Here is a 57671-nt window from a genome sequence, read left to right on the forward strand (position 1 = left end):
GAGCTGCGGGGTGTTCTAAGAGGGAGTCGCAGTTCACTCCCTTTTAGTCTGGTGTGGGCGAAGCGCCACGACGTTGATTTAGACCTTGATTTAGACGTTTATTTAGACCTTGATTTAGATATTTTTAAAAATTTGAAACAAAATTTGAAACAAACCTCAATTAACCAATCGATGCATCTGTTTATTATCAATAATCCTAACTATTACATTATCAAGCTTACTGTCGTTATCTAAATCAGCATCAGTTACTAACTCTTTATCTTGTACTGCAACAGCCAGCATATTGTCAGCCACAAGCTTGCCGGTAATGGGTTTGTACTTGGCTAAAGGGCCGATAAATATCCCTGAGGCAATAGCAAAAAACTTCTGGCCTATATCTTCTAAGGTTCGCTGACTGGCACGCTCTCCTAATAACAAGCTTGGCTGAAATATGTAGAGTTTGGATAAGGGGAGGAGGCTTAACTCCTTCTGCACTTGGCCTTTTACTCGATTGTAAAACACAGTCGATTTCTCATTGGCATCTAAGGCTGTTACCACAAATAATTTCACCCCAGTTTGGCTTTGATACTCAATCGCAAGCTTGGCAAAGTCGATGACGGCGGTGTGGTCAACCTTGATAAAGTTTTCCTGACTGCCCGCTTGTTTGATGGTGGTGCCCAGACAGCAAAAGGCGTGGTCAATACTGACAGGTAAGCTTAACTCGGTAAGCTGCTGTAACTGAGTTTCGACAAAGATAAGCTTTTCAATTCCTGCTGTTTCTGCCGCAAGTTCAGGCGCTCTTCTACCTATGGCCAACACGGTTTGATATTGGGTATCTGCCAATAAATTTAACAATAAATAATGGCCGATTAAGCCGGTTGCGCCAATGATAGCAGCATTCATAATTAGCCTTGGTGATCTGGTTTACAGTGTCGTTAGAATACTTTAACAGCTTTTTGCTTGTTAATTTGGTGTAGATGCCGCACTATTTTATCCACTTTTTTATTCATTTAATATCTTAAGAATAAAGGCCATAACCAAGGAGAATGTGATGGGATTTTTTGATGCAATTTTAGGTAACTCTTCAGAAATGGATTTAGGTGAATTACAGCAAGAGCTGTCACCAATTCTAGCCGACAATGAATCAGTACAAATGGGTTATAAACTGATCCGCGATATGTTTGTCTTTACTGATAAGCGTTTAATCTTGATTGATAAGCAGGGTATGACAGGAAAAAAGGTGAGTTATCATTCAATTGCTTATAAATCGATGACCCATTTTATTGTTGAAACTGCAGGTACCTTCGATATGGATGCTGAGCTTAAAATATTCATCTCAGGGACAGAGCAACCTATCGTTAAAGAGTTAAAGAAAGGCACTGATGTGATTGGTATTCAAAAAGCGATTGCTAACTTTTCACTATAACTTATGAATTAGTTTATGCATTAACTTATGCAGTAACTCATGCTGTAATTCTTGCTTTAACTAACGGCTGTTTTCATTAGCCGTCGTTTGGTTAAATCGACTGTTTTAGCCGCTACTTGTATTGGAAAGCACCATAGATGACAACAGAAAATCAGCCACAATCACCATTGAATGATGCACCAAAATCGGTGCAACTTGCGGTCGATTTAATTCAATTACTTGAAGAAAATAATATCGATACGCAAACCGCGATCGAAGCGCTACAAATCACATTAAATGACTTTAAAAGAAAGCAGCAGAGCGAGTAGTGAAGCTCCAAGCACGAACTAAAATAATAAGGACTAGATATGACCGAAGCTCACCTGCCATTAACTGACTTTATCGAATATTCTCAAGCTGAGATGCTAGAACGTGCCAAGCAAAATTATCAGGATGTCAAAAGACGTCATTCTATTCGTAAATTTTCAGAGCGTGCTGTACCGCAAGAAATTATCGAGCAATGTATTTTGGCCGCGGGCACTGCGCCCAATGGGGCTAACCATCAACCTTGGCATTTTGTCGCGATAAGCGATGCTGATGTAAAAGCTCAGATCCGTGAGCAAGCAGAAGCCATTGAACAAGCTTTTTATGCGGGGCGTGGCGGTGAAGAATGGTTAGATAATTTAAAACCATTGGGCACCAATGCAGAAAAACCTTACCTTGAAAAAGCCCCTTGGTTGATTGCTGTTTTTACTAAAAAGCGCAGCGAAGATAATGGTGAGCAAAAGCAAAATTATTATGTTCATGAGTCAGTGGGAATTGCGACAGGTTTTTTACTGCAAGCGCTGCATAACGCGGGCCTAGGTACACTTACCCATACACCTAAACCTATGTCTTTTTTAAGCAAGGTTTGTGGCCGTGATAGTGATAACGAACGCCCATACATGCTGATTATTGCGGGTTATCCTGATGAGGCCGCCACAGTACCTGAACATGCATTGCAGAAGAAATCGTTAGCAGAAATCAGTGATTTTATTTAACTGGCAGCGTTAGTGTTAACACATTGAATATTAGCAAGTGAGGTAGCAATGGGCTTTCAACGAATAATGGCTTTGCATGTTCATGATGAACTTGAATATCAGGCTTATCGCGATGCCATGCTGCCCATTTTGCACTTTTACGGTGGTGACTTTGGTTATGATTTTGCAGTATCTGAAGTACTAAATTCTAAAACCAATTCGCAGATTAATCGAGTGTTCACCATTGATTTTCCTTCAGAAGAGTTGATGAATGCGTTTTTAGTGATGAGTCCTATTTGTCTGTAAAACAACGCCACTTTAATGCTTCTGTGACAAGTTCGACGGTTATTGGTTTACATGAAACTGATTAATAACAATTGAGCGCCAAGAGCTTGTTGTAAAAAGCTTCTTATAAAAGCTTCATTTTATAAAAAACGCTGGCAGAAAGTTATCGTTTTAATCAGTGGCTGTATTTTCTTACCTATCTTATGTCCTCAATAATCACTTTTCTCATTATTAACTTTCATTAATGTACTGTTTTAAAAACCTAATTTAAGGTCTAGTTAAGGCTTTTTATGGCTGTTTGTTGCTATAGTCCACATATGGAATAACGGCTATTCCATATGTAATGTTTATTTGAATTATGAGGTTGTCTGAGCGACTTATCTTGCTTCAAAAGGTCGTTGTAGTAATCAATTTTAAAAAGCATTAGCTGTATGAGGAAGGGCCAAGCATTAATGGAAAATTTATATCATAGCTTAGGGATTAATCAAGATGCTGATCATGATGCGATAACTGATGCGTATGAAAGCTTGTATCTTTTTTATCACTCAGCTGAGTATCAAAGTAAATTCGCAGATATTGATATAAAACTTGCCAATATTGCCGTTTCTTATGAGATTTTAAAATGTGCTACAAAGCGTAAATCCTATGACGACATGTGGCAACTTTATCTGGCAGAGAAATCTTTAGCGGCCTTAGTCGATATTCCTGATATGAGTTATGAATTTGAAGTAGATTCAGTGGTGATGGAACACTGGAGGGAAGTGACAAACAAATACCCTCAGTTGAATGAGTTATACGAGAGTTTAGCTTGTCTATCGACCGTTCTGGCATATTCTTTCAAAGCGTACATTTTAGATAGTCAGCGCTATGAAGAAAGTGAACGTTTAGCCTACATTATGTGTGCCCAATACATACAAAAATTTTTTGGTGAAGATCAAAATATCAAACCGTTAGCAGAAGGGTTATTAGCAGCGACTTCGCCATCGGATTCAGTGACTACTGATGAGTTGTTTGATGCACAAGGCATCGAAGTTAATTTTCAAACGGTTGCGAATACGGAAACTGAAATTATTCTTTTATCTGAGCCTGTAACTCAAATGTCAGCCCAATCAAAAGCTGAGTTGAAAAAGCTAGCCAGAACCAAAGCTAAAAAGAAGCTTAAAGCGAGAATAATGGCCAAATCTAAAGGTATGACTAAGCCAATATCTACAGCCGAGCATTTAGCTAAAAAACAAACTCAAGCCCAAACTCAAGTGCTATCCATTATTACACCTAACATATCTGCGCCTTTTGAGGCTAATCAGCCACAGTTAACTGAAAAAAGCGATCCTAAAAATGAGCAAGAGTTAGGGATGAGCGCGAATAAAAATAGCCATTTTGATACGACACAAAGCCATATGGAACGCTTGCTTGCAAGTGAATCTCGTCAGCTTCGTCATTCCACTAAAAAGGCGACAGCAAAAGGGGGTTTGATTTTGTTTGGTTTGTTCCTAGTCTCAAGCCTTGCCGCCTAAAACCTCAAGCCTTGTGGCCTAAAACATCAAGTATTACGGCCTAAAACCTCTAGCATTTTCGACTGATATATCAAGATTTCTGCCGGAAATACCCAGGCGTTAGCAATGCCTTATTTCCAACCTTGACGCCAAAGCTGAGTGTCTTTTAGGTTACGCCAATTAATAGTAAATTCTTCAGCATTCATTTCTGCACGAATAATACATTCTAGTACGTTTTCATCTTCATCATAAGCCACTTTTATCACTGAAAAGTGCTTCAATTTATTGGTGACATGCACTTTAGTCCACTTACTGTGTAACAGCTTTTTTGGGTGTAATGGATTCATTGTTTTCTCATCAGTAGGAAAAAGGCAAAGGATTGCTGACTGAGTTGAAAGATACGTTGCAGCTTATGGCTTGGTTCACTGAAGGTGGCTTTACCTGTGAAAGCGTGCCATGTATGCCAATAACTAAAGCTAAAGCTATAACTAAAACTAAAACTATAACTATAACTATAACTATAACTAAAACCGTAATAGGGCGAGTTTAGCGTTGATTATTCGCTTCTAATGCTGTTTGTAGCTCTTTTAAATCACTGACAATAAAGTCCGCTTGGCCTTGGTATTCTGCGTGTTGGTTGTGATTGATAAACACTGATTGCATGCCTGCATTTTTAGCTGCTTGGATATCATATAAATAATCGCCTACATAGATAAGCTGACTGACAGGAATATCCCACTGTTTGGCAATGGCAAGTAACGCATCTGGTGCGGGTTTAGCAGGGTAACATTCACGGGTTAACACTAATTCCATGGCAATGTTATTTTGCGACAGTTTAGTTGCTGTTGCGGTTTTACTATTTCGGGTCACGATGGCTGTAGGCAGTGACAGCTGTTGCAAACTGGCCAATAACGCATGCATATGAGGCAGCGCCTTGGCATTCATTGCATCAAGAGCTTCGTGCTCAATAATGATTTGATGGGCTTGTTGCTGAGCATCTATTGATGGCATGTCTTCGATAAAGTCGAGAACGTCAGTATCAAATGGACAGTTTAACTGTTGCTTAATTTTACCAAAGTCCAATTCTGACTCAACTAAAGTGCCGTCTAGGTCGAATATTACGCCTTTAATATGGGTCATTGTTTTCATTTGGGGTCCAGTTGTCTTGCCGTGATAGGGTAAAGATTATCTGATATTTAATCAGTAAACGTCATAGTATCGAGCATCAGAGAAAAGTCTCCCTGTTGTTTATCGGCAATCAGTAGGCCGACTCGGTCGATATCTTCAAATAGTAATTCAGGTGCGTTGACGTTTCTACCACGAAATTGCGAATTAAAATCACCAGCTGTAAACCTGTGTTCAGTGCGCTGACCTGCAATGGTATTAAAGTGAGCCACATAAGCTTCACCAAAGGAAAGTTTCGGTGTCTTAAAGCGTAATTGGTAACGTTTTCCGTCACCTATTACAGTTAATTTTACGGCGTTGGCTCGCGGAATTATCGCGAGTAAACGATACTCCATTGATGCAAAACCACCATTGTTGGCAAGTGAAACATTGCCGCTAAAAACGGGCTTATCTTGGCGTTTATCGCGGTTAATTTCACTTGATGAGATGCCGCCCATTACCGTGTCATTACTGATTTTGGCTGCTTGAAGTTGCTGTTGGGAGTTAAATTGTATTTCCATAGCACTCACTGAAGGTTGAAAAAATACGATGGAGCTTATAAAAAGACTGCATAAACACAGGTTTTTCAATAGTACGCCTATTACTACTGAAGTATACCGCTGTAATAACTGATGCATATTGGCGAGTGAATTTTTCATCATTTATTTTCCTCATAAAAAAGCGACTTATCTCGGGTGGAGGATAAGCCGCAAAAGGGTCGGACGGAGATAATCGTTTACGAGTGAATGGCCTTGATTATTCTTCGGCGACAAAATCGTCCATTAAGATAACCGAGAACATTGAAGTATCATTTTCTGCATCTACTGCTGCAACACTGTATAAACCGTTGCCTGCAAGTGATACAGCTAGCGGGCCAATCGCTACTGTTTTAGTGCCTGTGACAGTCACGCTGACAGTGTAATCACCCGGTGCGATACTCAAGCTGCCTGATGCCGCTTTGAATGGGACATCAGTGAGAGCAGGTGTTGCATCACTGATATCAGCAGTCGGGGTTAAATACACGTCGACGTTGCCTGCAGAGTAAGAGGCATGAATGACATTCAGGCGCGCTTCAGTCGCAATGCGGCGTGTATGTTCAGCAAAAGCCCAAGGTGCAATGTCGTTGTCAGTGAGAGAACCGACGGCGAGTACTGAGTAGCTGCTTCCTAGCATTAAATCGAGTTCGGCGTCGGTAATAACTTCTACTGAATTGTCGGCATCAGCCGCAACGGTTACTGTGTGCATGCCTTCTGGGATATTGACGTAGCCTGCAAGGTTACCGAATGAAAGCATATCAATGGCCGGCGTTGAGCTGCCATCTAAAAATACATCGACAGCTGGGGCATCGGCAACGGCATGTACTACACGGATATCACTGCCACTGCTAACATCGTTCAGTAGTACTTGGCCTTCAGGTAGCGCAACTAATAAAGCAACAGGAGAGTTACCTGACCATTCATTTGGAATTGCTGAAATTAAATAATCCATTCCATCGGCTAGGTTAACTGTGCCTGAATCGAATACGACATTCTTGTCACCGGATGCTGTAATTCTAATCTGGTAATCAGCAGTTGGTACGGTGAGTTGGTCACTATTATCCATATAGTTTGCTGATAATGTCGGCTCCATCATTGAGATGTCGGCCATTGGCGCTGTGACATAAATATCAACCAGTCCTACTGCTGGAGTGGCATGTAAAACTTGGACTCGGGCATTGCCGCTATCAATGGCACTTTCTTCATTAGCAATGAGCTTTAGCATTAGCGTTTCATCACTGACATTACCTAATGCGACGGCGGTATATTCCATGTCTTCTGCTGTTGCTAGCTCAGCTTCAAGTACTGTTAATGTGCTGCCATCAGCAAGTATCGCATCGACATTGATGGCATAAGTTGCCGTAGGTACTTCGAGTAAACCGCTAGACATAGCGTAATCGACATCAGACAGTAAAGCTGCACCATCAGCAGTAACATTGACCATTGGCGCGTCGCTGCCAGCATGAATAACGCGTACTTCAGCATAAGTGACAACTGGCGTTTCGACCTCTGCATCAGTGACTGTGTCATCGTCATCATCTGAACAAGCAGTTAATCCAATCAGTGAAAAACATAGGGCAAGAGAGTAGATCCTTTTCATCGTTCTTTCCTCGAATTTGTTTCTGTAAACGAATTATAAAATTGACTTTTTGATTACTGATTTCAGGCGCTGATTTCGAGGGGTAATACGGCAGTTGCTAATTTAGGATCATTTTTCGATTAATGAATTTTCACAAAAAGTTGGTTCAAGATCCTTTTGATATAGAGTGTAATTAACATCGACACTTAATCGATTTGGCTTTAATCTGTTGTCAGAATAGGGCTTTTAGGCAGTTTGCGGTGATTCAGACCAGCAGTAAAAAACAGCAAAATAAACAACAAAACTTTAAAGTGGTTTCGTTTAATTTATTTAATTTTATCGAGCCGCCAGCGGCTTATTATGACTTTGAAAATATCTATTCTCACCAGCAATGGCAGAAAAAATGTGCTTGGATTTGTGATTATTTAACCGAGCATCAACCAGATATTATTGGTTTTCAAGAAGTCTTTAGTCCTGATGCATTAAAGGCATTAATTGCGCCTTTGGGTTATCAGTATTTTGCCGCTTTGGATGAGCCGAGTTTAATCAGCGATTATGTCTATCAGGACCCTGTAGTTGCTATTGCGTCGAAATATCCCATTACTGAATCTGCGTTAGTGACTCCCGATGAAACCTTGTTTCCGTTAATGGGAATTGCTAATGATTTTAGCTTTAGCCGCAAACCGCTACGGGTAAAAATTGCATTAGCTGATTTTGGCGAATGCGAATGTTATGTGGTGCATTTAAAGTCAAAGCGAAGTGGCATGGGCGTCGAACGATTAGCTGATTCTGGCATGACAGGCGGCGCTGATATTATGGCGAGGCAAGCATTAGGAAGCTGGGCTTCAAACATGCAGCGGGGTAGCGAGGCGGCATTATTGTTTAATGAAATCGCCAAGCAACGGAGTCAGACACAATTACCTGTGTTACTCATGGGCGACTTTAATGACACCTTGCAAAGCACTGCGTTAGAGGCCTTTCGTGCCAATGGGAAACGTGTTTTTAGAAACGATATTATTGATCCTGAACTTAAAAAAATGAATGACCAAACTCTGGCGGATGCGTTTGCGCAATTTAGCTTATTCGACAGTTATGATTTATTTAAAACCGGTCAAAAGCTCAATGCTACCTTGGCTCAAGATGAGTATGAATCAGGTCTACATGAAGAGGACTCTGATATTGCCGAAGATGTGTTGCCGCCTGTTGACCCTTTAAAATATGCTCGCCAGTCAACTCACTATTTTGGTAATACAGGCTCGGTGTTGGATTACATATTAGCCTCATGTGAATTTGATGCATCACACCCAAGAAACCTAGCTGAAGTCAGTGATTATCAAACCCATGATCGACATCTTGTTAGGGCTGATTATGCAAGAGACAGTGATAGTACCGATCATGCCCCTGTGATGATGACATTTACATTGAGAAGTTAACCAAGCTATTTACTGTCATTACTTACTGTCATTACTTCCTGTTATTAATTGCTGGTTTAAAACAAAAAATGCCGCTTCATTTCATGAAGCGGCATTGGTGAACTCTACATTTTAAAATGTAGAGTTATCTTGCATATATGTGTGAACTAGTGAGTTAACATTTCACTGATTTTGACACAGCGTTGCTCTTTTTGACGGGTTTCTAATAATGCTCTACGGGTCATTTTCGACAAGCCCGTTTCGGTATCTAACACCTGATTAATCGCGGCGATATTGGCATTGGTACATGCGGTTGGAATTAACCTACGATTATAAGCTCGCATAAATACAGGTCCCTTTTTATCGACTTCTGCAATATTGGCTAAACGCTGCTCTGCTGTCGCTGCACTTAATAACTTTTGCTCACTTGGGTATAAGTAATTCATCGCTACGCGCAGTTTTGAAAATGGCATATCAGTGTCATTTTCAATGGTATGGAGCCACTGACGCTTTGATCTTGCTTGAGGTCGAATGACTTCAGCGGCTATTGCAGATTTCTGGCCTGAATCTGATAAGTCGCGATGTTTTTCTTCAATGGCAATAAGGCCACTTTGTGGATAATCATATTGATTGAGTTTGATAATGATTTTCCAGCGTAAATCTTGGCTGATATTTAAGCCTGTAATCGTCGCGTTGCCTTCCAGTAGATCGGCGAGGTGATCCAATGCGTGCTGACTACTCGCTAAGCTAACATAGGCATCAAACCAGCGGCGCTGGAAGTCAGCATTGTCACGATGTTCCATTGCCATGCGTAAGCTCATTTGAGTCAGAGCCTTACCGACTTTAACTGCATACGCTTTATGATTCGGCGCCATGCTGTCGAGGTAATACTGAGCCTGTTTTAAGTTACCGATGACTTGACCTAAGATAGTGTAGTCTTTTTCAAGCGGTGCATTGACTAGTGCGACATTGATGTATTGTTTAAGAGAGGTTTTACCGTCACTGACACTGTCCCACATGCTTTGCCACAACATTGAACGAAGCAGTGGGTCACTGACCTTACTCAGCTGCTGTTTGGCGGTTTCAAATGAGCGTTCGTCAAGTTCGACTTTCACATATCCCCAATCTTCAAAGTTTGGGTAAACCAAGTTAGGGCAATGGCTACCGATAAGTTCAGGCACTTCGGTTCGCTCGCCTTTGTATGTGACCGCAACTTTGGGGCCTTGATGGATTGAGTAACGGGTTGCATCAAATAATGCAACTTGTACACGTTGTTCGCGTAATGTCGGTAATGCATCACTTGGCGCAGTTTGAATTAACGCAAATTCGCTGACTCTGTCATTGGCACAGCTGTACTCAGCTTTTAAGGTGTTTACACCTGCTTGATACAACCAGTCTTGAGTCCACTGGGACAAATCTCGATTGCTTGCTTGAGATAAACTACCAATAAAATCATCGAGTGTGGCGTTTTGATAACTGTACTTGGTTAGATATTGCTGCACACCGAGTTGAAAGGTGTCTTCGCCTAATAAATGCCTGAGTTGTTTCAGGGTAGATGCACCTTTTGAGTAGGTGATGGCGTCAATATTATCAAACGCATTCATGCTGGTAGGTACAGGCACTTCGATAGGATGAGTGGTGACTAAGCTATCTTGACGATAAGCACTTTGTTTACCTGTCGCATAAAACGTTCGCCAAGCATGACTAAACTCTGTTGCTTCGCTGGTGGCTAAGGTGCCCATGAAGGATGCAAAGCTTTCGTTAAGCCATAGGCCATTCCACCATTTCATTGTGACTAAGTCACCAAACCATTGGTGCGCCATTTCGTGCATGATAACACCAGCTAAGCGTTGTCGCTGGGCTGCCGTCATCGTGTCTTTATACATGAAACGGTTTTCAGCAAAAGTAATGGCGCCTGCATTTTCCATCGCGCCATATAAAAAATCAGGGACTAACAGTTGGTCGTATTTTTTAAATGGGTAGTCGATACCAAAATAATCATCAAAGAATGTTAGGCCTTGCTTGGTATAGGTGAACCAGTCTTCAGCGGTGACTTGTTCGGCAACCGATTGACGGGCAAATAAGCGCATTGGGTATTTGCCGCTGTTGTCTTCCCAAATATGATAAGGCCCCGCATGCATCGAGAAGTTGTAAGGGCTAAGCTTAGGCGTGACTGGAAATGTCCATAGATTGCTATCAGCTTGCTCTTCAATGTTACTCTCGCGCATGGTGCTAATGACGCTCCAATCTTTAGGGGCGTTAACTGTGATTTGATAAGTGGCTTTTAAGTCGGGCTGATCAAATACGGCAAACATTTGCTGAGCGGCAGCTGGCTCGAAATGAGAGTACAAGTACACCTTGTCATCAACAGGATCGACAAAACGATGTAAGCCTTCGCCATTGGTGCTGTGTTCGCGGCTGTATTCGACTTCAATGGTATTTTTACCATTGCTGAGTAACTGCGAATTGATACTGATATAAGCATCGTTATAATTCGGGTAAATGCCTTTACCATTAATGGTGAGCTTGCTAATTGTGGCTTGATTCAAGTCAAGTGTCAGCGGCTCTTTATTGCTGCTAAGGTTGAAATCTACTTTAGTGATAGCACTAAAATGACTTTCGCCAGTAAGATTAAAACTCAGCTGATAATTCACTTCTGAGACGACACTAGAGCGAGCCATTGCTTGGGCTTCGCTGATATTGGCACTGCCATCACGTTCTGTTGCAATAATCTTAGGAGTGCTATTACAAGCAAATAAGCTTGCGCAAGCAAGCGCGACGATAGACGACTTAAACAGGTTCACAATTTCTTCCCTAAATATTTATTATTGTTTTTTGGAACTAGAGTTTTATTCAATGACTATTGTTTACAGTTGTAAAAAAGCCGACTGGAAGTCGGCTAATTAAAGTTTATCAGAGGCTTATAAGCCTAAGAAAGACTTAGATTTAACTTTACGGATTTCTTTTTCATCAGACCATTCGATTAGGCCTGTTTCTAAGTCCATTAGACGCATGGTCATTTTGTAGTATACGTCTTTTGTGCTGCCATCTTGCTTGACGATGCTAGATAAGTTGCCGTACAGCATGTACTGGGCACCGACTTGACGACCGAATTTAATCGCAGTAGACGGGTCAACCATACCAGCATTGTTTTGGTAGTCTAGTTGCTTACGCACTGAGTCAACTTTAGTCATATCGATAAAGCGGAATTTACCTGAACGTAATAATTTATTGCTGATGGTATCAGTGACGGATTCTGTATCGATATGCTCAGAGGTTTTGTTTTTGATTTTATCAACAAAGATAATTGGGCGATCGTTCTGTGTCATGACGATGACAGGCGGGAACGTCAGCATGCTATCAACCATTTTTGCAGCAATGGCTTGTAAATCAGTTGAACCGAAGTTTTCATTAACGGTTTCTACTTCGGTTGCATCGCCATATTCAACCTTAGATTGACAAGCTGATAGCCCGATTACAGCGGCTAAAACAAAAATCAGTTTAAAATGTTTCATAGTAAGTTCCATGTTGGATATGACTTATAAGTAGTCGAGTTAAATAAATAGTTGAGTTAAATAAATAGTTGAGTTAAATAATTATTGAATAAAAACGGGTTTGATTACCAGTCTCTATCACCCAAATTAATGTTGCCCGATTAGGTTGTACATCAATTTTGGCAGCAGGACTGTTGCCTAAACGGATTTGGTACTCGCCTGGTTCAATATATTGGCGGGCGATTTGTGCCTGTCTTGGTAATGTCAGCCAGCTACGTCTGTCAGCTTGCTCGGTCACTACATTAAAAATCTGCATTAAAATTGCTGCTGCATCGGCTTCGTTATTACGGCGCTTACTGCCACTTTCAACACTGCGAGTCATTTCAGACTTAGTATAGACCCGCGCAGCTTGGCGTACCAAGGCTGCAGGTAAATCTTCTTTTAGTGCGTTAATAGCTAAGGCATCAATATTGGCAATTGGTTCCGCTTTTAATACGGTTCCGAGACCTTGGATAGTCGAAGGTTGAATCACTTGGCGGTGTGGCTGATATGTAGCCAGTGACACTGTTTGCCAATTACCATCAATAGTAAACGGAACGGTTAAGCTTTGTTTTTCAGGCACGAAGCCTTTTTCGACCACCATCACCACTTGGCCTTGGCCTTTTTTAGGTAAAATTGCATCTCCCCAACGACGTTTAAACTCATCGTATTGAGGCATAGACAATTGTTTAGCTAACCTGACTAGATCTTGCTGCAGGTATTTATTGTTTGGTGTGATTTGTGCCGCTTTACGGTAATCAATATAGGCATCATTGGGCTCGCCTAACAGTTCATGAAGCAGACCTGTTGTGTAATAGCTATATGCATTTAAAAAAGAACTGGTAACGGTGCCGGTGGCTTGATCTAGCTTATTGATTTCACTGTCGATAGTGCCGTTAGCCATTGCTCGTACCGATTTTTGCGATTTTTGATAGCGTGCCTGTTCACTGGCTTGTAGTTGATTACTTCGACGCACTTCGACTAATGCCCCTTGCGCATCACCAGAAAACAGATAGTTAAATGCTTGATATTGATGAACCATGATCCGTTCATAACCTGGTCCACGGTAAGGTATTGCGTTGTCGTTTAGCACTAAACTACTTGCGGTGGCAGTTAAGTCAGATGCGCTAATGGTTGCTCTGTCATCAAACGCTTTATAAGCCTGAATAGCCGCTTGATAGTAGGTTTTACTGGTTTCGAAATCGCCCGAAACCTGGGCGACACGGCCCGCTTCTTGAGCATATAACAAGCCATCATTGGTATCTATTTCACCCGCTAACTCTGACAATTTAGCACTGGGGGTAGGGCTTGCAAGTTGCTGTTTAATCGGTGCGATCTGCGAAGGATAGTTTATCAATATGCTATTGTATGCACAGCCAGTAAGACTGAAACACAGTAGACCTATGCTAAGCAGTTTATTCATTCGACAGCACCTTGCGTGTGCTGATTTTGTTGATTTTGTTCAGTACTGATTTCTTGATTGCCAGCTTGTGATGAATTTTGGTCAGCCATAGTTATCCGTTCAAGCAAAGTAATTCCCTGTAAATGATCAAATTCATGCTGAAAAATGCGGGCAACAAAATCACTCAGTTGCTGCTTGATAACCTCTCCGCTTAGAGATTGATACTGAACATTAATTGTTTTGTGCCTTAATACGTCAACACGCCGTTCAGCGATAGATAGACAACCCTCGCTCCCCAGCTCCATTTCATCTGAATAAGCAATAATACGTGGGTTAATCACAACGGTTGCCGAGGTTTCTGGTGCATTTGGATATCGGTCATTAGATCTTGAATGCATGATAAATACAGCTAAATCACTAAATACCTGCGGCGCTGCAATTCCGACACCATTTGCAGCTGTCATCGTGGCTATCATATTCTCAGTAAGCTGAACCAGAGCTGGATCAAATGATATGACTGCTTGTGCTTGACGATTCAAAATGGCTTCGCCAGATTGTGCTATTGTCATGATGTCACTTGCAGGCATAGCGTTCCTTAATGCTTCATTGATAGTGATTTGTATAAGATAGCTTGTTGGTTTACTCGTCAGTGAATATAGCAAACATCACTTTAGTAAACATGCTTTAGCCAACACTTAATAATGCGGTGGCGGGGTTTCTTCTGATGCTGAAGCCATGTTACTGGGCTCAATGGCTTGTAGCTTATTTAATATTAATGACATTTGGTGTTGTTGAAATGCCACTAAGTCATTTAATTTAATCACTTCTTGGTTAAGATCTTCAAGTGTTATCTCCTGAAAAGCGACTTTCATTTCTAGATCATCAATCTTTTGTTGCATGTCTTGCATTACTTCCTCTCATCGCCATAGAGTTGCGCATTGCGATTATGGCAATGGCCCCCATGACTCAACTAAACCTTGATTACTGATACTCACAATCTGCTGTTGGGCATCACTTGCAATAGAGTATACAACGGCACCTCTATTTTGACTGTTTTTAGTTAGCTGAATTTGCCTGTTTGCCAGTTTTTTACCTGTTTGGGTTTGCCATAGAATAATTTCTTTCGATGGCGAGCCGGTTACTAGGATTTTATCTTGTTGAATAAAGCGTGCACTGCTGAAAGTCATTTGACGACGATTAATGGCAAGTGTTGATAATACCTCGCCGGTATCGCTGTAATAAATCGCGCCGTTGCCTGTAATATCACTGGCAAAACTAAGTTGGCCGTTCTGGCTAAGGGTGACTTTGCCAATACGAGATTCAAGTTGCCATTGGTGAACTGGCTGACCCGTTTGTGCCTGCCACAGGATCACTGAGCCATCATTTGAGCCACTCAGCGCCAATTGCCCATTTGCTGAAATAGACACACTGGATACTCTTTCTTGGTGGCCTAAAAATTTGATCAGGCTTTTCTGTGGTGCAAAAGACATCACTGAGCCATCAACTAAACCGACTAAAGTTTGGGCATTATTAGCAATTGCCACCGATTGCGCTGAGGCAGGAAGTGACCACCAACCAATAGATTCACCAGTGTTTACATCCCAAATCGCCAATGAGTCTGCGGTTAAGGTGGCAGCATATTGCGCGTTGGAAGAAAGGGCTGTGTCGAAAACATTATTGTCAGTGGACTGCGCATCACTGCCATGTTGCCAGCGAAATTTTAAGGCTTGTTTATTGAGATCCCATAACTGAACACCATTGCTAGCCGTGCTCACTAAAGCTAGTTGACCATCTTCAGATAAGCTTGCGCTATAGCTTGAATCTTTAGTGACACTAAACACTTTTTCAGCCGCGGGTTGGCAACCCAAAAGGGAGCAGATACACAATATCAGCATAGTAAGTCGAAACATGAACTTGCTCCTGTAAAAGTTGTCTCAAAGGCAGTGTTATTATTCAGGCCATTGCAAAAAACACTTTATTTAGTATAAAGTGGCCAAATATATACAAATTTTTTACCTACAGGTTATTGTAACCGCTATAGGACGCTGAGGAAGCTTTAATGAAATCTATTTACAAATTATCGTTAGTTGCACTGGCTGTTGTTGGTCTTACTGCATGTAACCAAGAACAAGAAGTCGTGGCAAAGAAAGTTGAATTAACAACTGACGCGCAAAAAGAAGCTTACAGTGTTGGTGGCTCAATTGGCCGTTACATGGCTGGTCATATTACCGAGCAAGAAGACCTAGGTTTCGCTGTTGATCGTACGTTAGTGATTCAAGGGTTTAGCGATGGTTTAGCTGATACTTTAGATCTTACAGAAGAAGAAATGCAAACTGTACTTCAAGGTCTTGATGTTAAATTAAATGAAAAACGTGCTGAACAAGCAGAGTTATTAGCAAGCCAAGCTGTTGAAGAAGGTAAGAAATTCCTTGAAACCAACAAAGCTAAAGAAGGCGTTGTTACGACTGAGTCTGGTTTACAGTACGAAGTACTAGAAGCCGGTGAAGGCGAGACTCCAGTGGCAGAAGACACTGTTGAAGTACACTACAAAGGTACATTAATCGACGGTACTGAGTTTGATAGCTCATACAGCCGTGGCGAGCCTGCTAAGTTCCCTCTAAACCGCGTTATTCCTGGTTGGACTGAAGGTGTTCAATTAATGCCTATTGGTGCTAAATACAAGTTCGTTATCCCATCAGAATTAGCTTATGGCGAACGTGATACTGGTACTATTCCAGCTAACTCAACGTTAGTGTTTGAAGTTGAATTATTGTCTATCGAAAAAGCACAAGTTGAAGCAGCACCAGCTGCTCAGTAATGTGTTGATGCTGCGTTTGTAGCAGCTATCGATTAAAAAGGACGCTATATGCGTCCTTTTTTGTGGGCAAAGGTTAACTGTAAACAAAATTTAATAAAATTATTTATGCAGATTTTATAACCATTTCCAGCGGTAAAATAACCACATTTGAATAGCGACGAGTAGAATTAACCCACCAGAGAACATAGCAAAAGCCCATGTGTTTTCGGTTCCGGGAATACCGCCAATATTCACTCCAAGCAATCCGGTTAAAAACCCAAGCGGCAGAAAAATTGCCGATATCAGTGATAGAAAATACAAGCGCTTGTTAAGTTGCTCAGCCTGCTGAGACTGAAGTTGCTCTTGAGTGACGCTAGCGCGATCGCGAACAGCATCTAAGTCTTCTATGACCCTGATTAACGTTTCGTTTATTTCGCGTATACGCAGTTTATGTTCAGAATTGAACAACACATGTCCATCGTTTAATAGTCGAGATAAGGCATCCCGTTGAGGTGAAAAATAGCGCCTTAACGTGACTGTTTGTTTTCTAAGTTCAGCAATATCAGAGCGAAGCGACGAACTTATTGGTGCAGTAATTTGGTCATCAAGATCATCTAATTGATCTTCGAGATTATGTATTAGTTCCATTTTTCGGTGCGTTAATCGTTCACAAAGTGATACTAAAAAGTCAGCACTAGAATCAATACTGTTAGGTTTACTGATAATTTGTTCCGCGATGTCTTTTACTGACTGAAGTTGACGCTCACAGGTTGAAACTATTCGATGTTGCTGGGCAAAAATACGCATCGATACCATGTCTTCAGGTGAAGAATTAGGATTTAGGTTAATGCCGCGTAAAACCATTAATACCCCATCTTGAGAGCTTAATGAGCGTGGACGAGTATGCTCCGCTAATAAGGTATCAGTTTCCGTTTGCGGCAGTTGGGCATCGATAACCCATTGTTTTGCTTCTTCATCGCTGTAGCGTAAATGCACCCATAATAATCCGTCTTCAGGTTGCCATTGATTAAGTTCTGATGGCGTGATGCTCTGACCTGCATTAGGGCCTGATAAGAGTAAGCAATAAATAAAACCTGTATCCATATAAGTCCTGACTCGCGATGATGAACGTGTACTGTGATTTGTCGTGCTGAATGTAAGATTAAGTGGTGAATGTATAGGCAATAGTAGCACTGAAGATAAAAATGACGGATTTTTTGTTCATCTGCAACATTTTCATTATTTACGCGTTGTGACTGCGCAGTTTTAGCTAACATCAGTTAAAATAAGATCAAAGCCTAATGTTGAGTTTTATCATGGAATACGAGTTTCGCCGTAACAGTTTAGACGGCACTTTATTTGCTGAATTTAGTATGGAACATGCCATTCTTGGTCGCTTTTTTGCCGAGCGATTGGGTAATGATATTGAGCAGTGCAATAATATTATTAAGCAAATTGAGATTATTAGGGCTAATAAGCAAAATGACTGGCTAATGCATAGTCGTGATTTAGCTTTGTTGATCGACAGTGAACAAGTCAGAGTGTTCGCAATTGCTATCGACTTTGATGAAGATTTTGATTTGGAAGAGTCGATGAGCATGTACGATTCAGAGTCTGAAGCTTATTGTGGTCTAGAGGATTTTGAAACGGCACTTAAAAGCTGGATGGAGTTCATCCTTAAGCGTTAAGAGCTAAACGTTAAGAACTAAGTGTTAAGTTAACTGTTAATCTTGGCAGTTCAATCTTAGTGTTTACAAACAAATGCTCGTGATTGCAGAAATTAAAAAGGCGCCTCTATTATGAGTCGCCTTTTTTAAATCAGTCAAAAATAAACTAGTGGTTTAAATATCTCACTGCCATTTCTGTTCGCGATTTTGCGTTTGCTTTACGGAGTAAATTTTTCACATGCACTTTCACCGTACCTTCACTGATATGCAAATCTTCAGCGACGACGCGATTACTCTTACCTTCAGCTAACTCTTTTAAAATCTGCAACTCACGCGGGGTTAATGATGCAATCCAAGTTTCATCATTATCAGCATTTTTCAGCTCATAGATGTACTCTTCAACTTCATCACTAATAACGCGATGGCCAAGCATGGCTTTTTTCAGTTGCTCCAGTAATAAATCTGGCTCAGTGTCTTTAAGAAGATAACCATCTGCACCGGCTCGAAGTAAACGAATCACGTCTTGCTTCGCATCAGAAACGGTTAGAATAACAATCCTTGCGGTGACGCCTTCTTGGCGCATGGCATTCAAAGTATCTAGGCCAGACATGCCTTTCATGTTCAAATCGAGCAAGATAATATCTGGCTCATCTTCACCAATCGCAGTCAGTGCGTCTAACCCCGTTCCTGCTTCACCAAACAGTCTAAAGTCACTATCTGAAGTTATTAACTGACAAATACCACGTCGAAGTAGCGGGTGGTCATCTACTACTAATACTGAATAAGGTTTACCCATTTAAAGGCTCCTGCTGGGGTGGAAATACGAGGGAGACAGTTGTGCCGCCCTGCGGATTATTATCAAACTTGACAGTGCCATGCAGTTTCGTTGCACGCTCGTACATTATTCCGAGACCAAAATGCTGATCGCGTTCTTTTAAATGCGACACGCCAATGCCATCGTCCTTGATATTGATATGTATCATATCAGAATTTGCCAAAAAACAATCAATTTCTATGCGTGAAGGTTTTGCATGTTTAATTGCATTGATTGTTGCCTCGCGAGTGAGTTGCAATACGTGAATGTGTTGCTTGGCAGCGAGTAAATGCGCTGATAACTGGTAATTTAGCTCAATAATGATCCCTGTCTGTTTACGAAGTTGCGCTAACATCACTTCAATGGCTTGACCTAAGTTAGGATCTTTAATGGTTAACCTGAATGTAGACAGTAATTCCCTAAGCTGGCCATAAGCAGTGCTGACGCCATCATTAATGTCCACTAGCTGGGTCTGCACATCTTCAGTCATGCAATTAGGCTCAATTTTTTTGCGCAATAAGCTGACTTGGATTTTGAGATATGAAAGTAGCTGACCTAAAGAATCATGCAGCTCTCTGGCAATGACGGCACGTTCTTCCATTAACGCGAGTTGCTGTCTTTCTTCTGTGGCATTGTGGATAACAATGGAACGAGTCAGCATCATGGCGAAGTTAACAAATAACATATTGTTAACTGGTCTGAGAGAAATAACTTCAAGATATCCTAAATTTTTATCTTCGAGCTGCAAATTAAACTTAACAGGGGTTACTGCTGCGTGTTGTTCTGAATTTAAACCCGCAGAGTCTAACCAGCCATTATCAGCTTCAATACTGTCTATGGTTCCATCGTCGTGCTCGATGACCAAGCGAACATAATCTAAGTCTTCAAACTGCTGAATTTGAGTTAATGCTGAGCTTAAGGCTTTATAGTCGAGGCTATCGGCGTGTAATCTGATGAGATTGTCATATAAAAAACTTAGCTCGTTGTTTGCTCGTGTCAGTGCGATGGTTTTTTCATTGACCTGGCCTTCTAAATCTTGATAAAGGGTATCGAGCTCTGATGCGGTTTTCTTAAAGGCTTCTCCGAGTGCATGCAGTTCCATATATTCTGTTTGTGGTACATCAACTTTGAATTTACCTTTTGAAATAGAGTTAGCGACATCCATCAATTGGAGTATAGGCTGTACCATTCTCTTGCGGGTATAACGTGTCGCAGCGATGGCGACAATTAACATTAAGAATAAACCAATGATTTGACCAATCACCAATATCCTCAGTTTTAGTGCAGCAAAACGCTCCATTTCCAACACTAATATATCTATGGTATCAACAAAGTCTTTTAAAGAGTCACTGTACTCTTGACGCTGATGATTCTCGATGAAAAAGCGCATTTGCTCCCACTTATCCACCACCAACAGATATTGCTGAGATAATGCATCAGGACTGTACCAGGTTAATGAACGCTCTAATGCCTCAGAATGCAGAGTCGTTTCAAACTGATTTATCTTTTCTTGCAGCAGTTGTTCATCACGCTCTAAATACAGTTTTAAACGATAACTTTGCATACGCAATGAGCCGGAAGCGTTGATAGCTCTGGCGTCACCAATACTGAAACTTAGATTGATAATTGAATACACAGCTAAGCTGGAAGAAATGAAAATTAAGACTAACATTAGTCTTAGAATAGTGGAGGTGAGACTGCCTCTTTTAATCATTTGGTATCCAACTTAAGTCTGTTTTAACGGGAATTTTAAGCAATATTTTACATTAGAGAATACTGTAATATATTAACAAGTATTCAAAAGTGTGATGTACAACGTATTAACATATTGATCTAGCGCAAGCTTATTGTCTAATACTCACAAAGGGGTATTCTTAATTTAACCTTAAATGGATAAGTTTGTTCATGGAGATGTCGTGAATATTTAAAATAAAATGTAACACGGAGATGAACGGTGATGAAAATGAAAGCAAAAGTTGTTGCGCTTAGTGCGTTGATGGCAACCAGTTTTATGATGACTAGTGCGATGGCTAGTGATAAAACTGAACCAAGAAATGAAGTATATAAAGATAAGTATAAATTGCAATATGAAACTTGGCATGCGACATCAGAAAGCGATGAAATCGTTGATGTGTTAGCAGAAGATCCAAACCTGGTTGTGTTATGGGCAGGTTACGGTTTTGCTAAGGATTATAATAAAGCTCGTGGTCACCACTACACAGTGACTGATTTGCGTAATACATTACGTACTGGCGCACCAACTGGACCAGATGATGGCCCAATGCCTATGGCATGTTGGAGCTGTAAAAGTCCCGATGTACCTCGTATGATCGAAGAGCAAGGCGAAGACGGTTACTTTAAAGGCAAATGGTCTAAAGGCGGAGCTGAAATCGTTAACTCTTTAGGTTGTGGCGATTGTCATGAAAAAGGTTCACCAAAATTACGTATTTCTCGTCCATATGTTGATCGCGCTTTAGAAGCTATCGATAAGCCATTTGATAAAGCGTCTCGTAAAGACAAGCAGTCTATGGTTTGTGGTCAATGTCACGTTGAATACTACTTCGAGAAAACTGAAGACCGTAAAGGTTACGTGAAATTCCCATGGGACAACGGTACAACTGTTGAAGAAATGGAAGTTTACTATGATGCAATCAACTTTGCTGATTGGACTCACGCGATTTCTAAAACGCCTATGCTAAAAGCACAACACCCTGGTTATGAAACCTGGATGCTAGGTATGCACGGTAAAAACAACGTAAGTTGTACTGACTGTCATATGCCACGTGTTGCTAAAGCGAATGGTAAAGGCAAATTCACTGACCATAAAGTGGGTAACCCTTTCGATCGTTTCGACGAAACTTGTGCAACTTGTCATGAAGGTAAAACGAAAGAATTCATGATGGAAGTGACTCACGAGAATCAAAAGAACGTGACTGAAATTAAGCTAAGAGCTGAAACTCAACTTGTACATGCTCACTTCGAAGCTGGCGCAGCTTGGGAAGCAGGTGCAACTGAAGCTGAAATGAAGCCTATCCTAATGGATATTCGTCACAGTCAGTGGCGCTGGGATTACGCTACAGCATCTCACGGTGTTGCAGCTCATGCTCCAGCAGAAGCGTTACGCATATTAGGTGGCGCAGTTGATAAAGCAGCTAATGCACGTATCAAACTGGCTCAACTACTTGCAGCTAAAGGCGTGAAAATGCCAATCGCTATCCCTGATATCTCTACTAAAGAGAAAGCGCAGGAAGCATTAGGTATGGACATGGATAAGATGAATGCTGATAAGCAAAGATTCTTAAAAGAACTTGCTCCTAAGTGGGATGCTGAAGCTGAAAAGCGTGAAGCGACTTACTAAATAAGTTTGCTCCTTTAAAAATATCTCTATTAAAAGCCCTCATTTGAGGGCTTTTTTATTGGTTATTTATTGATTCAGGGGGGAGTTATTCAGATAGTTTTGACTTCATTTGTGGCTGAGGTAATGATAAATACTCAATCAATTGGCAATTTAACCATTAAGGAATGAGTTATGGGTATGGAACAGCAGGCGGTTGAAATCGTTGAAACAAATAAACCTGTTATTTTACAAGGCGGCTGTTTATGTGGCGCAGTGCGATATCAGCTATCTGCCAAGCCATTTGATGCCGATTATTGCCATTGCAAGCAGTGCCAAAAATCGTCTGGTGCCGTATTTCAAGTATGGATGGATTTTAAACGCGAGCAAGTAACCTGGCTTAAAGGCGAGGTGAGCGAATTTGAATCTTCAGATAATGTTCGTCGTGGTTTTTGCAAGCAATGCGGTTGCACATTAAGTTATCGGGATACGCGCTACCCTGATTATTTCACACTGACCATTGGTTCTTTAGATGAGCCGAGCTTAATTAAACCTAACTATCATATCTATACATCAAACCAAGTGAAGTGGTTATCGATTACTGATGACTGCGAACGTTATCAGCAAGAAAGAACTTCGTAGCCTGTGGCGTCAGTTTTCTTATTTTTTAGTCGTGCGCTGAAATCAATTGTACTTGCCAGCTTGGTAGTTTTTGTCGAATATCTGCGCTGATTTTATCTGCGTCGCCACGGATGACGACTGTGGGGGGATGGGATAAAACATGATTCGAGATTTGTAAAAACTGTTCTGGGGTAAGCTGGCTTATTGCGTTGACTTCCTGTTGCGCTTGCTGAGTTGTTTTGCCTGATAAAATATTACGTATGTAATTACTTTCTTTACCAAAAGTCGTGTCCAATGCCAGTTGTTGCTGTCCAATTAAATAGGTCGAGACTGCATTTAACTCAGCTTGACTAACAGTGCTTTCGGTCAGTAGCTGAGTATGGTCAAGTATGCCTTTAATAAAGGCCCCTGAGTTTTCTAGTGCTGTGCTGCCATAAAAATATAAATACTGACTAAGTGGTGCATTAACACAGCGGCCGTATATCCCATAGGTTAATCCGCGGGTTTCACGTAAATCGTAGAATAATCTGCCGCTGTAACTTCTACCTAATAATGGTGCGATGGTTTTACAACCTACACTATTATTCGTTGCCGTTTGTTGGTGGTGATTCAATAAGTTGTTCGCATTTTCGCTAACAAAGCCTACTCTCACCTGTGTTTGTACTGTATCTGGCGCATCAATGAGATAAATAGTGGCTGTGGGAGTTATTTGATCTTTGGGAGTAACCTCAGCGGTTAAAGTTTTTGTATTATGGACAGTGTTGCTGGCTGTGTGACTGGCTTTGTTATTCAACATGTTATCACTGGTACTGGAGTCATGTAGTAGCCAGAGAGGTAAACTGTCATTAATCGTTTTGCTATGCAGGTTTTCAGCTGTTTTACGTTCGATTAGAGGCTGATTCAAAGTCTTTTGCGAATCATGAATAAATGAATTTTCTACATCATTAGTAAACAAATGCCATTGCAATAGCTCACGGGTAGCAAGTTGTAAGTGCTGCAATTGCTTAAAACCTGTTTCGGTGTTTTCAAGAGAGTCTACTAATCCCTGGTTGTCGAGACTTTCATTATAAGGATGCTGTGGGCCGAGTAATTGACTGCGAAAGACTTTATCGATTTCTGAACCTGTGAATGCACCTATGTGTTTATTGAGCTTTAAGTTTCTTTGTACAGTTTCAATATTGAGGTTAGTTAACGCATTTTCATCCCAAAACGCCCAAACTAATGATTGCATTTCACTAAATGGCGCATCGCACTGCATTGTGATAGCGATACTATGCAAGCTGGCTCTAAAACGGATGCTGTCATAGCAGGCGGCAATATTTGGCTTATGTTGCTGTTGGTTTGCTAGCTCTTTACGGCGTTGAGAAAATGCTTCGATAAGCACATCAGGGTTTTCAAGTGATGCACTAGGTGAAATCCCAATAAAATAAACTCGATTGAGTTTTGGTTGGTTTGCAGCATCTTCTTGATTAACAGCCCATTGGTGAATTGATAGTTTGTCATTGATATTAATACTATTTGGTTCATTAAAAACTTGCGTACTGGTATTTCCCCCGATGTTATTATCTCTGATTAAAGGCGCCGATAATGATGGCAGTTTAGGGGCGTTGTCTAATTCAGCAAACTGCGGCACTTTAGGCGGTTGTGACTCAGTAAAAATGATCGGGGAGTGCTGGCAACCTAATAACAAAAAGCTAGTTAAGATGATTAATAGGCTCAAGTGATAAGTTCTCATTATAGCGCCCACCTTTCTAGTTTCTCAGAAAACCCTTGAGGTAAGATTTCAAGTAACCCTTTCCCCCAGCGAATATACCAAGGCGGCAATAAATCGACTCGCACTGCTTTATCAATAAAGTATTCTTGAGTGACCCGTTGAATATCAGCTGAAGTAACGGCTTCGGTTCGGCGCCATGGCTGAGTTAATGGAAAGAATTTATCACGCTTAGAGGTGTTCGACAGGTATTTTGCTAAGGTCTGACTGTTTGATAATTGCTGGTTAATATCATTGAGTGCAACGGTTTTTAACGTGCATAAAGCTTGGTCGTTGAGGCCGTTTTCTATGACTTGACTAAATAGTGATTCAACCAAATTTTGTAGTTCATCTAAAGAGGTGTTTGCTCTAGGAACGAGGACAAGGTTAGTGACACCGTGATTTTCCATGGTCAAGGGGATTGAGTAGCTGAGCATTTGTGGTGGATTTTCTAATGTGTTGGCTGCGAGCGCACTTTTTAGATTTTGAAACAAGTGGCTTTGTAAAAGGCTTACAGCTTCATAATCAGGGTGCTGTCTGCCGACAGTGTGCCATGCCATTAATAATGCAGGCCAAGGGCCTCGCTTATCAATGATTTCAGTTTTAGTGGCCGTTGGAGTTACTGATACGGCAGAAAACTCGTCTAGGTTGTGTTGAGGTGCTTGCCAATCAGCAAAATATTGTTTGATGGTATTTGTGCTATCAATATCAATTTTACCTACTAAGGATAGCTGCATCGCATCGGGGCGATAATAACGCTGGTGAAATTGTTCAAGTTCGGCTGCGGTTGCACTCGTCACATCCGATTTACTGCCAATGATGGCATGAGCATACGGACTGCCTGCGACTTGGGAAAGTAAATACTCCATTGCAGGTCGAAGATAAGGTTGATTATCTATGCTAGTGGCCATTTCCTCTAGCACTGCACCTTGTTGGTTTTTAACTGTGGTTTCAGATAGTACAGGACGGATAAACCTGTCAGCTTCAAGAAATAAACTCAACTCCAATGCTTGCGCGGGGACAGTGACATAGTAATTGGTATAGTCAAAATGTGTGCTGGCATTAAAGCGGGCCCCAATGGCGCTCATTTGCTGAGGGTAACTTTCGTTAGGGGCGTTTTCGCTGCCTTTAAATAGCAGGTGCTCAAACAAATGCGCATATCCTGTTTGCCCAGCTATTTCGTTACGTGAACCTACGTTAAATTGACTTGCAATAGCGACAGTGGATTGCTGCGGTCTATTTAGCTGTCTGACGATTAAGCCATTATCCAACTCAGTGAGGCTAACTTGGCGTTCAATTTGACTAAGTTGATTAAATTGACTGGTAAGCTTGCATTGAGACGCGGCCAGATTGAGTGGCATTAACCCCATGGTTAGTGAAAGCAAACAGGTAAGCAATAATGCTAAAGGGAGGGTTTTATCTTTAACTCCCATCAACAGCTGAGATGTATTCTGCTTGATACCAGTTTTCAATCTATCACCATGAGTAAACTAACAATGGCTTTTTAGATTACTGATTTGTGGTGCGTTACTCAAGTTGGAATATGCAGGTTAGCGTTGGGGAGATGCCTAACCTCAATCAAATCTGATTGAGGTTAGATTGAGGCTTTAATGGAAGAGTTACTCTGAATCCGCTGGCGCAGCGTCTTCATCTAATTGCGCGTGTTGAATGCTGTTAATGCGAGTAGGCATCCCGGTTCTTTGCTCTAATAAACGCTTTAAAGTAAATGAGTCGGTTTCAGCATGAGCCACAATAGAGGTGATTTTCTTATCTAGCGTTAACGGTAATTGCTCAGATGACTCAAATTGCTCAATGGTTTCTGATAAAGGTTGGTGAACCTCTAAGTAACGATTACCGTCAGGCTCAATGGTGGCCTTAATTGGTTGATTTACGAACTCTACTCGAGTGCCAACGGGCACTGAATTAAATAGGTGCTCAATATCTTCATCGCGTAATCTCACACAACCTTGACTGACTCGAAGGCCAATACCAAAAGAGGCATTCGTTCCATGTACGGCAAAATAGTTACCTACGTAAAGTGCGAACAACCCCATTGGATTATCAGGGCCAGCAGGCCATACATCAGGAAGCTCTACACCTTTATCGGCATAAATTTTTCGAGTGTTTTGCGTCGGAGTCCAAGTCGGATTGGCGCGCTTTCGATAAACTTGAGTGACCCAGTTTTCTGGGGTGTCACGGCCAACTTGTCCTATACCAATGGGTAACACTTCAACTGTGTTTTTACCCTTTGGGTAATAATATAAACGCATCTCTGCGCTGTTGATTACAATGCCTTTGCGAGGGGTATCGGGCAAAATAAGCTGGTGAGGAATGACTAAGGTACTGCCGGGTTTTGGTAGGTAAGGGTCAACACCAGGATTAGCTTCCATCATGTTGCTCAAGCCTAATTGGAATTCAGCAGCAATGGCTTCTAAAGTGAGCTTACCTTCAGGTACAACATAATATTGGTTTTCACCAATTAAGCGGCTGTCTTTAGCGGGCAAACGATATTCTACCGCGGCAGCGTTTAAGCTAGCCAAGAGGGTAGAAACAGCAATCAATGAAGCGCAAAACGACTTTAACATAAGGGCGATGTGTTCCTAATTATTGGTTTAGTAACTTAACAATGTAACAAGGCGTCCATATAAGTATTTGCCAAAGCGATTAGAAATCCGTATCTAAATCATCACTCAGCGTAGAGATCATGCTGAGTCATTTGTTGAAGCGATTAAGTTTGGCATCCTTGATCATTTCTTAATTGATTTCAAGTTGCCGATACACTTTATTAGCGTTTTCTCAATTGCTTGTTGAAATAGGTGACCGAGTTTAGCCACCTTTTATTTTCATTTTTGACGGTTAAAGTACTACTTAGTCAGTTTGTTGATTCAATTAAACTGCTTTTAATGCAGCATTTATTCGTATAGCGATGGTGTCTCTTTGGTTGGCCGAGTTTTAAATCGTCTATGTAGCCACATATATTGAGGACGATTTTTATCAATAATCGTTTCAATTATTTTATTACCACGAATGGCGTCAGCGAGTTCATCTTCACCTGGGAAGTTATCCAATGGCGGCATAATCTCCATATGGTAACCATCATCATTACTATTGCGTTCGACAAAAAATGGCAGCACTTTAGCGCGGCCAAGTTTCGCAAGAGTGGTGGCGCCAGTAATAGTTGCAGCATCTGGTACAGCATATAAAGGAATAAATACCGCACTTGAACGGCCAAAATCTTGGTCTGCGGTATACCAAATCACATCAGGATTTCTCAAGCTTCTTACCATATTACGCAGGTCACGTTTAGGCACTAATCCTTTATTTGAACGTAGACGTCCATTCACCTGTAGGTATTCCATCACAGGATTATCGTGGGGGCGGTATACACCAATTCCAGGTTGGAATTGACCAAACATTCTTGCGCCCATCTCTAGTGGCAAGCAATGCACGGCAAAGAGAATAACGCCATGGCCACTATCAAGCGTGTCAGTGACATGTTGATCGCCTTTCATGGTCATATGACGCTGTATTTTATCGTTAGACCACCACCATGCATTGATAGTATCGAAAATGGCTTTACCCGTTTCTTCAAAATTCTGTTTGAGTAGGTTATCTCTTTCTTGTTGTGGCATATCAGGAAAGCAAAGCTGTAAGTTACGTTCAGCAGTGTGCTTTCGCTTTGCTGCAAATTTGAGTACTAATCGACCCAGTCCTGCGCCCATTTTCATTTGCCAGCGTAAAGGTAATAATTGGGTAAGTCTCATAAAACCAACACCTAACCATAACGGCCAATGTTTCGGGTGTAATAAATGAGAACCAAATTGCGCTTTTTCTACCACGTGTAACTCACCCCAAATTCAAAATTAGTTGCTATTCTAACTTAATTTTATAGCAAAATTAGGTACAATCACCGTTTAATGTCAGCAAAAAGAAAAAGTTTATTATGAAGGTATCTCTACCAGCATTCGAAAAAGCCCGTGTTTTAGTTGTCGGCGATGTCATGCTTGACCGATATTGGGTTGGCCCTACGGGTCGTATTTCTCCTGAAGCGCCTGTACCTGTAGTGAACATTAATGAAATTGAAGACCGTCCAGGTGGAGCAGCAAACGTAGCATTAAATATTGCAGCGTTAGGTGGCCAAATTCAGCTGGCGGGTATTGTTGGGGCAGACGAGACTGCTCAAGCACTGACTGTAGGGGTTCAAGCACAAGGGGTTGAGCCTCGCTGGTTAACTGTGGCTGATAAGCCAACGATTACTAAGTTACGTGTGTTTTCCCGTAACCAGCAGTTAATCCGGTTAGATTTTGAAGAAAAATATGCCAAAGCTGACAGTGAAAACTTATTCAGTAGTAGTGAAGCTATTTTAGATGATGTCGATGTTCTCGTGCTTTCTGATTACGCCAAAGGTGCTATCGATACTCCTGTTGAGTTTATTGCCAAAGCACGTGCTAAAGGTGTCACTGTGTTAGTTGACCCTAAAGGCACTGACTTTGCTCGTTACCGCGGTGCATCTTTATTGACACCAAACATGAGTGAGTTTGAAGCTGTTGTTGGTGCGGTAACAGACGAAGCAGATTTAATCGCTAAAGCAAAACAGCTGATTAAAGAACATAATTTTGATGCCATGCTGGTCACTCGCTCTGAAAAAGGCATGACGCTTATCAGCCAAGATGAAGCTGAGCTGCACATTCCGACTGTGGCGCGTGAAGTTTACGATGTCACAGGTGCTGGCGATACTGTTATATCTGCGCTAGCTACCTCGTTAGCTGCAGGAAGTACGATGGCGCAGGCCTGTTCTATTGCAAACATCGCTGCAGGTGTGGTTGTTGCTAAGTTAGGTACCGCCACTGTTAGTCGCATTGAGTTAATTGAAGCGCTTGCGTTAAATCAAGGCGAGTCAGGTTTCGGTGTCGTCACTGAAGATCAACTGGCTTATGCCCTTGAGCAAGCACGGTTACGCGGTGAAAAAGTCGTAATGACCAATGGTTGTTTTGATATTTTACATGCAGGACATGTGAGTTATTTACAACAAGCAAAAGCCTTAGGTGATCGCTTAATCGTTGCGGTAAATGACGATGCTTCAGTGAAACGACTTAAAGGTGAAGGAAGACCCGTAAACCAAGAAGATCGCCGTATGGCAGTGCTGGCTGGTTTAGCGTCTGTCGATTGGGTTATTCCTTTCAGTGAAGATACTCCGCAACGCGTTATCAGCCGTTTATTACCAGATTCGTTGGTGAAGGGTGGTGATTACAAAGTGGAAGAAGTGGCTGGCGGTACTGAAGTGATGGCTGCTGGTGGTAAGGTTGAAATTCTTGGCTTTGAAGATGGCGTATCTACCACGGCAATAATTGAAAATATTATGGCTAAAAAATAGTGTTAAAACCGGCACTGCTAGTTCTTATCAGTGCCGTTAGCGTTAGCCTATTGTTGTTGGCTAACGCTGACGCTAATTTTCATTCTGATTCAACATCAACATCAACATCAACATCAACTTCAGCTTCAACTGCAGAATCAACATCAACTGCAGAATCAACATCAATACTAAGACTTACGCCATCACAAAATTCAGTTCCAACGTCTTCATTAAATTCTACACCTGCGATAAATTCTTCTAAAGAAAGTGTGCAATCAAGTTTATACCCTCGTGAACCCATAGCAGAAAAAAGTGCACTTATTTGTCGTATATCAGATTATGCAAAGTGCCTTGCACAGCTTCCTGTAGCTGTAACTCGTCAGTTACCAAGTCATAATGATATTGCCAATAGTCTAGGTTTTAAAAGCGCAGTGGTATTTCCTGTTAATAATGAGAATGTGGCAGGTTTGATTGTCATTAATCGTGTTCTTCCTTTGGTATATCAAAATGTGGCGCTTAATGGACAGATTTACCAATTAGACTTAGCACAGCAGTCACAGTTAACCTTGTGGCACGAAATAGGCCACTTACAGAATATCGCTTTGCAAGGCAAAGGGTTACCAAGTGAACTAACAGCCTATGAACATGAATGGTTAGCTGATGTTTACCTTGTTTGGCGTCTAGCGCAGTCGGATAGTTTAACCCTTGCTTGGCAACAGCTTCATCGACGTAATATGGCAGTGATTAACGACAGAGATAATATCAGCCACTGGAGCTCCCCGCAGTTGTTATGGTTGCTGACTCATTATTCGTTAGAAGAAATAAAACAGTTTGAGCATTATCGTGACTTCATTAGCGCAACCTACCCACTCAGTCCGACTATTGAAGCCACTGAAATGAAAGAAATAGCGAGCCTTATTCAGCGCACATTTAATCGCGGAGTTATGCCGGTTTTACCCAATTATATGTTTTGGCGCCAGGCTAGATTAATTGAAGTTTTACAGCCTACATTGTCGATATTAATGGGGGATGAGAATGCAAACCAATGGCTCATTGAGCAGTTTGCTGAGGCTCCTAACTACTTTGATGCTAAATATTGATGCTAAATAAAACAGCCTGTCATGGCAATGATGACAGGCCTCGTATATATATTGTTTAGTTATGTGCAGTTATGTGCAGTTATGTGCAGTTATGTGTAGTTATGTGTAGTTATGTTTAATACGAACTAAAAATGCCATTGCACGTAAACGGTGTTGTAATTACTGCCACCTTTAATGCGTCCAAAAGCAGAGCTGGTTTCAAAAATGCCTGAACGGTGATGGATGCTGTAACCCAACCACGCATTTTGTAAAGGTGCATAGTTAAAGACATCACCAATGTTTACATCGAACGAGAAGTCTAAATAATTTAATAGTTTAGATGGGCGATAATCTTTTTCATCAAGCTCACTACCTTCAATATAAGTGACTTCGGAAACATAAGATAATCCTTCTGCGACACCGATGCGGAAACGCCAACCTAAATCAAGGGTGTAGAACGCTTTTACGCCAATAACCCCTTCAGCGAGGTTGTCTTGTACTTCAGAGTCATGATGCCATACCCCCCCGGCAGTAAAGTACAGATCAATAGGTAACGTAAATAAGCTATCGGATAATGGAATACCATAAAACAAAGAGGTGAGCTGATTGTTATATCTGTCGCCTTTTGCATTGCCGGTTAAGATTTCGTTGAGATTTGAAGGCGTAGCCCAGCCGTGAGCAACACGTAAAAATTCACCGCTTTCTTTAGGTACGGGATTGGTATTTGGGCGCTTAGCATCGGGATAAAAACCGAAGCCAAAAAAGGATTCAAATTGATATTGGTTTTCAATGGTCGGTAAATCATAGATGTCATTTTCAAGGCGAGTGACCCCGAAATTAGCTAATAAGTATAAATTGCTGGCCAAATGATAACGAGTATTTAAGCCAGCAGAAAAGGCAAGCCCTGCGCCAGGGTCTATCTGGTCAAAACCATAATAATGCTCATTAAAGGAGTTACTTTTCCACTGAAACTCTGCAAAAGGGTTTAATTGCCAGTCGCCAGCAGTCCAGTGATACTGGGTGCGGGTGTAACCATAATAGCGTTTATTACCGTCACTCATAAAAGCAGCGTCAGCTTCTAAACCCTCTTTTTGGAACCGATACTGGATACCAAAATCAAACGCATCAGATTGAGTTTCGTTTTGATATTCTTGTGGAATATCCACAAAACGAAAGCGACTGTAGATATTTACTTGGTGTTCATCATTCTTCCATAAATGTACACCACCTTCTAATCCGTCTAAAAAGAAATAGTCATTTTCAAACTCAATTAGTGGCATGACATCGGTGACGACATCGTCTTCGGTGGCATAAGGAATATCAGCACGACGCATTCCAATCCCTACGCCCCATTTACTTGGAAAGTACTCTACGGTCTTATCAGTGTGTGCGCTTTCGCTTGTTTTGTTGCTTGCTAATGGTTCAACTTCTACATTTTCACTGGCGGTCACAGATAGTGGACAAATGCATAAAAAGAAAGGAATAAGCTTCGAATATTTAGACATAAACTTAACTACCAGTAATAAATGAAATAAATAATTAACAATTGAGTAGGAAGTGTAAAGCGACTAAGTGTCAGGTTTTACAGTAACTTTGGAAGGATTATAGCATGGCATTTTTTTTAATATGACAAAACCGCTGATTTTTATAGCAAGTTGTTAACGTCTTTAATCAAATACAATTGCAGCTTAGGGGATGATTTGTGAAATGCTTTTTGGTTGTTGCCAAAAAGAGTAATTATGTTTCCCTGCTTGTTTGATCCCATACATGGCATTATCTGCTTGCTCGCAAACTTCAACAAAAAGATCTTTGCTAGTAAAACAGCTTATGCCAATACTGAGTCCAAGGGCGATATTTTTATCATCAATTGTTTGTGTTTGTTTAAAGTGACTGACCAGTGAACCTGCTAAAACACTTATTAATTTATACTCAGATATCGTGGTAATAATGACAAATTCATCACCACCAATTCTCGCAATCTTAGTTTTACTTTTGGGAAGTAAAGTCTCTGAGTAGTGCTGCAATACTTGGCTGATTTCAATCAGTGTCAGATCACCAAAACGATGACCAAAACGATCATTAACAGATTTAAAATTATCGACATCTATAAAGAGTAATGTACCAGAGTCAAACTTTGAGCTGCGTTGAAAGTCTTTGTAAACTTTCTCTGCTGCAGTGCGATTTAATAAGTCTGTTAATGGATCTCGATGTGCGAGTCGTGCTAAATCTAATTGGTAGCGCTTTTCTTGGGTGATATCAATGTGGGTTCCGAGAATTTTTAGCGGAGTACCATCTGTTGCATATTCAACTATCCTGCCGCGATCTGAGACCCAGCGGGTACTGCCATCTTTATGGATCATTCGGTGCACTGCTTGATAAACATCTTCTTGCCCATTAACGTGATCTTCAAATGCTTTAATGACCCAATCTTTATCTTCAGGGTGGAGGCTATTTTTCCAACTTTGCATGTTGGCTGAATATTCTTCGCGGGTGTAACCTAACAATGAGCCCCATTCTTGATTATAAATACACAAGTCGCCTGTGGGCACATCTTGTTCCCACAAACACAACCCAGTGCCATCCAATGTTGCAGATAGCTGTTGCTGGATCTGTTTATTTTTTTGCTTTAGTGATTCATTTTCACTTTTAAGCTGAGCAATTTGTGCAGTTAGTGCTTCAATTTGAGAAGCGTTGATATCCATATTCGTCAATCATCCGAGTCATTAGGAAAAATAAACCAGCTAACATTTGTACGATTTTTAGACTTAATAGTCAATTATCATGACAATAGTCTAAATATTATCCATTAGAAAGCGTGAAAGATAAGGGAATGACGACAACCTGTCATTTAATGAAACTATTTTTTGTTCGATAAATGAACATGATGAAAATTAATCAGCTTGTTTAGCGAGTTATCGACAAGAAAAAAGGCCGCTTAGCGGCCTTTTCTATGAATATTGAGCATCAAGAGCGGATCAAGAGTGCATCAATTATTCAGCTTCTTTCAAGCTTTGTGTCAGTTCAACAATACCTTTTTTACCATCGCCGAATAACATTAATGTGTTATCCATGGCAAATAATGGGTTAGGCAAGCCTGCAAAACCTGGGCTTAAAGAACGTTTAATGACTACAACGGTTCTGGCTTTATCAACGTTCAGAATCGGCATGCCGTAAATTGGGCTACCTTTATCTTCACGTGCCATTGGGTTAGTAACATCATTCGCGCCAATCACAATCGCCACGTCAGTTTGCTCGAACTGTGGATTAATTTCATCCATTTCAATTAACTGCTCGTATGGCACTTCAGCTTCTGCAAGTAGTACGTTCATGTGGCCAGGCATACGGCCTGCTACAGGGTGAATTGCATACTTAACGTCAGTACCGCGGCTCTGTAATACGTTGGCAAGTTCACGTACGGCATGTTGAGCCTGAGCCATTGCTAAACCATAACCAGGTACAATCACAACGCGCTCAGCCGTTTCGAGCATCATGGCGATTTCATCTGGTGATGTTGATTTCACTTTACCAGCATATACTTCATCAGCATCAATCTTCTCGCCGCCTTCGGCCATCACACCGAATAACACATTAAACAGTGAGCGGTTCATTGCTTTACACATGATTTGCGTCAAGATAATACCTGAAGCGCCTACCAAAGAACCTGAAACAATCAGCACAGTATTGCCTGTGATGAAACCCGTCGTTGCGGCTGCGATACCTGAATATGAGTTAAGTAATGCAATCACAACTGGCATGTCTGCGCCGCCAATGGGCACTACAAGTAGTACACCTAACACCACCGCTACAGCCACTAAGGCATACATTAAGTTGGTGTTGGTTGGATCCATGACCATCGCAATCGCAAGCGCAATTGCACTGATTAATAGAATCGCATTTAACGGTTTGTTGCCGGGTACTTTAATCGGGTTACCCGAGATAAGCTCCTGCAGTTTAGCGAAAGCAACAAATGAGCCTGATAACGTGACAGAACCGATAATGATAGTGGCACCGATAGAGATAAGTGCTACTGCATTGGTTGCTGCTGCAGGATCAAGGAAGCTTGCAGCGGCAATTGCCAGTGAAGCACCGCCACCAAAACCATTCAGTAATGCCACCATTTGCGGCATGTCGGTGACTTTGATTTTTGTCGCCATCACGGCCCCGATAGTACCACCCAGTAACACACCTGCGATGATCCACTCGTAGCTAAGAATGCTTTGATCAAACAAGGTCACAACAACAGCAATGAACATGCCCATCGCAGATAGTTGGTTGCCACGAACCGCAGTACGCGGTTTTGTAAGCCCTTTAATACCTAGAATAAATAAGACTGCGGCAACAAGGTAAGCTAAATAAATAAATGTTGTCATTGAGTCTATTTCCTTTTAAACATGGCTAGCATGCGGTTAGTTACCATGTAACCGCCCACCACGTTGATGGTGGCAAGCACTACAGCAATAAAGCCAAGTACGTTAACCATAATACCTGCGCCAGAGCCAGCTGATAATAATGCGCCAACTAGCGAAATACCTGAAATCGCATTTGAACCCGACATTAGCGGTGTGTGAAGCGTAGGAGGAACTTTAGTAATCAGTTCAACGCCTAAAAATACTGCAACAACAAAAAGTGTCAGTAATAGTAATAAGGTCATATCCATTAGGCTGTCTCCTCTGATGGGGTTTCAGGTGTCGCCAAAGGCGCTAAACCCAGTAAGTCACGAAGACGGGCACTACTAACATCATTACCATGAGCTACAACAGTATCGCTGACGATTTCGTCTTCAAAATCAAGTACTAGCTCACCTTCTTTAGTGATAAGTAGGTTAAGTAGGTTTTCAACATTTTTACCGTACATTTGGCTGGCATGATTCGCTGCAGTGCTTGGCACATTTGACGGGCCTAAAATCATCACACCATTATGCATAATGACTTCATCTACTTGAGTTAACTCACAGTTACCGCCACTTTCAGCGGCTAAATCAACAATGATTGTGCCGCTTTTCATGCCATCAACCATTTCTTTAGTGATAAGCACTGGTGCTTTACGACCCGGGATAGCCGCAGTGGTAATGACAATGTCTTGTTGCGCTAACACATTCGCCATAGCTTGTTGCTGACGTTTCAAAAAGTCATCACTTTGCTCAGCAGCGTAGCCACCTTTGGTTTCAGTATTTTCAGCTTCAATATCCAGCTCAACAGGTTTGGCGCCGACTGAAATAATTTGTTCGCGAGCAGCAGGGCGGATGTCATAAGCTTCAACAACAGCGCCTAACCGCTTTGCTGTTGCACAAGCTTGAAGGCCTGCAACACCGACACCCATGATAAAGGCACGAGTCGGTTTTAATGTACCGGCAGCAGTCATCATCATTGGGAACAAGCGCGGGGCTTTGTGCGCGGCAAGTAATACGGCTTTATAGCCAGAAATGGTTGCCATTGACGATAAGACATCCATGCTTTGAGCACGAGTGATACGCGGGATCAATTCAAGCGCAATTGCACTGCCGCCAGTGTTGGCGATTGCCTGGGCATTTTGAGGATTAACTAACGGATCCATCATCCCTATAACCAATTGATGTGGTTTCAAAACAGCTTGAATTTCATCAAATTGATCACCCTTACAGTTTACCACTGTAATGATATCGGCTTCAGTGAGTAGAGCTTCTCGTGAAGAAGCTATTGTGGCCCCAACTTTGACGTAATCGTCATCGGTGAAACCTGCTTGTAGTCCAGCGCCTGATTCTACGATCACTTGTAGCTGTTTTTTCATTAAAATGGTCACATTAGCAGGGATTAGCGCAACGCGTTGCTCACCTGGGTGACTCTCTTTCGGTAGACCTAATTTCAAAAGGACAACCTCTTAGTTATATGTAGGGAAGGGTCGGGTCGTTTTAGTATTTCGAGTTGCCTGAACAGCAGCCATTACGACTTTTGATTATTCACACAACTTTAGTACCATTTTTATAAAGTGCATCATTCTGGCAACTCTTAAGTTTGATACAAGTAAAGAATGAGCTAAATCTCATTTTTACCGAGGTCTGACCTAAAAGTTTGCGCTACACCACACTTTTGTAGCTTAAAAAACCGCCTTTGCATATTCCTTAATGGAATAAAAAAGTAATTTTTATTATTTTTTGGTTGTAAGCATTAGGAGTAGTCTGTTGACATTAAACTGTTATAAGGCCATCTAATGTTGTTAAAAGAACTTTCTTCATTCGCTTCGCCATTGTCTCAAGGACAAGTCGACAAGCTAAAACAGCTCACTTCAGAGTTATCTGCAACACAATTAGCTTGGGTTAGTGGCTATTTGGCGGCAACCTCAAATCAAGGTCAAATTGCCTCAGCGCCAGAAACTGCAGCAGCGCAAACAGTGACGATTTTATTTGGTAGCCAAACAGGTAACGGTAAAGCGATTGCTAAATCACTTGCGGCGCAAGCAACGGCAAAAGGATTCGCTGTCAATTTAGCCTCAATGGCCGATTATAATGTTCGCCAATTGAAGCAAGAAACAATCCTAATCGCTGTCGTCAGTACCCATGGTGAAGGTGAAGCGCCTGATGATGCCATTGAGTTACATAAGTTTCTTGCATCAAAAAGAGGGCCTAAGCTCGACGCACTTAACTTCTCTGTATTAGCGCTTGGCGATACGAGCTATGAGTTCTTCTGTCAAACCGGAAAAGATTTCAGTGAACGTTTAACTGCGTTAGGTGCAAAACAATTACTGCCTATCGTTGAGTGTGACGTTGACTACGAAGAGGCGGCTGAAAGCTGGCAAGAGCAAGTACTAGAAGTTGTTGAGCCTTTAGTGCAAGCAAGTGGCGCGAGCGTAGTGTCAATCGACACTGCTAAAGCAACTTCAGAAAGCGAGTTCACTAAACAGCAACCTTACGAAGCTGAAATCTTACTTAGCCAAAAATTAACTGGTCGTGATTCTGATCGTGATGTTCGTCATGTAGAGATTGATTTAGGCGAATCAGGCATTAGCTATGAAGTAGGTGATGCATTAGGTATTTGGTTTACGAATAGCTCAGGCTTAGTCAATGAAGTGATTGCTGCTTTATCTTTGGATGCGAACACAGAGGTTAAGGTTGGCAAGCATACATTCTCTCTTGAGCAGGCCTTACTTGAAAAGAAAGAACTGACACAGCTTTATCCGGGCTTAGTAACAGCTTGGGCTGAACTTGCTGCTAACGATGAGTTAACTGCAATCGCTGCAGATAAAGAGCAAACTCGTCAATTTGTACTGGGTCATCAATTAGCTGACTTAATTAGTTTATATCCGGTCACTATCGATGCCGCTAAATTAGTTGAGCTGTTAAGACCGCTGACTCCACGTTTATATTCTATCGCTTCAAGCCAAGCTGAAGTTGAGAATGAAGTGCACTTAACCGTTGCATTAGTTGAAGATGAGCGAGCTGGTCAAGCAAGATTTGGCGGCGCTTCACATTTCTTAGCATCTGCAGAAGAAGGTCAATTAGTGAAGGTGTATGTTGAGCCTAATAAGCATTTCCGTTTACCTGAAAATAATGACACGCCTGTTATTATGGTTGGTCCTGGTACAGGCGTTGCGCCATTTAGAGCATTCATGCAGCAACGTGCAGTAGACGGGGTTAATAGTGACAGCTGGTTATTCTTCGGTAACCCTCATTTTGAACAAGACTTCCTATATCAAGTCGAATGGCAGCAATACCTAAAATCTGGCGATTTATCTCGTTTAGATGTCGCTTTCTCACGGGATCAAGAACATAAAGTTTATGTGCAGCATCGTATAGCCGAGCAAGGCGAGTCTATTTGGCAGTGGCTACAAAATGGCGCGCATTTTTACATTTGTGGTGATGCAGAGCGGATGGCGAAAGATGTCCATCAAGCACTGATTAATGTTGCTGTTGAGTTTGGCGGATTAGATGAAGCTGGTGCTGAAAGCTATTTAGAAGACTTACGCAGTGCTAAACGTTACCAAAAAGACGTTTACTAAATACAGATTATCGCAGTCTTCAACAAGACAATAAGAATAAAGCAGCGTTGGTGAATAGAGTCGCCAGCGTAGCAAGTATTAAAGAGGCCACATGATGAGTGAGCAAAAGTTAGCAGTAAATGAATATCTAAAAACCGACAGTGATTATCTGCGCGGTTCGATCAAAGAAGGCTTAGACACTCAAGTCACGGGATCGTTTAGTGATGGCGATCAGCAATTGATCAAGTTTCATGGTTTTTATCAGCAAGACGATCGTGATTTACGTAACGAGCGTAAAGAGCAAAAGCTAGAGCCATTGTATAGCTTCATGCTTCGTGCTCGTGTTCCTGGTGGGATTTGTTCGCCTGAGCAATGGCTTGATGTCGATAAGATTTCATCAACATTAACGACTTCTAACAGTATTCGTTTAACGACTCGTCAAACGTTTCAATATCACGGTATTCCAAAACGTAACCTGAAAACCTTGATCCAAGGGTTAGATAGAGCGGCACTAGATTCTATTGCTGCTTGTGGTGATGTAAACCGAAACGTGATGTGTAACCCAAACCCAATTGAGTCTACATTGCACCAACAGGCTTATGCAGTAGCAAAAGAGTTGTCAGATCATTTACTGCCACATACCCGCGCCTATGCTGAAATTTGGTTGGATGAAGAAAAGCTATTAGACACTGAAACCAATGAGCCTGTTTATGGCAAAACCTACTTGCCTCGTAAGTTTAAAATGGCAGTTGCAGTACCGCCAGATAATGATGTTGATGTCTATACCAATGACCTTGGTTTTGTCGCTATTGAAGAAGCTGGAGAATTAGTCGGCTTTAACTTGGTTGCTGGTGGCGGAATGGGGTCAACTCACGGTGAAGTTGAGACTTTCCCGCGTTTAGCTGATGACTTTGGCTTTATTAAAACCGCAGATGTGATTAAGTTTGCAGAAGCTGTAATGACTGTTCAGCGTGATTGGGGCAACCGTGTTAACCGTAAGCGTTCACGTTTAAAGTACACGATTGTTGATCATGGCGTCGCAGAATTTAAAGCGGAAGTTGAAAAACGTGCAGGAGTGAATTTTGAGCCGAAGCGTGATGCGGTTATTGGCGATCGCGGTGATAGGTATGGTTGGGTAAAAGGTGTCGATAATAAATGGCATCTGACGTTATTTATTGAAAGTGGCCGTATCAAAGATGAGCAGGGTCAAACACTGCAAACTGGTCTTCGTGAAATCGCCAAAATCCATAAAGGCGACTTCAGAATGACATCAAATCAGAACATGATTATTGCTGGTGTTGCTGAAGAAGATAAAGCTGCTATTGAAGAGCTTGCTCGCCAACATGGATTTTTTGGCAAGTTAATTAGCCAGACTCGTGGTCATTCGATTGCTTGTGTTGCTTTGCCGACATGTCCACTTGCGATGGCTGAAGCGGAGCGTTATTTCCCTGAGTTTATTGATCATATTGATGCGCTGCAAACTAAGCATGGTATTAGCGAACAAGCCATCGTTGTGCGTATGACTGGCTGTCCTAATGGTTGTGCTAGACCATTTGCCGCGGAAATTGGCTTAGTGGGTAAAGCGCCAGGGCGTTATAACTTGTATTTAGGCGCAAGCTTTGAAGGTACGCGTTTAAATAAAATGTACAAAGAAAACATTCAAGAGGCGGAAATACTCGCTGAGCTTGATAACCTTTTCGGTTTGTATGTACAAGAGCGTGATGCTGGTGAGACCTTTGGTAACTTCACAGTACGACATGGTATTGTGAAAGCAGTGAATGATGCTGCGAAAGATTTTCATGCATAAGAAGCCACAATCAAGTGATGCTTCTTTGAGGTTTACACAATGATTTCTCAAAATGAATTATTGGCGATATTAGATGCGCCTAAATCTGAGCAAGACATTGTATTAGAGCAAGTCAATTCTTTCTTGTCAGGTTTAACTGCACAAGAAAGGGTGACATGGGGATTAGCTTATTTACCCGGCGAGCATGCACTATCATCGAGTTTCGGTATTCAAGCTGCTGTTATGCTGCATTTAGTGAGTCAGGCACAAGCAGATATTCCGGTTGTTTTGACAGATACAGGGTATTTATTTCCTGAGACATATCAGTTTATCGATCAATTAACTGAGCGATTAAATCTAAACCTTAAAGTGTACAAAGCGAAGCAATCTTCAGCTTGGCAAGAAGCACGTTTTGGTAAGTTATGGGAAAAAGATCTTGAGGGCTTAGAGCAATATAACCGCATCAATAAAGTTGAACCGATGCAACGAGCCTTGAATGAGTTAAATGTTGGGACTTGGTTTGCTGGTCTTCGCCGGAGTCAGGCAAGTACTCGTGAAGCTTTGCCAATTTTAGCGATTCACGGTGATCGGTTTAAGTTATTGCCAATTATTGAGTGGACTAATAAAGATGTGCATGAGTACCTCACTCTGCATGATTTGCCTTACCATCCTTTATGGGAACAAGGGTATGTCTCTGTCGGGGATACTCATTCTAGTAAACCCCTAGAGCTTGGAATGAGCGAAGAAGATACTCGCTTTAATGGCATGAAGCGTGAGTGTGGACTGCACTACGAAATCTAGGTTTATCAATAGTTAAAATATCAGCTAAGGCTGATATTTTTATATTGTACTCACTATTATTTAACTGTCATTGAGCTATCGTATTTGTGTCACTTATTAACGTTATCATAGTGCTGCTGGATATAGTGAGTCGGCTTAGTGGTTTGTTGATGTGCATAATCGAACAAATGTTTACTCTGTACTTTTACAACCTATGACTGATTTTTGATGTTGAGACATTTTTTACCAACAATTTATCCACAAAAATATGCACAAGTTAATTTTATAGTCTAAATTGAGAAGTTCCCGTAGATGGTTTTTGTCGACACTTTAGGTTTGTGATTGCAAACCCTGTACCTCCAAAAGCCTTGCTCGTTAACACGAGCTTCCTAAGATTGGCTTGCTAGCGTAAGTACAATCTATTTAGGTTTCTCGGTTAGTTACTTTATGGTGACTAACCGAGAAATCGCTCCCTTAATTCATTTTTTGCCCTTAACCTTAACTTCCGCTGACCATCTCTGTAAAAAACCAAGCCTATTTGCCGTTTTTATATGATCCAAAAATAAAAAAATGCTAAGTTATTGCGAAACTTATTAAAAATTGAACCCTGCTCTGTAGGCTGTTCGATGACAATATCAATACTTAATCCAATAACTCTCAAGGAAGAGTGACTTGTTTTAATTTACATGTGATTTATGGAGCAAAAAATAATGAAAAAACTCGCAATTGCAGCAGCGGTTATCGCTGTTGGTGCTGGCGCGTATGTGCTGTCTGGTAAAGATGGCGGTACATCATCTAACAACGAACTTCTTGAGTATATACCTGCTGATACATTATTGTTTTCTGGGCAATTAACCCCATTTCCGCTAGAAGATTACTTGTACTCCATGCCAATGGGCGTGAACAGTAAACTATCTTTAGAACAAATTGAGCAAGCGGGCCCATTCGGTTCAGAACAAGAGCGCTTTTTTGTTAGCTTATATAAAAGCTATTTAATGAGCTTTGAAAACCCTGGCGTATTTTTAAAGACATTTGGCTTACCATCACACATTGAATCATACACTTATACTCTAGGTGCTTTACCTGTGTTCAAGGTTCAAATTGAAGATGAAAATGCAATTTGGTCCTTATTGGATAAAGCATCTGATGAAAGCGGCTTAGTACACAAAGCAGAGTCGATAAAAGGCCAAGATTACCGAGCTTATTCATTGATTGATGAAGATGAATCTATCGATATGGTATTTTCGCAAAAAGAGGGCTGGTTAACCGTCACCTTAAATACTTCATTTAATAAGCCTGAACTGCTTGAAACAGCACTGGGCTTAACCAAGGTTGAAAACCCAATTAGCGATTCAGGCATGCTTGAAGAGATAGCATCAACTCATGGCTTCTTGAAAGACAGTATTAGTTTTATCAATCACGTTGAATTGGTCAATGGCCTAACGTCTAGTGATGGTAATATGCTCGCTAAACAACTGACTAAACTGGTTCAAATGGAAGGCTCTGGTGAGGATCCTTTCGCTGAATTCAAAACGTCAGAATGTAAGGCTGAATTCAATTCTATCGCGGCTAATTGGCCACGTTCTGTGATGGGGCTTAAATCGTTTTCAGTTGACAGAAAAGAAACTAATTTTGATGCTGAAATCGTGATTGAATCAAATAACCAAGTTATTTTAGGTGCATTGACTAAAATGCGCGGTTTTATTCCAAGTTTTAGCCAAAACATCAATGACAATGTTGCTTCTTTAGCCTTTGGTATGGATGTGATGCAACTGGCACCGGCTTTATCTGAAATTTGGAAAGACTTACAAACACCGAGTTATCAATGTGAAGCATTAGCGCAAATGCAATACGGGGTAAGTGAACAAAACCCTGCTATGCTGGGGATGATGACAGGCATGGCTAACGGCGTTAAAGGGATCAGCGCAACGATTGTTGATTTCTCATTAACTGACGAAAACGGTGAGCCAGGCTTTAAGCATTTAGATGCGCTTATTAGCTTATCTGCAGACGACCCTGAAATGCTGCTAAATATGGTACGTCCTTTTGTACCGCAATTGGCTAATATTCAGTTAGAGAAAAATGGTGATGCAATAGATGTGAGCCCTTATTTAATGTTACCACCTGAAATGGGCGTGACTGCTCAAATGGCGATGAAAGATAATCACTTGGTTATCTTTAGTGGTGACAAAGGTGAAGCATTAGCAGATAAACTAGCTGCAGAGAAGTTAGAGGCGAATGGCTTAAATAGTGTCGCTTTAGACTACCAAAAGCTACTGACGCCAGTATTTTCTTTGATAGAAGAAAGTGGTGAGCCGATACCTGAAGAGCTAGCAATGCTTAAAGATTACGATATGCGTATGCAATTTGGCCTTGATGTCACAGCTAAAGGTATTTCTATCTCGACCAAAGCCAACAGCAAAGCTAAATAGGTTATTAATCTCGAAGATCAAAAAAGGTGAACCTAGTGGTTCACCTTTTTTATTGCAGTTGCTTAAGTTATTGTAGACTAATGGTAGTGCTGAACTGTTATCACAGAACAATCATTTATCACAGAGCAATCATAGCAGAGCTTTCATCACAGAATTGTCGTGCTCAACCTATCCAAATCCTACCAAAATTTCTAGCGCTAACTAAACATTATAAAATGTCGTTTATTGAAACCCCAATACCGATACGTTGGTTGTGATGGTTATAATCAATCATGCTTTCGCCATAGCCATTAAAGTATTGCGTATATAAGCGCAAGTTACCTAATATTGGATAACTCCAAGTAAATTCTATTGAGCCTTTATTTGGACTTTCGAGATTATTGCGTCCCATCATTGTAAAGCGGTGTTCGCCTAAACCGTATACAGCCTTCAGTTCAAAGTTGCCCATATAGTCTTCAATGTCTGGATTATCATCACCATCAGGAGATGTCGGTGTTTCTTTTTCATCTTCAGGTATCCGATACCAAGCTTTAAAAGCTAATGCGAACGGTCCTCGATCGAATACCATCTCACCATAAATTCGATTCCAGCTGCGGGATAAACTGCCAGACTTACCATTAGATTGATGAACAGCACCAAAGCCCCAGAACGAGTTTCGAAGCCCTGCTATTTCCCAATCATTATTAAACAGCATAAATATTTCGGGTTCGTGGTTAGTTTCTCTAAAAGGAGAAGAGATGTCTTTATTGTATACCTGCCAATAGGATTGATTGGTATAGGCAAAGAAAAGGTGGCCATTATCACCAAACACATTGTACCAAAGGGGGAACTTGAAGCTAATTTGAAATTTTGCTTCAGCATTATCTACCTGTTCATCACTCCCTTCATTTCCCGTTTTAAAATCGATGTATGGCTCTGAATTCGGATTATCATTGTAGGTATAAGGCAGAATATAGTTCACCTTATGGGGCGTAATGACGAAACTTTTATCTGAAGTTTCTACTTCACTTTGGATTCTTTCATCAACTAAAGAATCCTCACCGCTTGCATTGAAACTTGCGAAAGCAAATAAGTAAAAGATGAATGGCAGACAGAGTGACTTGGACATTTAACCCTCTTTAATCTCTATATTTTTTGACAGGTTATCATTGCGATAACAAAGGTGAAACAAAATCTGCGATTAAAATGTATTTAGATGCAGATGTAATACTAGGTCTATATGAAGGTGAGTTTATGTTGTTGAGATAAACATAAAGCAAGTGATAACGCGACTCTATATAACCAAAAAGAATAAAAGCTAAGTTTTATCTATTATATATGGAATATGTAAACCGTTATATTTAGCCTTAATTGAATAAAGTGGGGTTAAAGGTAATGGCGTTAGTTTCAATACCAGGTCAGCAGGCTAAAGGAAAAGTATGGTTAGTTGGCGCAGGCCCTGGCGATGTTGAATTACTGACTTTAAAAGCCTATCGAGTGCTTAAGAACGCTGATGCAGTCTTGTATGACGCACTGGTCAGCCAAGACATTCTTGAACTCATTCCACAACATGCAGAGAAGATTGCTGTTGGCAAGCGTGCAGGTAAGCACAGTGCAGCACAAGATGAAATCAATCAACTACTCGTGACTAAAGCCTATACCCGTAAAAATGTAGTGCGCTTAAAAGGTGGCGATCCATTTATTTTTGGCCGTGGCGGTGAAGAGTTACAAACATTGGTTGAAAGCGATGTTAAATTCGAGGTTGTACCTGGTATCACTGCAGCAAGTGGCACTTCAGCTTATGCAGGGATCCCATTAACCCATCGAGATTACGCTCAAGGGGTTTCTTTTATTACAGGGCATTGTCAAATTGAAAGTCGCCCAATGGACTGGCAAGGTTACGCTAACTCGAATAATACGTTAGTGGTTTATATGGGTATTTTAAATGCCAATATTATTAGTGAAGGTTTAATCAGTCATGGGCGCTCCCCTGATACGCCAGTGGCGATAGTGTCAAAGGCAACGACATCATCACAGCAGCGTTTTATTGGCAAGTTAAGTGAGTTGTCTCAACTCGCTGCAGATCCAGCGTTAAAAATGCCAGCTTTGATGATCATTGGCGAAGTGGTTCAACTTGCAGATTCTTTAAACTGGTTTAACCCAGTTGAAAGAGCGCAATCGCAAATACATTCTGAAATTACCGCTTTAGGGCTGTGATTTATATATTTACAATATATATCAAACTGTTGAACCATCATCAGTGAATTGAGAATAATCAAAACATTAATCGATCTATTGATTTTAGCGATAAGTAATCTATCTGGGACTAAATCCATATTGATGATTACAATTGCGGTAAAAAGGCTGAATGACTATTTCAGTCTTTTTTTTACTTATTTTTTGCGAATAGGGATTATTTTTAACAACAACTGGTAAACTTAACCCGTAAATAACATCCTCATTTGTTTTTTCATGTAATTGTCATTCAGATTCTGTTGAGTTTACTGTGATCTCAGTCTATGTTATTTGATAGTATCTTGTGCTAGGTAAGCGTTATTTGCTTAATTATCCCTCTTTTTACGACGTGTTAAACTTTCGAAAATGAAATTTAATATCGGATGTAGTTCAAAATTACAAGCGTGAAGCAATTTTTGCCGTACATTTATTTCACATTTGTTTTAAAGGTGTGACTTCAATAGCGGATTTAGCTCACAGAATTATTTATTATGTGCTATCTGAATTTTAAAGGTTACAAGTAATGGCTGGATCCTCAAATCAGGTTATAACTATTAAACGAGGCCTCGATGTGCCTATTGCGGGTCAACCGCAACAAAGCATTGAATCTGCTAAACAAACCTCTCGTGTTGCTATTCTTGGTGAAGAATATGTTGGGCTTAAACCGACAATGCTTGTTGAAGAAGGTGAGATGGTCAAAAAGGGTCAAGCTCTTTTTGAAGACAAGAAAACACCTGGTGTGCTATTTACAGCACCAGCAAGCGGTGAAGTGATAGCAATAAACCGTGGTGAGAAACGCGTGTTATTGTCAGTTGTTATTCGTTGTGAAGGTGATGAATCCCTCTCTTTTGAATCGTCAGAAGATGTGATGTCATTATCGCGCGATGCGGTGAAAGCTAATCTTGTAAAAAGTGGTTTATGGACTGCGCTTCGTACCCGACCGTTTTCTCGCATCCCTGCGATTGAAACTGTGCCTACGGCGATTTTCGTTACGGCAATGGATACCAATCCACTTGCTGCCGATCCTCGAATTATCATTGCTGAGCAGCAACAGGCCTTTAATGTCGGCATGCAGGCGTTAACCCGTTTAACCGATGGTAAAGTGATGTTGTGCCATGATGAGGGTGACAGTTTACCCGGTCATGATTTACCACAAGTTGAATCGCATCAATTTGGCGGCGTACACCCAGCAGGTCTTGTTGGTACGCATATTCATTTATTACATCCAGTTAATATCGAAAAAGTGGTTTGGCATATTGGCTATCAAGATGTGATTGCGTTTGGAAAGCTATTTCAAACTGGTGAATTATTTAATCAAAGAGTGATTTCTTTAGCAGGCCCTAATGTGCTTAAACCACGCTTGGTTCGCACGCAAATGGGGAGCGACTTAAGTGAATTGGTTGAAAGTGAACTCAAAGACATTCAATCACGGGTTGTTTCTGGTTCAGTGTTGTCTGGTCATACAGCGATAGGTGTATATAACTACCTTGGTCGTTACCATTCTCAAGTTTGTGTGCTTACTGAAAATGCACGTCATGAACTTCTGCCTTGGGTACGACGCAACAAAGAAAAGTTTTCGCTAACCGGCATTATGATGTCTGGTTTTAGCCGTACTAAAAAGTTATTCGATTTTACTACTCATGCAGGTGGTTCACCGCGGGCAATGATGGCGTTTGGTCAATTAGCCCGTGTAATGCCATTAGACATTTTACCGACCTTATTGGTAAGAGACTTAGTGGTTCGAGATACCGATGAAGCGCAGTTACTGGGCGCACTAGAGCTAGATGAAGAAGATTTAGCTTTATGTACCTTTGTTTGCCCAGGTAAATATGATTTTGGTAAAGAATTACGTGCTTGCCTAGATATCATCGAGAGGGAAGGTTAATGAGTCAGCAACAGAACAAACCGGGTAAGCAAGAGCGTTATTACGCTCACGGTCACTCGATGAAAAGCTACTTGCGCTCTTTATGGATCGCACGTGGTCGCAGTACTAAAGGTAAAGTGCATGTTCGTGATGCCATTGATGTTAAGCGTACCATGCACATTGTTGGCATGTGTTTATTGCCAGTATTGTTTTTCGGAATGTATAACCTAGGTTTACAAGCGCAAGTTGCTATAGCTGCTGGCGCAACTCAGCCTGAAAGTTGGCAGTTAGCCATTTTTAGCGCCTTATTCGGTCAGTTAACTGACCAATCAGGTTTAGTCAGCTTATTTGCCTATGGCGCAAGTTATTATGTGCCGATTTATCTCGCCACATTGATTGTGTGTTTATTTTGGGAAGTGATTTTTGCCAAGATGAGAAAGCAAGAGTTGCATGAAGGCTTTTTTATCACCGCATTACTGTTCTCAATCATAGTGCCAGTTTCAACCCCGTTATGGATTATTGCTGTTGGCGTGAGCTTTGGTGTCATAGTCGCCAAAGAGATGTTTGGCGGCATGGGTTATAACTTCTTAAACCCTGCGCTTGCAGGTTACGCCTTTATTTATTTTGCTTATCCAACTGAAGTGGCGGCAATTAGTCAGTTTGTTGCAGTGGATGGTTTTGCGGGTGCGACCACCTTGACTGAAGCTGCTGCCAGTCGCGCAAATCTCTATGCAGATGTGAGTTGGCTTGGCGCATTATCTGACCCTAAATGGATGGATGCCTTTTTAGGCTTCACTCCAGGTTCAATTGGTGAAACTAGTACCTTGGCTATCCTAATTGGTGGCGGCGTATTGTTATTAACTCGAGTTGCTGATTGGCGAGTGGTTGCTGGCGTTTTGTTAGGCATGATTGCTACGGCTATCTTGTTTAACTTATTTGGCCCTGCCAAGAACTCAATTGCTGCAATGCCTTGGACTTGGCACCTTGTTACTGGTGGTTTTGCCTTGGGTATGATGTTCATGGCGACAGATCCTGTTACCGCTTCTTATACTCGAAATGCGAAATATGCCTATGGTGCATTGATTGGGTTTATGACGGTGTTAATTCGAGTGCTGAACGTGAAATTACCTGAGGGCATAATGTTGGCGATTTTATTTGCCAATTTATGGGCTCCGCTATTCGATTATCTGGTGGCTCGCGCCAACATTAAACGGAGACTAAAACGTCATGGCCTTTAAGAAAGATACTGTCGCAGGCACGATGATATTTATCATCAGCCTGAGTTTAGTTTGTTCGTTTATGATCACCGGTACCGTTGAAATTCTTAAAGAACGTAAACTGGTTAAAAAGCGTGATGAGGTACAGCAGTTTGTACTTCGCGCCGCTAATGTTGATATTAGCGCTGGTGACTTCCGTGAATTATTTACTGAGCGTGTGACGCCGAAAATGGTGAACCTAAAATCAGGAGAGTTTGTTGCCCAAGAGAACTTACTGGATCTCGATGAGCGCATGGCGGCCATTAATCCAGAAACCTCATCAAAACCTAAAAAAGATACCGCGAAGATTAAAACTCGTGCTAATGACATCCGTATTTTCGAAGTACGTGATGAGAGTGGTCAGCTTACCAGTGTGGTAATGCCGATTTACGGTAAAGGTTTATGGTCAATGATATATGGTTACTTGGCGGTAAAACCTGATCTAAATACGGTAGAAAATATCATTTTCTATGAGCACGGTGAAACGCCTGGTATTGCTGATTTCGTCACGGATTCTGAATGGACTGACTTATGGAAAGGTAAGCAGTTATTTGATGAAAAAGGCAATATTGCGATTAAAGTTGTTAAAGGCGGCGCCAAAGAGGGCGATGTTCACGGTGTAGATGGCGTGAGTGGCGCAACCAGAACTGGTGTTGGTATTCAACGCGCTGTTGAATTCTGGTTTGGTGTTGAAGGTTATCAACCTTTTCTTAAGCAATTTGCTGTTACGGAGGCTAAATAATGAGTAGTGCAGTTTCTACAAAGCAGATCTTAACCTCGCCTATTTTTGCTAACAACCCAGTCGCGATGCAAGTCCTTGGTGTGTGTTCTGCACTGGCTGTTAGTAACTCAATGCAAACGGCATTAGTGATGACATTGGCGGTGACGTTTGTATTGGTCATGTCGAATTTAATCATTTCGACGATTCGTAACTTCATCCCTAACAGTGTACGAATTATTGCGCAAATGACCGTGATTGCTTCACTGGTGATTATCGTTGATATGGTGTTACAAGACGTGGCTTACGAACTTTCAAAGCAGTTATCTGTGTTTGTGAGTTTGATTATCACCAACTGTATCATCATGGGGCGAGCAGAAGCTTTCGCGATGAAATATCCTCCGCATCTGGCATTAGTTGATGCGTTAGGAAATGCCATGGGTTACGGCGTGATATTGCTTGGTGTGGCATTTGTGCGTGAGCTATTAGGTCGCGGTACTTTGTTTGGCCATGAAATATTTACCACTATTGAAAACGGTGGTTGGTATCTTGCAAACGAAATGTTCACCTTACCGCCAAGTGCGTTCTTCTTGATCGGCGTGATGATTTGGGCGATCAATGTTGTGCAGCGTAAGAGAGGATAATGGCGATGGAACATTATATTAATTTATTTATTCAAGCTGCGTTTATCGACAATATGGCGCTGTCATTCTTCTTAGGTATGTGTACGTTCCTTGCGGTATCTAAAAAGGTATCAACGTCTTTTGGTTTAGGTATTGCCGTTATCGTAGTGATGATGCTCGCTGTGCCTTTGAATCAAGTTATCTATGTAAATGTACTCGCACCTGGCGCGCTGGCTTGGGCTGGATTTCCAGAATTAAATCTAAGCTACTTGCAGCTTATTACCTTTATTGGGGTGATTGCTGCCTTGGTGCAAATTTTGGAAATGTTTCTTGAACGTTATATTCCAACTCTGTACCAGTCCTTAGGTATTTTCTTGCCACTATTAACCGTTAACTGTGCGATTTTTGCAGGGGTTATTTTTATGGCAAACCGTGACTACAACTTAGTTGAGTCGATGGTCTTTGCTGGTGGTAGTGCTGTGGGTTGGGCAATGGCGATTATTCTGTTAGCAGGTCTTCGTGAGCGGATGAAGTTTCATGCTATTCCGCTGGGCTTACAGGGGATCGGTATAACCTTTATAACGACTGGTTTAATGGCGCTGGGTTTCATGTCTTTCGCTGGTATTACCTTATAGTGTGGTGCTTAAAAATGACAATGCAATCGAATATGAATTCTCTGAGTGATGACAAATTGTTGAGAAGGTACATTTAATGGAAATGGCAATTGGCATAGGCATGTTTACCATAGTGGTAAGCTTGCTGGTAATGGTAATTTTATTCGCCAAAAGTAAATTGGTGAATACCGGTGATGTCACCATTGGAATTAATGGTGAAGCGGATAAAAGTGTGCGTACGCCTGCAGGGGATAAACTGCTTGGTGCACTTGCAGGTAACAGTATTTTCATTCCATCAGCCTGTGGTGGTGGTGGAACCTGTGGTCAGTGTCGTGTGACAGTTAAATCTGGTGGCGGCGATATTTTAGCGACTGAGCTTGACCACATTACCAAAAAAGAAGCAAAAGAAGGTTGTCGTTTAGCTTGTCAGGTTGCCGTTAGAACGGATATGGAACTTGAAGTTGACGAAGAAATCTTTGGGGTTAAAAAGTGGCAATGTGAGGTTATTTCAAATAATAACCAAGCGACATTTATTAAAGAGCTGTTGCTTAAAGTGCCTGAAGGTGAAGAGGTTCATTTTAAAGCGGGTGGCTATATCCAAATTGAAGCACCTGCACATGAAGTGAAATACGCTGATTTTGATATTCCTGAACAGTATCGCGATGACTGGGAACGGTTTGAATTATTTAATCTAGTTTCTAGGGTTAATGAAGATGTCTTACGTGCTTACTCAATGGCAAATTACCCTGATGAAAAAGGGACAATTATGCTCAACGTGCGTATTGCAACACCACCAACCAACGATTTACCGCCAGGGCAAATGTCATCGTATATTTTTAACTTGAAATCGGGCGACAAAGTGACGATTTCAGGCCCCTTCGGTGAGTTCTTTGTTAAAGAAACTGAAGCTGAAATGGTATTCATTGGCGGTGGTGCTGGTATGGCACCAATGCGTTCACATATCTTCGACCAACTTAAAAGTAAGCAAACCACACGTAAAATGTCATTTTGGTATGGTGCTCGCTCTGCTAGAGAGATTTTTTACCAAGAAGATTTTGACATGCTTGCTGCAGAAAATGACAACTTTGTCTGGCATGTGGCGTTATCAGATCCCTTACCTGAAGATAACTGGCAAGGCTATACTGGTTTTATTCATACTGTATTGCTTGAAAATTATCTTAAAGATCATAAAGCGCCAGAAGATTGTGAGTTTTACATGTGTGGCCCTCCAATCATGAACTCCTCAGTGATCAGCATGCTTGAAAGTTTAGGTGTTGAAGAGGAAAACATCTTACTTGATGATTTTGGTGACTAGCCAGAAATAGACAAGTTTTGATTGAATCAATATTATTAAAGCTGAAACTGAGGTTTCGGCTTTTTTTATGCTTGTTTATTTCGAGTAAACGATTAGGCTATAACATTCATATCGCCACTCTTCCTTCCTATAGCTGCCATTTTCTGGATAATAATTAATGTAGTGTTGTAATGCTACGCCATTGCAAAATTGTTGCGTTAAAGTTTTTGATAAATTGTTGCGTAATTGTTTATTAACGGGCTTGTAAGCCTTTATCTCTCTATACCTATTGCTTGTTACAAGAAGCATCTGATACTGTCAAATGAGTAGCATGAATCATTAATAAGACTTCAGCTGCGCAATATAATAACGACCAATAATTAAATGGGACTCATGTTTTGAATTTAAAAATGCTTGGCTCAATAGCCATTGTGGCTGGAACTGCGATTGGTGGGGGCATGCTCGCTTTGCCTCTTGCGACAGCAGCATTAGGTATTATGCCAGCAATTTTGTTGCTGGTAGTGATTTGGGGATTATCAGCTTACACCTCATTACTGATGTTAGAGATTAATTTACGTGCAGGTGTTGGTGACAACGTGCATGGCATTACGGGTAAAACATTAGGTAAAGTAGGCCAACTGATCCAAGGTGCATCCTTCCTAAGTTTATTATTTGCACTGACGATGGTGTATTTAATGGGCGGTTCTTCATTACTTGAATCCCGCTTAGAGCCGTTACTAGGCGTAGACTTAAATAATCAAATTTCAGTATTACTATTTACGCTGTTTTTTGGCGGTATTATCGCCGTGGGCGTCAAGTGGATTGATAAAGTCTCGCGAGTCCTTTTTACCGCTATGGTGGTGTTATTAGTATTAGTGGTAGCTTTCTTATTACCTGAAGTTAATATTGTTGCCTCGTTAACTAACTTCTCAGCTAATGTTGCTGAAGGCGATAAGCTGGATCAATTATGGCTGGCAGCAATTCCAGTGGTGTTTACGTCATTTGGTTTCCACGTGTGTATTGCTACCATCGTTAGATACCTTGATGGTGACGCAGTGTCACTGAGAAAGATCCTATTAATAGGTTCGACTATTCCGCTATTTTGCTACATCTTATGGTTACTTGTTACCCTTGGTACACTGGGCGGCGAAACCGTTCATGGCTTTGCTGGTTCATTGCCTGAGTTAGTCAGTGCGCTGCAAGCTGTGGCTCAGTCAGCTATCGTGAGCCAGTTTATTGATTTATTCGCAAATCTTGCACTGATCACTTCTTTCTTAGGTGTGACCATGAGTTTATTTGACTATGTTGCAGAATTAACCCGTGCAAGAGATGATGCTGCTGGTCGTGCTAAAACCTGGTTGATTACCTTTGTACCACCATTACTTTGTGCACTGTATTACCCTGATGGCTTTTTCCAAGTACTGGGATTTGCAGCAATACCGTTAGTCGTTATGATTATTTTCTTGCCAATTGCGATGGCGCTAAAACAACGTAAAGCGCAAATGGGCGGTTATGAAGTGAGTGGTGGTAACTTTGCTATGGGTGTTGCTGGTATCTTGGGTGCACTGATTGTTTTAGCTCAGCTAATGGTGGCATTAGGCTAATTTTTCAAAAGTTACTTCAAAAGTTACTTCAAAAGCGACTTTAAAAAGTGGATATTATTGAAAGTAATGCAACAAGAATGTAACGGAGTTTTACAACCACTGTTCTTAACTTCTTTCGATATGATAAAGTCAGGCTATATGCCTGACTTTTTTATGTGTTAAATACGCAAAGTGTTTAACAAGCACAAAGGACAGAAGAGCTTTATATCATCTGTCATTTCAATAATTGTGCTGCAGTTTATAGGCGTAAAAGAATAATAAACCTGAAATCAGGTTAATAAGCTAGATGTGCACTCACTTATAAAATGGAATTATTACAATGAAAACATGGTTATTAAGCGCCGCAATCGTGGCCTCATTTGCTGCACAAGCAGATGAAGGGATGTGGCAGCCTTATCAACTCCCAGCAATGGCTGATGAGTTAAAAGCAAAAGGGCTAGAGATTGATGTTAAATCGATATCTAAATTGACAGAATACCCAATGAACGCAGTGATTAGCTTGGGCGGTTGTACTGCATCATTTGTTTCTCCAAAAGGGTTAGTTGTCACTAACCATCATTGTGCTTATGGCTCAATTCAGTACAACTCAACCCCAGAAAAGAACTTATTAAAAGATGGTTTCTTAGCAAAAACCTATGCAGACGAATTGCCTGCAACGCCTGGTTCACGCATCTTTGTAACAGAAGAAGTGACTGATGTAACTGATCAAGTTAAATCTGGCGAAATGAATAAAGTGGGTAACGATTTTTATAAAGGGATTGAGCAAAAAGAGAAAGCCCTTGTAGCTGAGTGTGAAGCTGAAGATGGTTACCGTTGTAAGGTCTATAGTTTCCACGGTGGACTTGAGTATTACTTAGTTAAACAAATGGAAATTCGTGATGTTCGCTTAACTTATAATCCAGCTGCGAGCGTGGGTAAATATGGTGGTGATATCGATAACTGGATGTGGCCACGCCATACCGGTGATTTCTCTTTCTACCGCGCTTATGTGGGTAAAGATGGCAAACCTGCAGATTTCAGTAAAGACAACGTGCCTTATGAGCCAAAAAGCTTTCTAAAAGTATCAGCTAAAGGTGTGAGTGACGGTGATTTTGTGATGGTAGCAGGCTATCCAGGTCGTACAAACCGTTACCGCACAGCTAACGAAGTAGAAAATCAGTTTGAATGGGCTTACCCAGAAGGGAAAGTACTACGTGAGCGTTTAATTGAAATCATCAAAGAAACTGCGCCAGAAGGCAGTGACGATCGCATTAAGTATGAAAGTGCTATTGCAGGTTTAGCGAACTACGCTAAAAACTTTACTTCAATGATTGAGTTTTATGGCAAATCGCCAATGCTTGAAGAGCGTAAGGGCTTGGAGCAAAAACTGGCTAATTGGATTAAAGCTGATAAGAAGCGTCAATCGCAGTATGGTGAGACTTTAGCTGAACTTGATAAGTTGATCGCTAAAGAACAACAAGGTCAAGAGCGTGACGTGCTGATGAGCTATATGGGCTATAGCAGCATGATGAGTACAGCGGGTCGTTTATACCGTCTTGCTAATGAAAAAACCTTGCCAGATATGGATCGTGAACCAGGCTATCAAGAACGTGATATGACTAATTTCACTTCTGGAATGGAGCGTATTGAGCGTCGTTATGCCGCTAGTGTGGATAAAGCCATCCTTGCAGATTTGATTAAACGATATGCAGCATTGCCAAGCGAATACCGTCTAGCAGCTTTTGATAAAGCATTTGCAATCGGTCAGCCATTTGATGAAGCTAAATTCACTAAGCACCTTGATAACATGTACGCTAAAACTACGTTATCTGACAAAGAAACGCGCTTAGCGTGGATGGATAAGTCGGTTGCTGAATTTAAGAAGTCAAAAGATCCATTCATTCAATATGCTGTTAGTACGTATGATGAAAGAATGCAGCGTGAGCTAGATAATAAGCAGCTTGCTGGTGATTTAATGAAAGTACGCCCGCAGTATATGGATGCGATTATCGCTTACAACCGTGAACTTGATAAGCCTGTGTATGCTGATGCTAACTCAAGTTTACGTGTCACCATTGGTAATGTGAAAGGTTATAGTCCACAAGATGGATTAGTGGCGGTTCCTTTTACTCGTTTAGAAGGCATTGTTGCGAAAGATACTGGTGTCGAGCCTTTTAACTCTCCAGCTAAACAGCTTGAGTTAATTAACCAAAAGCAATACGGCGATTACTATGTTAAATCTCTAGATTCTGTACCGGTTAACTTCTTATCAACTCTTGATACAACCGGTGGTAACTCTGGTTCACCTACCTTAAATGGTCGAGCTGAACTGGTGGGGTTACTATTTGATGGTGTTTACGAGAGTATTATTGGTGATTGGGGTTACGATCCTGAGACAAACCGTTCAATTCAAGTGGACAGCCGTTACATGTTATGGGTTATGAAATACTTAGATAACGCTGATAACTTACTTGAAGAGATGGAAATCGTTAAGTAGAAGGTTCATACATTACAGGCATCTAGAGTTTCAGTAGGTGCCTTAGAACCGAAATTTCTGCGGCCTCTAGGGGCCGCATTTGTTTTTCTGCTAAGTTCAAAAGTTCACAATTCATTATACTCATACGCACCAAATCAATCACGTTATAGCCTAGAGCTTTAGCCATTCTACGGATCTGTCGGTTTAAACCTTGGGTCAACGTAATTTGAAATTGATTCTCACTGACTGCGGTAACTTTACAAGGTTTAGTGGTGACATCACGATAGCTTACCCCTTGGCTCATTTTCTCAATAAACTCATCATTAAAAGGGCGATCTACTGTTACTAGATACACTTTTTCATGGCCAAAATCTGGGTGCATTAATCGGTGGGTTAATTCACCATCATTTGTGAGCAATAACAGCCCGCGTGAATCCTTATCTAATCTACCAGCAGGATAGAGCCTAGGAGCGGGCGGTAGAATATGGATAAGACTAGATGGAAGGTCGGGCAATAAGCGGCAGTCAATACCTACAGGTTTGTGATACAGCCAATACTGTTTACTTTCAATAGGGGCAATTGGCGCACCATCCAATAAGATATTAGGATTAACAGCAGATTGATTCACTCTATCTAATGGTGATGCCTGTTGGCCGTTAAAACTGACACGACCAGCAGCAATAAGTCGCTGAGCTTGACGTCTTGAGCTGACACCACAATGGGCGAGGTATTGTTCTAAACGCATATTAACTGACAAGGTTAATCGCTCGCAAAGGTGAGGTTTGATAGCTGTTTTTGCTGAAACTTAATCATTTTTTTCATATTTAGCCCCAGCAAGACACACCATAATATATTGGCT

General features: G+C 41.3%; 51 protein-coding genes (1 of these 51 running past the window's edge). 25 read left to right on the top strand and 26 right to left on the bottom strand.

The window, feature by feature from the left end; all coding sequences use genetic code 11:
• Positions 1-156: 156 nt before the first annotated feature.
• Positions 157-882, bottom strand: coding sequence for a nucleoside-diphosphate sugar epimerase (locus BCU84_RS11250; RefSeq protein ID WP_102528185.1), 726 nt, complete (start codon positions 880-882; stop codon positions 157-159).
• Between the two features lie 148 nt (positions 883-1030).
• Between BCU84_RS11250 and BCU84_RS11255 the strand changes: the two genes are divergently transcribed.
• The 5 genes from BCU84_RS11255 to BCU84_RS11275 all read left to right on the top strand — a co-directional run bounded on the left by BCU84_RS11255 (position 1031) and on the right by BCU84_RS11275 (position 4202).
• Complete coding sequence (locus BCU84_RS11255) at positions 1031-1405, top strand: PH domain-containing protein (protein ID WP_102528186.1); 375 nt, start codon at positions 1031-1033, stop codon at positions 1403-1405.
• 137 nt (positions 1406-1542) lie between these two features.
• A complete protein-coding gene (locus tag BCU84_RS11260; RefSeq protein ID WP_102528187.1) occupies positions 1543-1713 on the top strand; it encodes a YbaM family protein in 171 nt (56 codons plus the stop codon).
• A 39-nt stretch (positions 1714-1752) separates the two neighbouring features.
• On the top strand, positions 1753-2424 hold the full coding sequence (locus BCU84_RS11265) for a nitroreductase family protein (RefSeq protein ID WP_102528188.1): 672 nt from the start codon (positions 1753-1755) through the stop codon (positions 2422-2424).
• Positions 2425-2472: 48 nt separating this feature from the next.
• Positions 2473-2709, top strand: coding sequence for a DUF1330 domain-containing protein (locus tag BCU84_RS11270; protein WP_241906417.1), 237 nt, complete (start codon positions 2473-2475; stop codon positions 2707-2709).
• Positions 2710-3140: 431 nt separating this feature from the next.
• The gene (locus tag BCU84_RS11275; protein WP_157936218.1) at positions 3141-4202 is read left to right on the top strand and encodes a DnaJ domain-containing protein; all 1062 of its coding nucleotides are present in this window, start codon (positions 3141-3143) and stop codon (positions 4200-4202) included.
• Between the two features lie 110 nt (positions 4203-4312).
• Here the strand turns inward: BCU84_RS11275 and BCU84_RS11280 are convergent, their stop codons facing one another.
• From BCU84_RS11280 to BCU84_RS11295, 4 genes are all read right to left on the bottom strand, one after another.
• Complete coding sequence (locus BCU84_RS11280; RefSeq protein WP_102528190.1) at positions 4313-4528, bottom strand: TIGR02450 family Trp-rich protein; 216 nt, start codon at positions 4526-4528, stop codon at positions 4313-4315.
• A gap of 199 nt (positions 4529-4727) precedes the next feature.
• Positions 4728-5330: an HAD family hydrolase gene (locus tag BCU84_RS11285; protein WP_102528191.1), complete on the bottom strand. Its 603-nt coding sequence runs from the start codon at positions 5328-5330 to the stop codon at positions 4728-4730.
• A gap of 47 nt (positions 5331-5377) precedes the next feature.
• A complete protein-coding gene (locus BCU84_RS11290) occupies positions 5378-5866 on the bottom strand; it encodes a CIA30 family protein (protein ID WP_198589568.1) in 489 nt (162 codons plus the stop codon).
• A 235-nt stretch (positions 5867-6101) separates the two neighbouring features.
• Positions 6102-7481 (bottom strand): DUF4397 domain-containing protein, encoded by a 1380-nt coding sequence (locus tag BCU84_RS11295; RefSeq protein WP_102528193.1) that lies wholly within the window; start codon positions 7479-7481, stop codon positions 6102-6104.
• Positions 7482-7720: 239 nt separating this feature from the next.
• On the opposite strand from BCU84_RS11295, the gene BCU84_RS11300 reads away from it, so the two are divergent.
• Positions 7721-8893 carry an endonuclease/exonuclease/phosphatase family protein gene (locus BCU84_RS11300; RefSeq protein ID WP_102528194.1) on the top strand — a complete coding sequence of 391 codons (1173 nt, stop codon included), beginning with the start codon at positions 7721-7723 and terminating at the stop codon, positions 8891-8893.
• Between the two features lie 146 nt (positions 8894-9039).
• Here BCU84_RS11300 and pepN read toward each other — a convergent pair whose 3' ends face one another.
• The 6 genes from pepN to BCU84_RS11330 all read right to left on the bottom strand — a co-directional run bounded on the left by pepN (position 9040) and on the right by BCU84_RS11330 (position 15717).
• Positions 9040-11676, bottom strand: a complete 2637-nt coding sequence (pepN, locus tag BCU84_RS11305) for an aminopeptidase N (protein ID WP_102528195.1) — start codon at positions 11674-11676, stop codon at positions 9040-9042.
• 117 nt (positions 11677-11793) lie between these two features.
• A complete protein-coding gene (lpoB, locus tag BCU84_RS11310; RefSeq protein ID WP_198589569.1) occupies positions 11794-12387 on the bottom strand; it encodes a penicillin-binding protein activator LpoB in 594 nt (197 codons plus the stop codon).
• 73 nt (positions 12388-12460) lie between these two features.
• Positions 12461-13828, bottom strand: coding sequence for a hypothetical protein (locus tag BCU84_RS11315; protein ID WP_102528197.1), 1368 nt, complete (start codon positions 13826-13828; stop codon positions 12461-12463).
• Entirely contained in the window at positions 13825-14394 is a 570-nt protein-coding gene (def, locus tag BCU84_RS11320) for a peptide deformylase (RefSeq protein ID WP_102528198.1), read from the bottom strand. Before def ends, BCU84_RS11315 begins: the two co-directional genes overlap by 4 nt.
• A 108-nt stretch (positions 14395-14502) precedes the next feature.
• Positions 14503-14715: a SlyX family protein gene (locus BCU84_RS11325; RefSeq protein WP_102528199.1), complete on the bottom strand. Its 213-nt coding sequence runs from the start codon at positions 14713-14715 to the stop codon at positions 14503-14505.
• A 36-nt stretch (positions 14716-14751) separates the two neighbouring features.
• Positions 14752-15717, bottom strand: a complete 966-nt coding sequence (locus tag BCU84_RS11330; protein ID WP_102528200.1) for a hypothetical protein — start codon at positions 15715-15717, stop codon at positions 14752-14754.
• 149 nt (positions 15718-15866) lie between these two features.
• Between BCU84_RS11330 and fkpA the strand changes: the two genes are divergently transcribed.
• Positions 15867-16625, top strand: a complete 759-nt coding sequence (gene fkpA, locus BCU84_RS11335) for an FKBP-type peptidyl-prolyl cis-trans isomerase (protein WP_102528201.1) — start codon at positions 15867-15869, stop codon at positions 16623-16625.
• Positions 16626-16739: 114 nt separating this feature from the next.
• On the opposite strand, the gene BCU84_RS11340 is transcribed toward fkpA, so the two are convergent.
• Complete coding sequence (locus BCU84_RS11340; protein ID WP_102528202.1) at positions 16740-17708, bottom strand: zinc transporter ZntB; 969 nt, start codon at positions 17706-17708, stop codon at positions 16740-16742.
• 212 nt (positions 17709-17920) lie between these two features.
• Between BCU84_RS11340 and BCU84_RS11345 the strand changes: the two genes are divergently transcribed.
• A complete protein-coding gene (locus BCU84_RS11345; protein WP_102528304.1) occupies positions 17921-18292 on the top strand; it encodes a YacL family protein in 372 nt (123 codons plus the stop codon).
• A gap of 145 nt (positions 18293-18437) precedes the next feature.
• Here BCU84_RS11345 and BCU84_RS11350 read toward each other — a convergent pair whose 3' ends face one another.
• Together BCU84_RS11350 and narQ are read right to left on the bottom strand one after the other, a co-directional pair.
• Positions 18438-19067, bottom strand: coding sequence for a response regulator (locus BCU84_RS11350; RefSeq protein WP_102528203.1), 630 nt, complete (start codon positions 19065-19067; stop codon positions 18438-18440).
• Positions 19060-20799: a nitrate/nitrite two-component system sensor histidine kinase NarQ gene (gene narQ, locus BCU84_RS11355; RefSeq protein WP_198589570.1), complete on the bottom strand. Its 1740-nt coding sequence runs from the start codon at positions 20797-20799 to the stop codon at positions 19060-19062. Before narQ ends, BCU84_RS11350 begins: the two co-directional genes overlap by 8 nt.
• A 249-nt stretch (positions 20800-21048) precedes the next feature.
• On the opposite strand from narQ, the gene nrfA reads away from it, so the two are divergent.
• Complete coding sequence (nrfA, locus tag BCU84_RS11360; protein WP_229371444.1) at positions 21049-22443, top strand: ammonia-forming nitrite reductase cytochrome c552 subunit; 1395 nt, start codon at positions 21049-21051, stop codon at positions 22441-22443.
• Between the two features lie 171 nt (positions 22444-22614).
• The gene (locus BCU84_RS11365) at positions 22615-23061 is read left to right on the top strand and encodes a GFA family protein (protein WP_229371442.1); all 447 of its coding nucleotides are present in this window, start codon (positions 22615-22617) and stop codon (positions 23059-23061) included.
• 25 nt (positions 23062-23086) lie between these two features.
• Here BCU84_RS11365 and BCU84_RS11370 read toward each other — a convergent pair whose 3' ends face one another.
• The 4 genes from BCU84_RS11370 to lpxL all read right to left on the bottom strand — a co-directional run bounded on the left by BCU84_RS11370 (position 23087) and on the right by lpxL (position 28629).
• Positions 23087-24775 carry an insulinase family protein gene (locus BCU84_RS11370; RefSeq protein WP_102528205.1) on the bottom strand — a complete coding sequence of 563 codons (1689 nt, stop codon included), beginning with the start codon at positions 24773-24775 and terminating at the stop codon, positions 23087-23089.
• Positions 24775-26262 (bottom strand): pitrilysin family protein, encoded by a 1488-nt coding sequence (locus BCU84_RS11375; RefSeq protein ID WP_241906418.1) that lies wholly within the window; start codon positions 26260-26262, stop codon positions 24775-24777. The genes BCU84_RS11370 and BCU84_RS11375 overlap by 1 nt, the downstream gene beginning before the upstream one ends.
• A 147-nt stretch (positions 26263-26409) precedes the next feature.
• Positions 26410-27375 (bottom strand): L,D-transpeptidase family protein, encoded by a 966-nt coding sequence (locus BCU84_RS11380; protein ID WP_102528206.1) that lies wholly within the window; start codon positions 27373-27375, stop codon positions 26410-26412.
• A gap of 327 nt (positions 27376-27702) precedes the next feature.
• Positions 27703-28629 (bottom strand): LpxL/LpxP family Kdo(2)-lipid IV(A) lauroyl/palmitoleoyl acyltransferase, encoded by a 927-nt coding sequence (gene lpxL, locus BCU84_RS11385; protein WP_102528207.1) that lies wholly within the window; start codon positions 28627-28629, stop codon positions 27703-27705.
• A 104-nt stretch (positions 28630-28733) separates the two neighbouring features.
• Between lpxL and hldE the strand changes: the two genes are divergently transcribed.
• Positions 28734-30164, top strand: a complete 1431-nt coding sequence (hldE, locus tag BCU84_RS11390) for a bifunctional D-glycero-beta-D-manno-heptose-7-phosphate kinase/D-glycero-beta-D-manno-heptose 1-phosphate adenylyltransferase HldE (RefSeq protein WP_102528208.1) — start codon at positions 28734-28736, stop codon at positions 30162-30164.
• Positions 30164-31243, top strand: a complete 1080-nt coding sequence (locus BCU84_RS20835; protein WP_198589571.1) for a hypothetical protein — start codon at positions 30164-30166, stop codon at positions 31241-31243. The genes hldE and BCU84_RS20835 overlap by 1 nt, the downstream gene beginning before the upstream one ends.
• Positions 31244-31368: 125 nt before the next feature.
• Here BCU84_RS20835 and BCU84_RS11405 read toward each other — a convergent pair whose 3' ends face one another.
• The 5 genes from BCU84_RS11405 to BCU84_RS11425 form a co-directional block, all read right to left on the bottom strand.
• Positions 31369-32727, bottom strand: coding sequence for a MipA/OmpV family protein (locus BCU84_RS11405; RefSeq protein WP_102528211.1), 1359 nt, complete (start codon positions 32725-32727; stop codon positions 31369-31371).
• 183 nt (positions 32728-32910) lie between these two features.
• A complete protein-coding gene (locus tag BCU84_RS11410; protein WP_102528212.1) occupies positions 32911-33924 on the bottom strand; it encodes a diguanylate cyclase in 1014 nt (337 codons plus the stop codon).
• Between the two features lie 288 nt (positions 33925-34212).
• Positions 34213-35592, bottom strand: coding sequence for an NAD(P)(+) transhydrogenase (Re/Si-specific) subunit beta (locus BCU84_RS11415; protein WP_102528213.1), 1380 nt, complete (start codon positions 35590-35592; stop codon positions 34213-34215).
• A 5-nt stretch (positions 35593-35597) separates the two neighbouring features.
• Positions 35598-35873: an NAD(P) transhydrogenase subunit alpha gene (locus BCU84_RS11420; RefSeq protein ID WP_055025191.1), complete on the bottom strand. Its 276-nt coding sequence runs from the start codon at positions 35871-35873 to the stop codon at positions 35598-35600.
• A 5-nt stretch (positions 35874-35878) separates the two neighbouring features.
• The gene (locus BCU84_RS11425) at positions 35879-37066 is read right to left on the bottom strand and encodes an NAD(P) transhydrogenase subunit alpha (RefSeq protein WP_102528214.1); all 1188 of its coding nucleotides are present in this window, start codon (positions 37064-37066) and stop codon (positions 35879-35881) included.
• Positions 37067-37408: 342 nt separating this feature from the next.
• Here BCU84_RS11425 and BCU84_RS11430 point away from each other — a divergent pair, with 342 nt between their 5' ends.
• The 4 genes from BCU84_RS11430 to BCU84_RS11445 all read left to right on the top strand — a co-directional run bounded on the left by BCU84_RS11430 (position 37409) and on the right by BCU84_RS11445 (position 44170).
• Positions 37409-39193, top strand: coding sequence for an assimilatory sulfite reductase (NADPH) flavoprotein subunit (locus tag BCU84_RS11430; protein ID WP_102528215.1), 1785 nt, complete (start codon positions 37409-37411; stop codon positions 39191-39193).
• A gap of 94 nt (positions 39194-39287) precedes the next feature.
• A complete protein-coding gene (gene cysI, locus BCU84_RS11435; RefSeq protein ID WP_102528308.1) occupies positions 39288-40979 on the top strand; it encodes an assimilatory sulfite reductase (NADPH) hemoprotein subunit in 1692 nt (563 codons plus the stop codon).
• A 39-nt stretch (positions 40980-41018) separates the two neighbouring features.
• Positions 41019-41759 carry a phosphoadenylyl-sulfate reductase gene (locus BCU84_RS11440; RefSeq protein ID WP_102528216.1) on the top strand — a complete coding sequence of 247 codons (741 nt, stop codon included), beginning with the start codon at positions 41019-41021 and terminating at the stop codon, positions 41757-41759.
• 689 nt (positions 41760-42448) lie between these two features.
• On the top strand, positions 42449-44170 hold the full coding sequence (locus BCU84_RS11445) for a hypothetical protein (RefSeq protein ID WP_102528309.1): 1722 nt from the start codon (positions 42449-42451) through the stop codon (positions 44168-44170).
• 208 nt (positions 44171-44378) lie between these two features.
• Here the strand turns inward: BCU84_RS11445 and BCU84_RS11450 are convergent, their stop codons facing one another.
• Positions 44379-45278, bottom strand: coding sequence for a phospholipase A (locus BCU84_RS11450; protein WP_102528217.1), 900 nt, complete (start codon positions 45276-45278; stop codon positions 44379-44381).
• A gap of 266 nt (positions 45279-45544) precedes the next feature.
• Here BCU84_RS11450 and cobA point away from each other — a divergent pair, with 266 nt between their 5' ends.
• The 9 genes from cobA to BCU84_RS11495 all read left to right on the top strand — a co-directional run bounded on the left by cobA (position 45545) and on the right by BCU84_RS11495 (position 56833).
• Positions 45545-46366, top strand: a complete 822-nt coding sequence (gene cobA / locus BCU84_RS11455; RefSeq protein ID WP_102528218.1) for a uroporphyrinogen-III C-methyltransferase — start codon at positions 45545-45547, stop codon at positions 46364-46366.
• 541 nt (positions 46367-46907) lie between these two features.
• Positions 46908-48269 carry a Na(+)-translocating NADH-quinone reductase subunit A gene (locus tag BCU84_RS11460; RefSeq protein ID WP_102528219.1) on the top strand — a complete coding sequence of 454 codons (1362 nt, stop codon included), beginning with the start codon at positions 46908-46910 and terminating at the stop codon, positions 48267-48269.
• Positions 48269-49486 carry an NADH:ubiquinone reductase (Na(+)-transporting) subunit B gene (locus tag BCU84_RS11465; RefSeq protein ID WP_102528220.1) on the top strand — a complete coding sequence of 406 codons (1218 nt, stop codon included), beginning with the start codon at positions 48269-48271 and terminating at the stop codon, positions 49484-49486. Before BCU84_RS11460 ends, BCU84_RS11465 begins: the two co-directional genes overlap by 1 nt.
• Entirely contained in the window at positions 49476-50246 is a 771-nt protein-coding gene (locus BCU84_RS11470) for a Na(+)-translocating NADH-quinone reductase subunit C (RefSeq protein ID WP_102528221.1), read from the top strand. The genes BCU84_RS11465 and BCU84_RS11470 overlap by 11 nt, the downstream gene beginning before the upstream one ends.
• A complete protein-coding gene (locus BCU84_RS11475; protein ID WP_102528222.1) occupies positions 50246-50866 on the top strand; it encodes an NADH:ubiquinone reductase (Na(+)-transporting) subunit D in 621 nt (206 codons plus the stop codon). Before BCU84_RS11470 ends, BCU84_RS11475 begins: the two co-directional genes overlap by 1 nt.
• Before the next feature lie 5 nt (positions 50867-50871).
• Positions 50872-51480: an NADH:ubiquinone reductase (Na(+)-transporting) subunit E gene (nqrE, locus tag BCU84_RS11480; RefSeq protein ID WP_055025195.1), complete on the top strand. Its 609-nt coding sequence runs from the start codon at positions 50872-50874 to the stop codon at positions 51478-51480.
• Between the two features lie 76 nt (positions 51481-51556).
• Positions 51557-52774 (top strand): NADH:ubiquinone reductase (Na(+)-transporting) subunit F, encoded by a 1218-nt coding sequence (gene nqrF, locus BCU84_RS11485; RefSeq protein WP_102528223.1) that lies wholly within the window; start codon positions 51557-51559, stop codon positions 52772-52774.
• Between the two features lie 377 nt (positions 52775-53151).
• A complete protein-coding gene (locus BCU84_RS11490) occupies positions 53152-54357 on the top strand; it encodes an aromatic amino acid transport family protein (protein ID WP_102528224.1) in 1206 nt (401 codons plus the stop codon).
• Positions 54358-54676: 319 nt separating this feature from the next.
• A complete protein-coding gene (locus BCU84_RS11495; protein ID WP_102528225.1) occupies positions 54677-56833 on the top strand; it encodes a S46 family peptidase in 2157 nt (718 codons plus the stop codon).
• A 22-nt stretch (positions 56834-56855) separates the two neighbouring features.
• Here the strand turns inward: BCU84_RS11495 and BCU84_RS11500 are convergent, their stop codons facing one another.
• Positions 56856-57557 carry a 23S rRNA pseudouridine(2604) synthase RluF gene (locus BCU84_RS11500; protein WP_102528310.1) on the bottom strand — a complete coding sequence of 234 codons (702 nt, stop codon included), beginning with the start codon at positions 57555-57557 and terminating at the stop codon, positions 56856-56858.
• Between the two features lie 14 nt (positions 57558-57571).
• On the bottom strand, positions 57572-57671 hold the 3' portion of the coding sequence (locus BCU84_RS11505) for a hypothetical protein (RefSeq protein WP_102528226.1). Its footprint extends 605 nt past the window's final position; the window shows 100 of its 705 coding nt (coding positions 606-705); the start codon falls outside the window, past its right edge — the gene reads right to left on this strand; it ends in the stop codon at positions 57572-57574.

Origin of the sequence: Shewanella sp. 10N.286.51.B7 (assembly GCF_002873615.1) — a bacterium.
Lineage (GTDB): Bacteria > Pseudomonadota > Gammaproteobacteria > Enterobacterales > Shewanellaceae > Shewanella > Shewanella electrodiphila.

What these genes read in the sequence shown, in the direction of transcription:
- BCU84_RS11265 (WP_102528188.1), top strand. Translation starts at nt 1,753, where the DNA reads ATGACCGAAGCTCACCTGCCATTAACTGACTTTATCGAATATTCTCAA.
- cobA (WP_102528218.1), top strand. Translation starts at nt 45,545, where the DNA reads ATGGCGTTAGTTTCAATACCAGGTCAGCAGGCTAAAGGAAAAGTATGG.
- cysI (WP_102528308.1), top strand. Translation starts at nt 39,288, where the DNA reads ATGAGTGAGCAAAAGTTAGCAGTAAATGAATATCTAAAAACCGACAGT.
- BCU84_RS11295 (WP_102528193.1), bottom strand. Translation starts at nt 7,481, where the DNA reads ATGAAAAGGATCTACTCTCTTGCCCTATGTTTTTCACTGATTGGATTA.
- BCU84_RS11440 (WP_102528216.1), top strand. Translation starts at nt 41,019, where the DNA reads ATGATTTCTCAAAATGAATTATTGGCGATATTAGATGCGCCTAAATCT.
- BCU84_RS11250 (WP_102528185.1), bottom strand. Translation starts at nt 882, where the DNA reads ATGAATGCTGCTATCATTGGCGCAACCGGCTTAATCGGCCATTATTTA.
- lpoB (WP_198589569.1), bottom strand. Translation starts at nt 12,387, where the DNA reads ATGAAACATTTTAAACTGATTTTTGTTTTAGCCGCTGTAATCGGGCTA.
- narQ (WP_198589570.1), bottom strand. Translation starts at nt 20,799, where the DNA reads ATGATTAAAAGAGGCAGTCTCACCTCCACTATTCTAAGACTAATGTTA.
- BCU84_RS11345 (WP_102528304.1), top strand. Translation starts at nt 17,921, where the DNA reads ATGGAATACGAGTTTCGCCGTAACAGTTTAGACGGCACTTTATTTGCT.
- BCU84_RS11465 (WP_102528220.1), top strand. Translation starts at nt 48,269, where the DNA reads ATGAGTCAGCAACAGAACAAACCGGGTAAGCAAGAGCGTTATTACGCT.
- BCU84_RS11380 (WP_102528206.1), bottom strand. Translation starts at nt 27,375, where the DNA reads ATGTTAAAGTCGTTTTGCGCTTCATTGATTGCTGTTTCTACCCTCTTG.
- BCU84_RS11430 (WP_102528215.1), top strand. Translation starts at nt 37,409, where the DNA reads ATGTTGTTAAAAGAACTTTCTTCATTCGCTTCGCCATTGTCTCAAGGA.
- BCU84_RS11500 (WP_102528310.1), bottom strand. Translation starts at nt 57,557, where the DNA reads ATGCGTTTAGAACAATACCTCGCCCATTGTGGTGTCAGCTCAAGACGT.
- BCU84_RS11470 (WP_102528221.1), top strand. Translation starts at nt 49,476, where the DNA reads ATGGCCTTTAAGAAAGATACTGTCGCAGGCACGATGATATTTATCATC.
- nqrF (WP_102528223.1), top strand. Translation starts at nt 51,557, where the DNA reads ATGGAAATGGCAATTGGCATAGGCATGTTTACCATAGTGGTAAGCTTG.
- BCU84_RS11365 (WP_229371442.1), top strand. Translation starts at nt 22,615, where the DNA reads ATGGGTATGGAACAGCAGGCGGTTGAAATCGTTGAAACAAATAAACCT.
- BCU84_RS11280 (WP_102528190.1), bottom strand. Translation starts at nt 4,528, where the DNA reads ATGAATCCATTACACCCAAAAAAGCTGTTACACAGTAAGTGGACTAAA.
- BCU84_RS11315 (WP_102528197.1), bottom strand. Translation starts at nt 13,828, where the DNA reads ATGAATAAACTGCTTAGCATAGGTCTACTGTGTTTCAGTCTTACTGGC.
- BCU84_RS11415 (WP_102528213.1), bottom strand. Translation starts at nt 35,592, where the DNA reads ATGACAACATTTATTTATTTAGCTTACCTTGTTGCCGCAGTCTTATTT.
- BCU84_RS11285 (WP_102528191.1), bottom strand. Translation starts at nt 5,330, where the DNA reads ATGAAAACAATGACCCATATTAAAGGCGTAATATTCGACCTAGACGGC.
- BCU84_RS11405 (WP_102528211.1), bottom strand. Translation starts at nt 32,727, where the DNA reads ATGTCTAAATATTCGAAGCTTATTCCTTTCTTTTTATGCATTTGTCCA.
- BCU84_RS11325 (WP_102528199.1), bottom strand. Translation starts at nt 14,715, where the DNA reads ATGCAAGACATGCAACAAAAGATTGATGATCTAGAAATGAAAGTCGCT.
- BCU84_RS11290 (WP_198589568.1), bottom strand. Translation starts at nt 5,866, where the DNA reads ATGGAAATACAATTTAACTCCCAACAGCAACTTCAAGCAGCCAAAATC.
- BCU84_RS11445 (WP_102528309.1), top strand. Translation starts at nt 42,449, where the DNA reads ATGAAAAAACTCGCAATTGCAGCAGCGGTTATCGCTGTTGGTGCTGGC.
- BCU84_RS11330 (WP_102528200.1), bottom strand. Translation starts at nt 15,717, where the DNA reads ATGTTTCGACTTACTATGCTGATATTGTGTATCTGCTCCCTTTTGGGT.
- BCU84_RS11270 (WP_241906417.1), top strand. Translation starts at nt 2,473, where the DNA reads ATGGGCTTTCAACGAATAATGGCTTTGCATGTTCATGATGAACTTGAA.
- BCU84_RS11420 (WP_055025191.1), bottom strand. Translation starts at nt 35,873, where the DNA reads ATGACCTTATTACTATTACTGACACTTTTTGTTGTTGCAGTATTTTTA.
- fkpA (WP_102528201.1), top strand. Translation starts at nt 15,867, where the DNA reads ATGAAATCTATTTACAAATTATCGTTAGTTGCACTGGCTGTTGTTGGT.
- BCU84_RS11495 (WP_102528225.1), top strand. Translation starts at nt 54,677, where the DNA reads ATGAAAACATGGTTATTAAGCGCCGCAATCGTGGCCTCATTTGCTGCA.
- hldE (WP_102528208.1), top strand. Translation starts at nt 28,734, where the DNA reads ATGAAGGTATCTCTACCAGCATTCGAAAAAGCCCGTGTTTTAGTTGTC.
- BCU84_RS11350 (WP_102528203.1), bottom strand. Translation starts at nt 19,067, where the DNA reads ATGGGTAAACCTTATTCAGTATTAGTAGTAGATGACCACCCGCTACTT.
- BCU84_RS11255 (WP_102528186.1), top strand. Translation starts at nt 1,031, where the DNA reads ATGGGATTTTTTGATGCAATTTTAGGTAACTCTTCAGAAATGGATTTA.
- def (WP_102528198.1), bottom strand. Translation starts at nt 14,394, where the DNA reads ATGCCTGCAAGTGACATCATGACAATAGCACAATCTGGCGAAGCCATT.
- BCU84_RS11340 (WP_102528202.1), bottom strand. Translation starts at nt 17,708, where the DNA reads ATGGATACAGGTTTTATTTATTGCTTACTCTTATCAGGCCCTAATGCA.
- BCU84_RS11475 (WP_102528222.1), top strand. Translation starts at nt 50,246, where the DNA reads ATGAGTAGTGCAGTTTCTACAAAGCAGATCTTAACCTCGCCTATTTTT.
- nrfA (WP_229371444.1), top strand. Translation starts at nt 21,049, where the DNA reads ATGAAAGCAAAAGTTGTTGCGCTTAGTGCGTTGATGGCAACCAGTTTT.
- BCU84_RS11460 (WP_102528219.1), top strand. Translation starts at nt 46,908, where the DNA reads ATGGCTGGATCCTCAAATCAGGTTATAACTATTAAACGAGGCCTCGAT.
- nqrE (WP_055025195.1), top strand. Translation starts at nt 50,872, where the DNA reads ATGGAACATTATATTAATTTATTTATTCAAGCTGCGTTTATCGACAAT.
- BCU84_RS11450 (WP_102528217.1), bottom strand. Translation starts at nt 45,278, where the DNA reads ATGTCCAAGTCACTCTGTCTGCCATTCATCTTTTACTTATTTGCTTTC.
- BCU84_RS11275 (WP_157936218.1), top strand. Translation starts at nt 3,141, where the DNA reads ATGGAAAATTTATATCATAGCTTAGGGATTAATCAAGATGCTGATCAT.
- BCU84_RS11370 (WP_102528205.1), bottom strand. Translation starts at nt 24,775, where the DNA reads ATGAGAACTTATCACTTGAGCCTATTAATCATCTTAACTAGCTTTTTG.
- BCU84_RS11410 (WP_102528212.1), bottom strand. Translation starts at nt 33,924, where the DNA reads ATGGATATCAACGCTTCTCAAATTGAAGCACTAACTGCACAAATTGCT.
- BCU84_RS11260 (WP_102528187.1), top strand. Translation starts at nt 1,543, where the DNA reads ATGACAACAGAAAATCAGCCACAATCACCATTGAATGATGCACCAAAA.